This window comes from Streptomyces sp. NRRL S-920, from assembly GCF_000717945.1.
Classification (GTDB): Bacteria; Actinomycetota; Actinomycetes; order Streptomycetales; family Streptomycetaceae; genus Streptomyces; species Streptomyces alboniger.
The window spans coordinates 56,187-113,857 of the sequence record NZ_JODF01000012.1; the positions used below are offsets into that span (position 1 = coordinate 56,187).

The following is a 57,671-nucleotide window of genomic DNA, read 5'->3' on the forward strand; positions in this document are numbered from 1 at the left end:
TTGCCGTCGACCTTCTTGATGACGTCGCCCGCGTGCAGCTTGCCCTCGGCCGGGTCGCCCTTGATGACGGTGGAGACGACGACCTGCGACTTCACGGGAAGCTTCAGCTGGCGCAGCGCCGCGACCTTGGCGCTCTCCTGGGACTGGCTGAACTCCTCGGCGTTCTCCTGAGTGGACTGCTGCTCGGTCTTGCCGTCCGGGTAGAGCGTGTCGTGCGGCACCACGATGTTGTCGTGGGCCAGCCAGCCGTAGACGGCCTCCGCGAGGTTCATCTTGTAGTCGGCGCTCGTGACCCTGACCGTCGTCATGTTGAGATTGCCGGTCGTGGGGTACGTCTTGTGCCCGGAGATCTGGAGCACCGGCTCGCCGTCGTGATCACCGAGGGTGTTCACCGTGGGGCCCGGGGACATCTCCGAGTAGGGCACTTTGATGAGCACTCCGGCGCAGAGCAGCGCGATCAGCATCAGGGTGGAGGCGAGCATCGTCGCAGTGCGGCGTGGCATGGAACGACAGTACGGGACAGGCCTGTCAGCGCACCTGTGGGGCCGGTCCGTACGGGGGGCTCGCGCGGGGGCCCTCACATGCCGGAGCGGGACTTCTCCATGGCCTCGCGGAAGGCGGCGTAGCCGTTGAGTTCCGTGTGGTCGCCGGTCCTGCCCGATTTGCGGTTCCGGGCGGCCCAGCTGCCCCACAGACCCGCACCGACGGCCGCCAGAAGCGGAATCAGCAACCAGGCAAGTGATGCCATGTCGACCTCCCGACCCCATGTGCGACCGCAGCTGACTGATCAGCAGATTAACCATCCGCAATGTCAACGCTCACGGCAGGGGTCCGGTTACGCAACCGGAGCCGCATGGGTCAATCGGCCCCCGGAAGGCCACGCCCGTCTCAACAGGCGCCCACCCATTCCTCCTTGCCGTCGGAGAACCGCTGGTGCTTCCAGATCGGCACCTCGTGCTTGAGGTCGTCGATGAGCTTGCGGCAGGCGTCGAAGGCCTCGCCGCGGTGCGGGCAGGAGACGGCCACGACCACCGCGAGGTCGCCGACGGCGAGGTCGCCGACGCGGTGCACGGCGGCCAGGGCGCGCACGGGAAACTCGGCGACGACCCTCTCGGCCACCCGGCGCATCTCGGCCTCGGCGGTCGGGTGGGTCGAATAGCCCAGCTCGTCGACGTCCGCGCCGCCGTCGTGGTTGCGCACGGTCCCCACGAAGAGTGCCGTGCCGCCCGCCGCGTCGTCGCCGACGGCCCGGAAGACCTCGTCCAGGGAGAGCGGGGTGTCGCGGATCGCGAGGAGGCGGATCGGGTCCTGAGCGGCCTGCTCGCCGGGGTGGTCCATCGTGGTGCGTGCCATGCGGCCATGGTGCCGCACGGCACGGACATCACGGAATAGATCTTTCGCCCGGCACGCGCGCGTGGCGCCTTGGAGATCCCTACAGGGCGCCTGCCGATCCGCTCGCGCGTCCCGCAGGGCTCGCCCGCCAGAGGTGTCCGGCCCGGCCTCAGATCCGCCGCCGCGCCTTCCGCGCCCTGCGCACCACGGCCGCGGCGCCGAGCAGGGCGACCGTCGCCCCCGCGGCCCCCGCCGCCGTCGCGTCCTTGCGGCCGAGGCGCCGTCCGACCACGGTCCGCCGCCCGGAGACCTCCTCGAGCAGCTCCGCGAGGACCTCCTCGTTGGTCCACCGCGGCCGCCACCCGGCGTCGTGCAGCCTGCTGACGCTGACCACCCAGGGGTACATCGTGTACGCGAGGTCACCGGCCGGGGACGGGGTGAGGCCGATGCGGTGCAGCCGGGCCGCCGCGCCGAGCGCGACCGCCGAGGGCAGCTCCATACGGCGGATCCCGCTCAGCTCCTCGACCTCCTCCTGCTCCAGCCAGCCGTCACAGCCGACGGCGAGTTCCCCGTCGACCTTCTCCAGGACGGCGTACTCCAGGGCGCTGCACAGGTCCTCGACATGACAGAACTGCCAGGCGGGCCGGGAGCCCGCCACGACCAGGAGGCGGGGCGACTCGAAGTAGCGCGTGAGGGCCGTGTCCGTGCCGCCCACGAGGGTCGCGGGCCGTACGACGGTGACGTTGAGGCCGGGGTGCGCGCGGGGCGCCCTGCGGGCGAGCCGTTCGACCTCCAGGAGGTCGCCGACGCCGGTGGCCTCTGCGGTCGCCCGCAACTCGGCGTCTTCGGAGAGGGGCAGTTCGTTGTCGGGCAGCGCTCCGTAGACCATCGCGGAGGTGCACAGCACGACCCGGTGGACGCCCGCGGCGGCGGCAGCGGTCAGTACGGTCTGCGTGCCGCGTACGTTGTACGCGGTGCGGGCGGCGCCGTCGGTCTCCAGGTCGAGATCGAGCGCCAGGTGCACCACGACGTCCGCGCCGCGCAGCTTCTCGGCGATCGCCGGGTCCCGCACGTCCAGGACGTGCCACTGCACCTGCGCGCAGTCGCCCCGGCGCTCGTCGATGGCGATGACCTGCTTGATCTCCTCCGAAGCGGCAAGGCGCTCGGTCAGCAGCGCGCCCACTCCGGAGGCGGCGCCGGTGACGGCGACTACGGGCCCGCGGCCTGCCGCCGGGGCTGACGGGTTTCGCGCTGCGCGAACCTGTGGATCTGGGGAACTCACCGGGCGTCTCCAGCGGTTGTCTTCAGTACGTACGCGAATGACGCGTACGTACCAGGTGGCATCCATCCTGCCGCAGGCCGCGAGTCGGCGAAGCACCGAGGCCCGATCGCGCCACGGTGTCTACGCTGGGTGGTGTTGTAGGGCAGCCGCCGCCGGAACGATACCGGCGGCCTGACGAGCCGAGGAATCCCGTGAGTGACACCCCATTCGGATTCGGTCTTCCGCCGGAGGAGCCGGAAGACGGCGACGAGGGCAAGAAGAAGGGATCCCCTGGAGAGGGACAGAGCGGGGGACAGAGCGGGCAGGGCCCGGGTGGCCCCGCGAACCCGTTCGGTTTCGGGGGGTTCCCCGGAGCGGGCGGCCCCGGAGGCGGTGACAACCCGTTCGCCGCGATGTTCGGTTCCATGAACCCGAACGACCTGGGGGCCGCCTTCCAGCAGCTGGGCCAGATGCTCTCGTACGAGGGCGGCCCGGTGAATTGGGACATGGCCAAGGACATCGCCCGCCAGACCGTCTCCCAGGGCACGGCGGACGGCACCAAGGACGCCAGCGTGGGCCCCGCCGAGCGCTCGGCGGTCGAGGAGGCCGTGCGCCTCGCCGACCTGTGGCTGGACGACGCGACGTCGCTGCCGTCCGGGTCCGGTACGGCCGTGGCGTGGAGCCGCGCCGAGTGGGTCGAGGCGACCCTGCCGGTGTGGAAGGAGCTGGTCGACCCGGTCGCCGAGCGCGTGGGCCTCGCCATGGGCGATGTGCTCCCCGAGGAGATGCAGGCCATGGCGGGCCCGCTGATCGGCATGATGCGCTCCATGGGTGGCGCCATGTTCGGCCAGCAGATCGGCCAGGCCGTGGGCGTGCTCGCCGGCGAGGTCGTGGGCTCCACCGACATCGGTCTGCCGCTCGGCCCCTCCGGCAAGGCCGCGCTGCTCCCGGTGAACATCGAGGCCTTCGGCAAGGACCTGGGCATCGACAAGGACGAGGTGCGGCTCTATCTGGCGCTGCGCGAGGCCGCCCACCAGCGGCTCTTCGCCCACGTGCCGTGGCTGCGCTCGCACCTGTTCGGCGCCGTCGAGGGGTACGCCCGCGGGATCAAGGTCGACACGGCCAAGCTGGAGGACGTCGTCGGCCAGCTCGACCCGCAAAACCCCGAGCAGCTCCAGGAAGCGCTCCAGCAGGGCATGTTCCAGCCCGAGGACACCCCGGCCCAGAAGGCCGCCCTGGCCCGCCTGGAGACCGCTCTCGCGCTCGTCGAGGGCTGGGTGGACGCCGTGGTGCACGCCGCCGCCAAGCCCCGGCTGTCGTCCGCCGACGCCCTCCGGGAGACGCTGCGCCGCCGCCGCGCCACGGGCGGCCCCGCGGAGCAGACGTTCGCCACGCTGATCGGCCTGGAGCTGCGCCCGCGCCGGCTGCGGGACGCCTCGCGCCTGTGGGCCTCGCTCACGGACGCGCGCGGTGTCGACGGCCGCGACGGCCTGTGGGAGCACCCGGACATGCTGCCGACGGCGTCCGACCTGGACGACCCGGACGGCTTCGTCCACCACGAGCAGATGGACTTCTCGGAGCTGGACAAGATGCTCGGCGAGGCGGCGGACGGCGGCTCCTCGCCGAAGCCGGACCTCAAGAAGGACGAGGGCGACGAGGGCGACAAGGGCAGCGGTAAGTGAGTCTCTACGACGACACGGTCCTCGTACTGAAGAAGTACGAGGACCAGCCCGAGCTGCGCCAGGCCTACCTGGACCACCTGTCGGCACACGGCGAGGCCGGCATGTGGAAGCCGTGCACCGCGGGCCATGTGACGGCGAGCGCCCTGGTCGTCGACCCGTCACGCGGCCGCGTGCTGCTCACCCTGCACAGGAAGCTGCGGATGTGGCTCCAGATGGGCGGGCACTGCGAGCCGGGCGATACATCGCTGGCGGCGGCCGCGCTGCGGGAGGCCACCGAGGAGTCCGGCGTGCCGGGCCTGACGCTCCTCGCGGGCGGCCCCGTCCGCCTGGACAGGCACCCGATCCCGGGCCCGTGCACCCAGCACCTCGACGTCCAGTACGCCGCCCTGGCACCCTCCGACGCGGTCGAGGCGATCAGCGACGAGTCCCTGGACCTGCGCTGGTTCGCCTACGACGAGGTGGCGGACGTGGCCGACGAGTCGGTCGTACGCCTGGTGGAGGCGACGAGGGCGCGCCTGTAGAGCGCCTTCTGGGGACGCGCCCCGAAGGGGCGCGGGGAACTTCGCGACCAGCCACCGCCGGCCCGCGGTTCCCCGCGCTCCTGAGCCCCGCGGGGCTCAACTCCAGACGTTCCCCTGGTTCTGCCCCCGGGCCCCTTGCTGACCCACCCCGAACTGCGCCTGGGCGCCCCGCCCGACAACCGCGTTCTGCGGCGGCAGCATCTCGCTGGGCTGGACGAGCGCGTAGCCCTGCCCCATGAAGCTCAGCTCCCAGCCCTCACCGGTGTTGCCGCGGCGCCGCCAGACGCCCGAGGAGTGGGTCTGGGCCTGCATCTGCACGCGCAGGCCGTTGGACCAGGCGACGATGGCGTCCGCGTCGGCGTTGACGTACCGGTCGGGCGTGACCTGGAGCATCAGCGGCTGGCCGGACGTCATCAGGGCGACCTTGCCGCGCCCGGAGATGTTGAGCTGGTACTTGCCGGAGCCGGAGATGCCGTACTGGCTGTCCACGGCGATGACCTGGTGGGTCAGCGAGGAGTCCATCGCGAGGACATAGCTGCTGTCCACGGTCAGACCGTCCTGGTCGACGTCCACCACGTGGATGTACTGGGCCAGGTTGGCGAAGTAAACGGTGCCCTGGCCGTGGCAGCGCATCAGGTCCAGGCCCTCACCGGTGTGCGCGCGGGCACGCTGGTTCCCCTGGCTCTGGTACTCCGCGTCGAACTCGATCAGCCCCTGGTAGACGACCATGGCGCCCTTGCGGGCCAGGACGTCGTCGTGCCCCTCCAGGGCGACCCGCAGCAGCTGCGGGTTCTGGACGCAGTAGCGCTCCTGGGTCTGCTGCTCGGCGTGCGCGAAAAGTGGGCTCTGCATGGTGTGTTGCTCCCCCTCAGCCCCGTGCTCGGAGACGGTCGGTGCTGTCCTCACTGGGCTGTACGACGACGATGCCCTCTCCGGAGAAGCCCATCTGGTAGGCCTCGCCGCTGCCGCGCCCGATGAGAGAGCCGGCCTTGAAGCTGCGCTTGCCCTTCACCTTGAGGTTCGGGGACCAGGCGATCAGGGCGTCCGGGTCGACGTACGTCTCGTCCTCGCCGCGACCGCAGTCGACGACGATGGGCGTGCCGCGGGAGGTCAGCGCGACCCAGCCCTGGCCGGAGATCTTGATGTTCCACAGGCCCTGCCCGGCGAACTTGGCGAGGCCCTTGACGCGCTCGACGCCCCACTGGAGGGACGCGTCGAAGGCGAGCAGGTTGGTGCCGTTGACCGAGAGGGAGTCGCCCGCCAGGTTGATGACGACGACGTCCGCTCCGTAGTCGGCGAGGTAGAGCAGGCCGTCTCCGGAGCACTTCATCAAGGGCGCGCCCTCGCCGGTCATCCACTCGCGCGCGACCTGGCGGACGGCGGGCGGATTCGGCTCGTACTGCACGAACCCTTCGTAGGCGACCATCGAGCCCACGCGCGCGAAGAGGTCGTTGCCGGTCTGCATGGCCACCTTGACCATGTGGTGGCCGTGGTTCTCCATGCGGGTGGCGACGGGTGCGGGAGCGAAGCCCGCGAGCTGCTGATTCATGACGGGCTCCCTCAGACCTCGTACGGCTGGACGACGATGAAATTGCCGGGCGCGCCACGGAACTGGAGGTTCACGCTCTCCCCCGTGGAGCCCGCGTACGCGTTGCTGCGCATGCGAACCTGGCTGGAAACGATCGCCTGGGCGGCCGCCGACCAGGCGACGACGGCGTGGCAGTCGGCGAACGTCGTCGGTGTGACGGGCAGCACGACGGGCACACCGTGGGTCTTCACGACGACCGTGCCGGTGCCCTGGAACTGCATGACGAACAGCGCGCCACCGGGGATGCCGTGGCCCTCGATCCTGCGCACCTCGTGCTGGAGGGTCTCGTCGAAGGCGAGGACGTTCTCCGCGGAGACGCAGATCGCGTCGCCCTGGAGTTCGATGGGGTGCAGGTGGTTGCCCTCTTCGGCGAGGAAGACCTGGCCGCGGCCGGAGCAGCGCATCAGCTGCATCTCCTGGCCGGTGGCGTTGCCGACGATACGGCCGGCGAAACCCGCGCCCTTGTAGCCGAACTCGACCTTGCCCTGGTAGAGCACCATGCTGCCCTGGCGGGCGAGGATGGGCTGCTCGGCGACGCCGAGGTCGACGCGGACCAGCTTCTCGTTCTGCTGGGTCCAGCGCTGGCCGGTGGGCGCTTCCCGGTACTTCTGGAGAGCGGCTGCGACACCGGAGCCCTGGGGGGCGGCGCCCTGCGGAACTCCGTGCGGAGCCTGGGGCTGACCGGGGAACTGCCCGCTCTGCGGCTGCTGGCCGTAGCCGGGCGGCATGGGTGCGGCGGGCGGCTGGCCGTATCCGGGCGGCATCGGGGCCTGGGGCTGCTGGCCGTAGCCCGGCGGCGGGGGCGGGCTCTGGCCGGGGAACTGCTGCTGGCCCGGGACCTGGCCGTACTGCGGCTGCTGCGGGGGCTGCTGACCGGGCTGGCCGTACGGCGTGGGGGCCTGCGGGGGCGGCATCGCGGCGCCGGGCGGCTGGTTCACGGGCGCCACGATGGTCTGCGCGGCGTGCACCGCCGGGTCGGCGGGCGCCGGGGGCGAGGTGGCGCCGTGGGGCGGCGCGAAGTGCTGCGCGGGGGCCGGAACAGGGGCCGGGGCGGGAGCGGGGGCCGGGGCGGGAGCGGCGGCCGCGGGGGCACCGAACGCGGGCGGCGGCGAGGCCTGCGCGGGCGGGGCGAAGGAGGGCGCGGCGGCCTGCGGCTGCGCGGGCGCGGGCTCCTCCTCGGCGACCTCCCCGCCGAAGTTCCTCAGGAGGGCGTCGAGCCCGCCGTCGAAGCCCTGGCCGATCGCGGCGAACCGCCAGACGTCCTTCAGGTAGAAGTCGCCCAGCATGACGGCGCGCTCCGTGGAGAACTCCGCGCCGTTGAAGGCGTAGCGGGCCACTTCCTCGCCGCCCGCGACGATGCGGATGTACCCGGAGGCGACCTGCGACATCTGCCCGGCGCCGTCGATCGTCGCCGTGAACGACAGCCGCTGGATCTGCTGCGGGACGCGGTCGAGCGTGACGCGGAACGACTCGGTGTCGCCCGCCTGCGCGCCGAGGAGCTGGATCGACTCCTCGGGGGACTTCGGCTGGTTGAAGAAGATGAAGTAACGGTCGTCCGACAGTCGCTCACTCGCGTCGAGGCCGAAGCAGCTGATGTCGAAGGTCAGCCCGGGAGCCGAGATCTGTACGCCCACGTACAGATCGGTCCCCGCGGTGAGGTCACTGATCTTGGCCTTGTGGCCGCGTTGGAATTCCCTGGCCATACGTAACGACCGTCCCCCATCCCGAATGTGAATGCGTCGCGCCAGGCTAACCGCAAAGTCCGACAGCGAGCGGAGCCGGTACAGACCCGCTACACAACCGTGGAATCCGGCGGACGCTCACTCCTCGCGAGCGGCCGGCAGATGGGGCAGCCGACTGGCCGCGACCACTCCTTCGAGGTACCCCCTGGCCCGCTCGGTGCGCGGATAGGCCTCCAGGAGGCGCCAGAAACGGGGCCCGTGACCGGGGACGAGAAGGTGGGCCAGCTCGTGGACGAGGACGTAGTCCACGACGTACTCGGGCATGCCCTGTAGTCGGTGCGAAAGGCGGATGCTGCCTTCCGAGGGGGTGCAGGAACCCCAGCGGGTGTTCTGGTTCGTGACCCAGCGAACGGAGACGGGCCGCGCGCGGCCGTCGAAGTACTGCTCGGACAGCTGCCCGGCGCGCTCGGAGAGTTCCGCGTCACCCAGAAGCCGCTTGCTCTCCTGCGCCGCGAGCTTGTCCAGCATCACGTTGACCCAGCGCTGCTCCTCCGCCTCGGACATGCGGGCGGGGATGAGGACGACGGTGCGGTCGCCCTCCCGGTACGCCGAGACCGTTCTACGGCGGCGGGCACTGCGTCTGACCTCGACCGCACTGGTCCCCGCACCGGACGGCGGCGGACTGGTCGTGCTGCGCTGTGGAGTTCCGGCGCGAGGCGCTGAGGTCTCCGCAGCGGCGCGAGGGGACGGGTCGGCGGGCACGCCCCGACGTTACCCGCTGGGCGTGGGGGAAGTCCCGCCTCCGGGACGGTTCGGCGCCGATCCTCTCCCCGGGTGTTCGACTAGTACGACGGACGGCGCGGCCCGTGCGGCCGACGGTGCGACCCATTAGTACGACAAGCATCCTCGGCCTGTGGATAACTCGACGCGCCCATCCGGCGGGCGGGGCATCCTGGCATTCGATCGACGCGGCGGACGGGATCGCGCCGGCCGGACGACGGGGGACGACCATGCATCCGACTTTGAAGCCCGCGCTGCGGCGCGGCTGGCGGGACCTGAGCACCGTGCAGTTCGGGGTGGCCCCCGCGCACGCCTTGGTGCTCGGTCCGATGGACACCGCGACGGGCAGCTTCCTGACCCTTCTGGACGGCACCCGCGGTCTGCCGCTCCTGCGTGAGGAGGGCAAGCGGATGGGGCTGCCCGACGGGCACGTGGACAAATTACTGGGAGAGCTGTCGCGGGCCGGGCTGCTCGACGACTCGACGGGCGGCGGCCCCGCTGCCGACGCCCTGCGCAAGCGCGGCGGCCCCATGGACCGGTTGCGGGCAGACCTGGCCTCGCTGTCGCTCGTCTCGCCCGAGCCGGGCGAGGCGATCGAGAAGCTGGCGGCGCGTCGCACCATACGGGTCCGCGTTCAGGGGGCGGGGCGGGTGGGCGCGGTCGTGGCCTCCGTCCTCGCGGGCGCGGGCGTGGGCCACGTGGAGGTGCTGGACGGCGGGCATGTGGAGCCCTGGGATGTCGCGCCGGGCGGACAGTCCGCCGACGCGATCGGGCAGCGCAGGGACACCTCCGCGCGACGGCTCGTGCGGCAGTCGGCGCCCGACCGGCCGCCACGCCCCGCGCCACCCGAGTCCCCCTCAGTCCCGCTCCGACAGTCTCGACAACCCCGACAGCCCCGACAGCTCGGACAGTCCTCGCCACAGGAGGGAGGAGCGGGCCTGTCCCTCGTGATCATCGCCCCCCGGGACGGCCTGGACGCGTACGCCCCCGACCCGACCGCCACGGAGGCCCTCCTCGCTGCGGGCACCCCCCACCTCTACGCCGGAGTGATCGAGGGGACAGGTGTGGTGGGTCCCTTGGTGCTGCCCGGGTCGAGCGCCTGCGCGGGCTGCCTCTTCCGGCACCGCGCGGACCGCGACCCCACCTGGGCCCGGATGCTGGCGCAGTGGCGCTCGGGGCGTGCGCGGCACGTGCCCTCGTGCGACCTGGCCCTGTCGACATCGGTGGCCGGACTGGCCGCAGGCCACGCGCTGGCCTTCCTCGACGGGGTGTCCTCGGCCTGTGCCGGTGCTCGCTGGGAGGCCTCCGTCCCGGGATTCGACTGGCACTCGCGCCCGGTTTGGCCGCATCCCGCATGCCCGTGCGGGGCGAGCGCAGCCGTTAAGGGGGATCGCCTCACCACGGACATGGACCAGCACGCAACAATGGCCGGGTAACCGCCTGCGAAGGCGCGGCTGTCTGGGACTTGGAGGGGCGCATGTCTGATCTTCCCCGGAAGGCGGTCACCCGAACCGCCAAACTGGCCGCGCTGCCGCTCGGCTTCGCGGGACGCGCGACCTGGGGGCTCGGCAAGCGGATCGGGGGCAAGTCGGCGGAGATCGTCGGGCGCGAGCTGCAACAGCGCACGGCGGAGCAGCTGTTCAAGGTCCTTGGCGAACTCAAGGGCGGTGCGATGAAGTTCGGGCAGGCCCTGTCCGTCTTCGAGTCGGCGCTGCCGGAGGAGGTCGCGGGGCCCTACCGCGCGGCGCTCACGAAACTTCAGGAGGCGGCTCCGCCGATGCCGACGAGCACGGTGCACTCCGTGCTCGCGGAGCGGCTCGGCGAGAACTGGCGCGAGCGGTTCCTGGAGTTCGAGGACAAGCCCTCGGCCGCCGCGTCGATCGGCCAGGTGCACCGGGCGGTCTGGGAGGACGGGCGCGAGGTCGCGGTCAAGGTGCAGTACCCGGGAGCGGGCGAGGCACTTCTGTCCGATCTGAACCAACTCAGCCGATTTGCCCGTCTTCTGGGGCCACTGATCCCTGGAATGGACATCAAGCCGCTCATCACAGAGCTGCGAGACCGGGTGTCCGAAGAACTCGACTACGGCCTGGAGGCGCAGGCCCAGCAGGCGCACGCGCAGGAGTTCGCCGACGACCCCGACGTGATGGTGCCCGAGGTGGTGCACCAGGGCGAGCAGGTCCTGGTCACCGAGTGGATCGGCGGGACGCCTCTGTCGGAAGTGATAGCGGACGGCACACAGGAGCAGCGCGACCGGGCGGGCCAGCTGCTGGCCCGCTTCCTCTTCTCGGGCCCGGCGCGCACAGGACTGCTGCACGCCGACCCGCACCCCGGAAACTTCCGGCTGCTGCCGGACGAGAAGGGCGGCTGGCGGCTCGGTGTCCTGGACTTCGGCACGGTGGACCGGCTGCCGGGCGGCCTGCCCGCGACCATAGGCCAATCCCTGCGGATGACGCTGGACGGCGAGGCCGACGCGGTCTACGACATGTTGTGCGAGGAGGGCTTCGTCAAGGAGACCGTCGAACTCGAACCGGACGCGGTGCTCGACTACCTCCTGCCGATCATCGAGCCGATGCTGGTGGACGAGTTCAGCTTCAGCCGGGGCTGGATGCGCAGCCAGGCAGCGCGCGTGGCCGACCCCCGCTCCCCCGCCTACCAACTGGGCAAGCGGCTGAACCTCCCACCCTCGTATCTGCTGATACACCGTGTGACGCTGAGCACGATCGGAGTGCTCTGCCAGTTGGGCGCGACGGTGCGGATGCGGACCGAGCTGGAGGAGTGGCTGCCCGGCTTCGTGGTGGAGGAGGAGGCGGCGGAGGCGGAGAGCGACACGGCGGCGGAGGCCTGAGCGTCAGCGCCGGGTGATCTGAGGCCCCCGGGGGCTACCACCAGTCGGAGTCGAGGCGTCCCTCGATGGCTCTGATGTTCTCCCGCGCGCAGGACTCGCAGAGGTAGTGGCGCACGCCGTTCTCCACAGAGCAGGTCCAGGTCGGTGGCGTGCCTTCGGCGACCGTGCCGCAGCGGGAGCACACGAGGTTCTCCGCGTCCGCGGGCTGAGGATTCTGCTGGTCCACCCGGCGACCCTATCGCCGGTTCGGGACGAACGGTGAGCACAACGCACCGCGGGGGCCGGTCCGTTCGGACCGGCCCCCGCCGGGTTCTGTCATGGGCCGAGCCGTTTGTGCGGCTCCTACTGCATGACCGCGATGGCGAGCGCGCGCCGGGCACGCAGCGACGCGCGCTCCGCGCGACGCTGCATACGGCGGGCCGCCATCAGGCGCGCGGCCGGGCGTTCCGCCTCGGCTTCGCGCATACGTTCGTGCATATGCGCACGAGCCATGGCTTCTGGAATGAGTTGCATCTCTCGGGTCCTGTTCTGGCGCGAGACGTGCGCGCCGGTGGTGGTGAAGTCTCGGGTCGCGGAGCCTGCGGGCTCGCTGGTGGCTGCCTTCATCGGGGCCTGCTTCTTGGGGTCGTGCGTCAGGGGGCGATCGATTGTTCCGGCGATGTTCATGCGACGACCGGGTTCTTGCGCGGGCGGCCACGGGGCCGCTTGCGGGCGACGACGACACCCTGGACGAACAGCTCGCCGCCCCAGACGCCCCACGGCTCACGCCGCTCCTTGGCGCCGGCGAGGCAGGCCTCCATCAGCGGGCATGTGCGGCAGAGCGACTTGGCGTACTCGACGTCGGCCGGGGACTCGGCGAAGAAGACCTCGGGGTCGTAGGCACGGCAGGGAACGGGTACGCCGAGGTTCTCGATGGCGTCGTCGAGCGCGGTGAGCGCGGTCAGGGGAGTCAAGGTCGGGTCCTCCGTGGGAGTGGGCGGGGAGATCACCTGTGAAGGCGGTACGGACGGGGCGTGCGTTTCGAGTTGCACGGTGGTGTTTTCCTCGTCTGGTCGTGCCGGCCTGGGTCGGCCGGTTGGCGGCTGGTACCGGGTCTTGCTGTTGGCCCCTTCGCTCTGTCTCCCTGTTTTGGGGAAAACAGAAGGGCCGCGGATCCCGGGTGGGGTTCCGCGGCCCTGAAGGCGCCGGTCTGATCGAGGATCAGACTGGATCACTCCAGGGTTCGAGCCCACGGAAGGCCCACATCGTGTGGTGCTGCGTCGTCTGCTTCCGGAATCCGGCACCGGCCGCCGCAAAGGCATAGGCCTGGGCCTGCGCCTCCGCTACTGCTGCTTCCGGTGCCTCGGTCGGTCGCTCATTGCCCTCATTGGCCTCACGAATGGCGAGACCGGCGATAGGCAGGGCGGAGGGCAGCGGACGCATGGCGGGGATGCCGCCGGACAGACCGGTGCCCTGGTTCGAGAAGCCGAGCAGGCAGGAAGCGACGACCGAGCGATCGGTCATTTTGACGGTGCTGATGAAGCTCTCGTTGATGCTGATCACTGGAATTCGCCTCCTCTCGGCGTCTAGGGGATCGACCGGAACCGATCCTGCGGACTGACAAGTACAGCACGGAACCAGGGCTTCGGAGAAGCCGCCGTTCCCGTGCTAAGAACCTATGGGTCTTCCTTGCGCATGCGCAAACTATTTTTTCGACGAGTTTGAATCATTCTCCGTCGGCGCCCCTTACACCCTCCTGACCTGCACAAATAGCGAGGACCTCGGCGCCGAAGCGGTGAAACTTGCGGACGCCGACACCGGGGATCCGCGCCAGCTCGCCCTCGTCGTCGGGCACGGCCTCCGCGATGGCGATCAAGGTCTTGTCCGTGAAGACGCAGTAAGCGGGCTGCCCCAGCTGCTTCGCCTGGGCGGAGCGCCACTCCCTCAGCCGTTCGTAGAGTCCTTCGTCCATGTCGGACGGGCAGTCCTCGCACCGCATGAGCTTCATCTCGCCCGCGTCGGTGAGGGTGCGGCCGCAGACCCGGCAGCGGGCCGGGGCCCGGCTCGTGCGTCGGCGGGTGCCGACCGCCGCGACCGCCCCCTCCGGGGCGCTGCCGCGTTCGATGCCGCCGGGGCCGCCGACCGCGGCGCGGCCTGCCGCCCCCGCGCCTGAGCCGGGGCGCAGTCCGTCGAGGAAGCGGCTGGGACGGCGGCTCGGACGGCCGCCCGGTGAGCGGGACAGAGCCCAGGAGAGCGAGAGGTGGACGCGGGCGCGGGTCACCCCCACATAGAGGAGGCGGCGCTCCTCCTCGATCTGCTCGTCGGTCTTGGCGTAGGTGATCGGCATCATGCCTTCGGCGAGGCCGACGAGGAACACGGCGTCCCACTCCAGTCCCTTGGCCGCGTGGAGCGAGGCCAGGGTGACGCCTTCGACGGTGGGGGCGTGCTGGGCGTTGGCCCGCTCGTCCAGTTCGGCCACGAGGTCGGCCAGGGTGGCCTGCGGTGTGGCGCGGGCGAAGTCCTCGGCGAGGCGTACCAGTGCGGCCAGGGACTCCCAGCGGTCCCGGGCCGCGCCGGAGCCCGCGGGGGGCTGGGTCGTCCAGCCCTTGGTCGAGAGCACGGCGCGGACTTGGGAGGGCAGGTCGACGACGTCGTCCAGGAGGGCGTCGTTGTTCCCGAACCGGGCCGCGCCGCGCAGGGCCGCGCCCGCTTCGCGGACTTCGGTGCGCTCGAAGAACCGCTCGGCGCCGCGCAGCTGGTAGGGGATGCCCGCGTCGGCGAGTGCCTGTTCGTAGATCTCCGACTGGGAGTTCGTACGGAAGAGGACCGCGATCTCGCTGGCGGGGGTGCCGTCGGCGAGGAGGGCGCGGATGCGGCGGGCGGCGCCTTCGGCTTCGGCCGGCTCGTCCGCGTACTCGGTGTAGAGGGGGTCCGGGCCGGGCTCGCGCTGGGAGATCAGCTCCAGCCGGTGGTCGGCGGCCCGGCCGCGGGCCTGGGAGAGCAGGCCGTTGGCGAGGTGGACGACCTGGGGGGTGGAGCGGTAGTCACGGACGAGCTTGACGACGGTGGCCCCGGGGTGGCGGGTGCGGAAGTTCAGCAGGTGGTCGGGGGTCGCGCCGGTGAAGGAGTAGATCGTCTGGCTGGCGTCGCCGACAACGCAGAGGCTGTCGCGCTCGCCGAGCCACAGCTCCAGGAGGCGCTGCTGGAGGGGGCTCACGTCCTGGTACTCGTCGACCACGAAGTGCTGGTACTGGGCCCGGACCTGTTCGGCGATGTCGTGCCGGTCCTGGAGGATGCCGACGGCGAGGAGCAGGACGTCTTCGAAGTCGATGACGGCGCGGTCGCGCTTGAGGTCCTCGTACGCCGCGTAGAGCTGGGCGATCTCGGCGGGGTCGCGGGGGACGTCGCGGCCGGACGCTGCCGCGGCCGCGGCGTAGTCCGCGGGGACGGTCTGGGTGACCTTGGACCATTCGATCTCGCTGGTCAGGTCGCGCAGTTCGTTGCGGTCGAGGCGGATGCGGCAGGCGGCGGCCGCGTCCGCGACGAGTTTGATCTTGCGGTCGACGATTCTGGGGAGGGACCCGCCCACTGCTTTCGGCCAGAAGAACTGGAGCTGGCGCAGGGCGGCGGAGTGGAAGGTGCGGGCCTGGACGCCGGAGGCGCCGAGCTGGCGGAGGCGGCCGCGCATCTCGCCCGCGGCGCGGTTGGTGAAGGTGACGGCCAGCACGCTGGCGGGCTGGAGGATGCCGGCCCGCACCCCGTAGGCGATCCGGTGGGTGATCGCTCGGGTCTTGCCGGTGCCGGCGCCCGCGAGGACGCACACCGGCCCGTGCAGGGCGGTGGCCACCTCGCGCTGCTCGGGGTCGAGCCCGGCGAGCACCGCGTCGGCAGAGTCCGGGACCTGCGGGAAGAGGGTGGAGTGCGTTGCTGATGTCACCCTGCCATGCTGCCAGGTCGCCGGGGGCGGGTGAGCCGGTTGTCCACAGGGGTGGGCCTGCGGTCGTACTAATGCGGGAATGGTGGCCGGGTCACGTACGTTCGTGTCATTGCGAGACGCACCCCCAGCGACGAAGGAGCACGACACACATGCCGGGCACTGTGACGATGTACAGCACCACGTGGTGCGGCTACTGCCGCCGCCTCAAGGGTCAGATGGACCGTGAGGGCATCGCGTACGAGGAGATCAACATCGAGCAGGACCCGGACTCGGCGGCCTTCGTCGAGAAGGCGAACGGCGGAAACCAGACGGTTCCGACCGTTCTCTTCCCGGACGGCACGACGCTCACGAACCCTTCGCTGGCGCAGGTCAAGCAGAAGCTGTCCGTCTGAGTTCACGTCGTCGGCGGTACGCCTGATCCCCCCGTCGCGGGGGGGATCAGCCGACGGTCCCCGGCTTCGGCAGGGGCTTGCCGTACCAGAGTTCGATCAGTCGGGCCGCGATCGAGATGCCGTACGGAGGCAGGACCTCCCCGGACTCGAACGCGGCCCGCAGGTCTTCCCGGGAGAACCAGCGGGCCTCGTGGATCTCCTCACCGTCCACGTTGATCTCCGAGGAGGTCGCGTCGGCCATGAAGCCCAGCATCAGGCTGGAGGGGAACGGCCAGGGCTGGCTCGCGACGTACTCGACGTCGCCGACCGTGACACCCGCCTCCTCGAAGACCTCGCGCCGCACCGACTGCTCGATGGACTCCCCCGGCTCGACGAAGCCCGCGAGGGTCGAGAAGCGGCCTTCGGGCCAGTGCACCTGGCGGCCGAGGAGGATGCGGTCCTCGCTGTCCCTGACCGCCATGATCACGGCGGGGTCCGTGCGCGGGTAGTGCTCGGCGCCGCACGCCTGGCAGCGGCGGATGTGACCCGCCGCGGCGATGACGGTGCGCTCGCCGCAGCGTGAGCAGAAGCGGTGCAGGCGCTGCCAGTTCTCCAGGGCGACGGCGTGCACCATCAGGCCCGCGTCCCGGGGTGAGAGCAGAAGCCCCGCCTCGCGCAGTCCGGCGGGGCGCGCCGACTGGTCCATGCGGCCCGGCAAGGTGTCCTTCTGGAGCGCGAAGTAGCTGACGCCGTCGTCGTCGGTGCCCAGGAAGTAGCGGTGTGCCTCGGTGAGCGGCGCCTCGAACGACGGGGTCATGACCAGCTCGGTGCGGCCCTCGGGGGTCTCGTCGATGAGCACCTGGCCGCCGGACACCACGAAGACCCGGGTGGTGGGGTGGCTCCAGGCAGCGGCGAGCCAGGCCTCGTCCATGCGGTGGTGGGCCGCACGGTCGATGTCGCTCGGCGCGGTCAGCGCGACGGGCCGGTCTGCGGTGCTATCGGTCCAGGTGGTCACAGGTGCTTCCAACTCCCCCGATGGAATGGGTGGCTCAGCAGGGTGTGCGGCGTGGCGTGCTCGGCGGGGCGGGGACGGTCAGCGGGCATCGCGCCAGTTCTCCGCGAGGTCGCCCCACAGGTAGGCGGTCGTCTCGACGCCCTTGAGGAGCAGGTCGATCTCGACCTTCTCGTTCGGCGCGTGCCAGCCGTCGGACGGGATGGAGATGCCGAGGAACAGCACGGGCGCCGCGAGGACGTCCTGGAGGTCGGCCGCCGGCCCCGAGCCGCCTTCGCGCGTGAAGCGGATCGGCTGCTCGAAGGCGCGGCCCATCGCGCGGGCCACGGACCGCAGGGCGGGGTGGTCCAGCGGCGTCAGGCACGGGCGCGTGCCGGGGCTGAAGGTGACGGTGTGGCGGATGCCGGCGGGGACGGTGGCGGCGGCCCAGGCTCGTACGGCCTGCTCGACGTGGTCCAAGTCCTGGCCCGCGACCAGCCGGAAGGAGAGCTTCACCAGGGCGGACGACGGGATGATCGTCTTGCTGCCCGCTCCTTGGTAGCCGCCACCGATGCCGTTGACCTCGGCGGTGGGGCGGGCCCAGACGCGCTCCAGGGTGGAGTACCCCGCCTCTCCGTGGGTGGCGTGCGACTTGGCGGTCCGCAGCCAGCTCTCCTCGTCGAAGGGCAGTTCGGCGAGGAGTTCGCGCTCCTGGTCGGTCAGTTCCGTGATGCCTTCGTAGAAGCCCGGGATCGCCACGTGCCCGTTCTCGTCGTGCAGGGCGGCGACCAGGCGGGCAATCTCGGTGGCGGGGTTCGGCACGGCGCCGCCGAACGAACCGGAGTGGATGTCCTGGTCCGGGCCGTGCAGCACGATCTCGCACTCCGCGAGGCCGCGCATGCCGGTGCAGACGGTCGGGGTGTCCTTCGACCACATGCCGGTGTCGGAGACGATCACCGCGTCGGCGGCGATGCGGTCCTTGTGGGTCTCGATCAGCTCACGGAAGTGCGGGGAGCCGGACTCCTCCTCGCCCTCGATGAGCAGTTTCAGATTCACGGCGGGGGCGGTGCGGCCGGTGGCGGCGAGGTGGGCGCGTACGCCGAGGGTGTGGAAGAAGACCTGGCCCTTGTCGTCGGCCGCCCCGCGCGCGTAGAGGCGGTTTTCCTGGAGGACGGGCTCGAAGGGGTCGGTGTGCCAGCCGTCCTCGCGGGCCGCGGGCTGCACGTCGTGGTGGCCGTAGACGAGGACGGTGGGGGCGTGCGGGTCGCCCGACGGCCACTCGGCGAAGACGGCGGGTGCTCCGGGGGTCTGCCAGACCTCCGCGGTCGGGAACCCGGTCTCCTTGAGCCGGCCGGCGAGCCACTCGGCGCTGCGCCGCACGTCCTCGGCGTGGTCGGGCTGGGCCGACACGGACGGGATGCGCAGCCACTCCGCGAGGTCCTGGAGGAAGGCGGCGCGGTGGTTGTCGATGTACGTGCGGACGGCGCTGTCCGGTGTCTCGCTCATGGTCACGAGCCTATCCGCCATCCGGGGTGGGCTCGTCCGGCACTTCTCCGAGCAGGAGGCGCTCGAGATCGGCGCGGCCCGGGAGGTTCGCGGGGCGGGCAATCTCCCCGCTGCGTACGTACAAGAAGGCGGCCTTCACCGACTCCAGGGGGACGCCCTGCTGCTCGGCCCAGGCGAGGCGGTAGACGGCGAGCTGGAGGGGGTCCGCGCTACGGGTGCGGCTGGTCTTCCAGTCGACGATCTCGTACGTCGTGTCGTCGCCGTCGCCTTCCTTGTAGACGGCGTCGATGCGACCGCGGATCACGCGGTGGGCGATGACGAACTGGAAGGGCACCTCGACGCGGTAGGGAGTGCGGCGGGCGTACTCGGTGCGTTCGAAGGCCTCCTTGAGGGCTTCGAGGTCGCGCTCGTCGGCGATCTCGGCCTCGCCGGGGCCGCCGCCCGGAAGGTCCTCCGGGTCGAGCATCGGCAGGGTCAGCTCTTCGAAGCGGGACTCGACCCAGGCGTGGAAGCGGGTGCCCCGGCGGGCGGCGGGCTGGGGCGGTCGGGGCATGGGCCGGGCGAGGTCCTTGGCGAAGCCGTCGGGGTCGGCGGCCAGGCGCATCAGCTCGGACGCGGTGAGCGAGGGCGGTACGGGAACGTCCCTGACGGCCTCGCGGGCGCGCAGGAGTTCTGCGGTGAGGGCGTCCAGGTCGCGGTCCCAGGAGGCGAGGGTGCGGGCCTCTTCCGGGGTGAGGCGGGTGCTCGGGGCGCGGTCGGGGTCCTGGTCGCGGTCCGCGGGGTGCGGGCGGGCCTCAGAGGGTTGCGCGGGGAGCGGCACGCGCGCGTGGGCGGCGTTGTCTGTGGGGCCGCTTGCCCCCGCCGGGGCCTCGGGGGCGTCCGCGGGGTGCGGGATCGCCGGGCGCTCCGTCAGCAGGGAGTCCCAGTCCACCGGGTCGACCTCGGGAAAGTCGGGAGGCTCGGGAAAGTCGGGAGGCTCGGGGAAGTCGGCGTCTCCGTAGAGGACGTCTTCGTCCTCCGGAGGGGGCGGCCACTCCGGGTCGTCGGCCGGGGGCACGTCGTCGTACGCCGAGGGGTGGGCTTCCTCGTGGGAGCGGGCGGGGTCCGGCGCGCCCTGCCCCGTCAGGCGCTCCAGGTGGTCGAGGACGGTCCGGGCGGCGGCGCGGCGGCGGGCCAGGGCGTCGTCGTCCAGCGGGAGCGGCCACGCCTGGTCGGCGGTGTCCTCCCGCAGGGCGGGGTTCTCCTCGTCCTCGGCGGGTTCGTCCGCCCAGGCCTCGATCTCGCCGTGGCCCGCCGCGCAGTGGTCGTGCAGGGCCACCAGGAAGTCCGAGGGGCCGCGCGGCTTCTTCTGGGAGGGTCCCCACCAGTGGCCCGAGCCGAGGAGCAGGGAGCGGGGGCGGGTGAACGTGACGTAGCCGAGGCGCAGCTCCTCGGTGCGCTGGTGGTCCTTCATGGCTTCGTGGAAGGCCTTCATGCCCTTGGCGTCCCACGCGTCGATGTCGGGCAGGGTGGCCGCGTCGCCGCGCAGTTCGTGCGGGACGACCTTGGCCTGGGCGGTCCACTTCTCGCGCCCCTGTGTGCTCGGGAAGACGCCGTTGACCAGGCCGGGGACGGCGACGACGTCCCACTCCAGGCCCTTGGACTTGTGGGCGGTGAGCACCTTGACGGTGTTCTCACCACCCGGCAGGGCGTTGTCGAGGCCCTTCTCGTACTGCGCGGCGGTGCGCAGGAAGCCGAGGAAGGCCAGCAGCGTCGCGCCGTTGTCGTTCGCGGCGAAGGAGGCGGCGACGTCCAGGAAGTTGGACAGGGTCTCGCGGCGGCGGGCCGCGAGGGCGCCCGGTGAGGCGGACAGCTCGACTTCGAGGCCGGTGACGGCGAGGACGCGGTGCAGGACGTCCATCAGCGGATCGGACAGCGACCGGCGCAGCTCCCGCAGCTCGGCGGCGAGCCGCGCGAAGCGCACCCGGGCTTCCGCCGAGAAGGGCAGCCCGTCGTCCCTTCGGGAGGCGTCGTCCGAGTGGAGTGGTGACTCCAGGAACGTGTCGAGGGCGTCCGCGAGCGATATCACCTCCGCGGGGTCGACTCCTTCGACGGCCTCGGCGAGGCGCCGGTCGGGGTCGTCGGGGGCGGTGTGCCCGGGGCGTACGAGGAGGCGGGCGCGGCGGCCGAGGAGGGCGAGGTCACGGGCGCCGATCCGCCAGCGCGGCCCCGTGAGCAGGCGCACCAGGGAGGCGTTGGCCCCCGGGTCCTGGAGGACCTCGCAGACGGCGACGAGGTCGGCGACCTCCGGGAGGTGCAGGAGTCCGGAGAGGCCGACGACCTCCACGGGGATGTCGCGGGCGACGAGCGCGCCCTGGATCTCGGCGAAGTCCGTCGCCGTGCGGCACAGGACGGCGATCTCGCCGGGGGCCTTTCCGGTGCGGACGAGGTGGGCGATCGAGTCGGCGAGCCAGTCGATCTCCTCGGCGTGGGTGCGCAGCAGGGCGCAGCGCACCACGCCGTCGCGCTCGGCGCCGGGCGCGGGCCGCAGGGCCTCCACGCCCGCGTGCATGGCGCGCAGGGGCTCCGCGAGGCCGTTGGCGAGGTCCAGGAGGCGGCCGCCGCTGCGGCGGTTCTCGCTCAGGGCGTGGCGGGTGGCGGGGCGGCCGTCGGCGTACGCGAAGTGCTCGGGGAAGTCGTCGAGGTTCGCCACGGAGGCGCCGCGCCAGCCGTAGATGGCCTGGCAGGGGTCGCCGACGGCGGTCACCGGGTGGCCCGTGCCGCCGCCGAACAGGCCGGAGAGGAGGATGCGCTGGGCGACCGACGTGTCCTGGTACTCGTCGAGGAGGACGACGCGGAACTCGTCCCGCAGGATCTCGCCGACCTCCGCGCGGGTGCGGGCCAGCGTCGCGGACAGGGCGATCTGGTCGCCGAAGTCGAGGAGGTCGCGGGAGCGCTTGGCCGCGCGGTACCCGCCGACGAGTTCGGCCAGCTCCCGGCGGGCCGCCGCCGTGTCGGGGACCTTGCGCAGATCGGCGTTGGAGAGCTTCGCGCTGTCCAGGATGCGCAGCAGCTCGGTGTCGTACGCGCGAAGCCGCTCGGGGCTTACGAGATGCTCCGCCAGCTCGCTGTCGAGGGCGAGGAGGTCGCTGACGAGGTCGGGGAAGGACCGGGTCAGCGCGGGGTAGGGCCCGGGGGCCTCACGCAGCACGCGCGCGGCGAGCTGGAAACGGGTGGCGTCGGCGAGGAGGCGGGAGGAGGGCTCCAGGCCGATGCGCAGGCCGTGATCGGTCAGGAGGCGGCCCGCGAAGGCGTGGTACGTGGAGATGACCGGCTCGCCCGGGGGGTTGTCCGGGTCGACGGCCTCGGGGTCGGTGACGCCGGCCTTGATCAGGGCCTGGCGCACGCGCTCGGCCAGCTCGCCCGCCGCCTTGTTCGTGAACGTCAGGCCGAGGACCTGCTCGGGGGCGACCTGGCCGGTGCCGACCAGCCAGACCACGCGCGCCGCCATCACCGTCGTCTTGCCGGAGCCGGCTCCGGCCACGATCACCTGCGGGGCGGGCGGCGCGGTGATGCAGGCCGTCTGCTCCGGGGTGAAGGGGATCCCGAGCAGCTCCTTGAGCTGGTCGGGGTCAGTGATACGAGGTGGCACGTCAGAGAGGCTAGCGGTGGCCACTGACAACCGGGACCTGCCCGGGTGCCGGCGGCCACCGCTCACTCATGGGGTGCGTGGGGTCAGGAACCGGAGGAGAGCTTCTCCGGGTCCACGACGTCCTTGGCCGGCGGGGCCTTGACGACGACGGGCTTGCCGTAGTCGCTGAAGGTGACGGTGCCGGGGCCGTCGGCGCCCTTGTTGACCACCTTCAGGAAGTACGGCTTGCCTTCCATCGCGACGTAGAAGGTGGTGGTCTCGGCGCCCTTCTTGCGGGTGAGGACGGCCGCCTTCGTGCCGTCGACCTCGGTGTCGTCCTTCCGCTTCAGCTTCTTGAGGTTCTTGTTGCTGAACATGTCGTCCGGGTTGCAGACGGCCTTGTCGCCCTGGGCGGGCGTCTTCACCCAGCGGCCCTTCAGGAGTTCGGCCGTGGAGCCACCGCCCTTGGACTCCCAGAACTTGTCGTCGCCCTTGGAGTAGGTGAACTTGCCGACGGAGAGGAACTCGGCCTTCCCCGTCTTGCTCGAGCCCATCTTGCCCGTGCAGTCGCCGGACTCGGCGACCGCGAACTCGATGTCGCTCGCCTCGCCCTTCTGCTTCATCTGGCCCTTCATCCGGTAGGACCCGGCGTCCTTGGACGCCTTGGAGGCCTTCTCGGCGATCTTGTCGGCGCTCATGCCCTCGAAGGGGTCCTTGTCGCCGCTGTCGCTGGTGCAGCCCGTGACGCCGATGACGGCGGCGGCACAGACGACGGCCACTGCCAGGAGCTTCCGGTTGGCTGCCATATACGCGTACTCCTCAAAAAGGTGCGCCTCGGTCGGCACACAGCAAGTTCTTACGGTGACTTTAATTCGGCCATGGGGTTGCCCTGTCCCCCGGGGCTACTCGACGACGTGCCGCCCCTCCGGACGCGCGCTGCACGACGCACGGAACGCGCAGTGTGTGCAGTGTTGTCCCGTGGTGGGGGTGAAGCGTTCGTCCAGGACCTTGCCGGCGGCCGTCGCGAGGAGGTCGCCGATCCACTCTCCGGAGAGGGGCTCCTGGGCCTGCACCTTGGGGAGGGCGTCGCCGCCGTTCTTCTTGGCGGCGCCCTGGCGCAGCTGCACCAGTTCGGCGCCGCCCGGTTCGGGGCGTACCCCTCCGAAGGCGTCGTCGGCGGCGCCCTCGCGGACGGCCAGCTGGTAGACGGCGAGCTGCGGGTGGCGGGCGACCTCGGCGGTGCTCGGGGCCTGTTTGCCTGTCTTGAAGTCCACTACGTAGGCACGGCCTTCCGCGTCCTGTTCGACACGGTCCATCGAACCTCGTACGCGTACTTCGTAGGGGCCCGCTTCGAGGGTCACGTCGAAGCCGTGCTCGCTGGCGACGGGGGTGCGGCCGCCGCGGGTCCCGTTGGAGTCGACGTGCCACTGGAGGAAGCGTTCGAGCGCCACGCGCGCGTGCTCCTTCTCCTGTGCCGACTTCCACGGGGCGTCGAACGCGAGGGCGTCCCACACCGAGTCGAGGCGCTCCATGAGCACGGCGAGGTCGGCGGGGGTGCGTCCGGAGGCGACCTCGTCGGCCAGGACGTGCACCACGTTGCCGAAGCCCTGGGCGGCGGTCGCTGGCGCGTCCGCCTTCACCTCGCGGCCCAGGAACCATTGCAGGGAGCAGGTGTTCGCGAGCTGGTCGAGGGCGCTTCCGGAGAGCACCACGGGCTTGTCGCGGTCCCGCAGGGGGATCTCGCTCGCCGTCGGCTCGTACATGCCCCACCAGCGGTACGGGTGCGCGGACGGCACCAGCGGACGGCCGTCGCCGTCGCTGAGCGCGGCGAGTCGGGCCAGGCGCTGGGCGGCCGCCTCGCGCAGGGTGTCCGAGACGCGCGGGTCGACGGTGGTGGCGCGCAGCTCGGCGACGAGCGCCGCGACGGACAGGGGGCGGCGGGGGCGGCCTGTCACGTCCTTGGGTTCGACGCCGAGTTCGGTGAGGAAGCGGGAGGGCTGGTCGCCGTCGTCGGCGGGCGCCTTCACCGCGGTCACGACGAGGCGTTCACGCGCGCGGGTGGCGGCTACGTAGAAGAGGCGTCGCTCTTCGGAGAGGAGCGCCCCGGGGGTGAGCGGTTCGGCGAGGCCGTCGCGGCCGATGCGGTCGGCCTCCAGGAGGGAGCCGCGGCGGCGCAGGTCGGGCCAGAGCCCTTCCTGGACGCCGGCGACCACGACCAGGCGCCATTCGAGGCCCTTGGAGCGGTGGGCCGTCATCAGGCGTACGGCGTCGGGGCGTGCCGCGCGGCGTGTGAGCGTGTCCGCGGCGATGTCCTGCGCCTCGGTCTCCTCCAGGAAGTTGAGCGCGCCGCGGCCGCCCGTGCGCTCCTCCGCGCGGGCCGCAGCGGCGAACAGGGCGCAGACCGCGTCGAGGTCGCGGTCGGCGTTGCGTCCCGCCGCGCCGCCGCGCCGGGCGGTGCGTTCGAGGCGCCCCGGCCAGGGTGTGCCGTCCCACAGCTCCCACAGCGCCTCTTCGGCCGTGCCGCCGCCCGCGAGGCGCTCACGGGCCTTGCGGAGCAGCGCGCCGAGGCGCTGGGCGCCGCGGGCGTACGTCGGGTCGTGCGCCACGAGCCGCTCCGGCTCGGCGAGGGCGCGGGCCAGCAGCTCGTCGGAGGGCGGCGGCAGGTGGTTGCCCGCCGCGCGCTCCTCCTCGCGCAGGGCGCGGCCGAGGCGGCGCAGGTCGGCGGCGTCCATCCCGGCCAGGGGCGAGGTCAGGAGGGTCAGGGCGGTCTCGGTATCGAGCCAGGAGGGGGCGGTGGTTGGCGTGTCGGGGCCGACGGCCGCTTCCGCGCTCTCCGGAGGGGCCGTCCCCGCTGCATCCGTCTCCGGAGGGGCCGTCTCTGCATCAGCCGACTCCGGAGGGGCCGTCTCCGCATCAGCCGACTCCGAGACGACCGCCGTCGCCACCACCCGCAGCGCCGTCAGCAACGGCGTCACCGCGGGCTCATGGCGCAGGGCGATGTCGTCGCCGTCGATCTCCAGGGGGACGCCCGCCGCGCCGAGGCTGCGGCGGACCGCGGGGATGGAGCGGGCGCCGGCCCGGACGAGGACCGCCATGTCGCCCCAGGGGACGCCGTCCTCCAGGTGGGCGCGGCGCAGGATGTCCGCGATGTTGTCCAGTTCCGTACCGGCGGTCGGATACGTGTACACCTCGACCCCGCCGCCGTCCCTGACCGGCGTCAGCTCCCGGTGGGCCCGCACCTTCTCGGCGGGAAGCCTGGTCAGCGGCATGCGGCGGGTGAGCAGCCGGGTGGCCGCGAGCAGCCGCGCGCCCGACCGGCGGGACGTCGTCAGGACCTCGACCGGCGCGGGAGTGCCGTCCGCGCGCGGGAAGTCGTAGGGGAACTCCAGGATGCCGTTCACGTCGGCGCCCCGGAAGGTGTAGATCGACTGGTCGGGGTCTCCGAAGGCGACGAGTGTGCGGCCGCCTCCGGAGAGCGCGTGCAACAGCCGTACCTGCGCGGGGTCGGTGTCCTGGTACTCGTCGACGAAGACGGCGTCGTAGTGCGTGCCCAGCGCCCGGGCGACCTCGGGGCGGCGCGCGAGCAGCACCGCGCGGTGCACCAGTTCCGCGTAGTCGAGCACTCCTTGGAGGTCGAGTACGTCCAGGTACTCGGCGAGGAACGCCGCAGCGGCTCCCCAGTCGGGGCGTCCGCTGCGGCGGGCGAAGGCGTCGAGGGCGGCGGGGCCGAGGCCCAGCTCTCGGCTGCGGGCGAGGACCGCGCGCACCTCGTCGGCGAAGCCCCGGGTGGTGAGGCAGGCCCGCAGGTCGTCCGGCCAGCGGACGTGCCCGCGGCCCTCCTTCGCGAGGTCGATCTGGCCCGCCAGCAGCTCACGTACCGCCACGTCCTGTTCGGGGCCCGACAGGAGCCGCAGCGGCTCGACGAACAGGTCGGCGTCCTGGTGGGCCCGCACGAGGGCGTAGCAGAAGGAGTGGAACGTGGTGGCCTGCGGGGCGCGCGCCGCCCCTATGCGCAGCGCCATGCGGTCGCGCAGCTCGACCGCGGCCTTGCGGCTGAAGGTGAGGACCAGCAGCCGGGCGGGGTCCGCGCCCCGGGCCACGCGCGCGGCGACGGCCTCCACGAGGGTGGTGGTCTTGCCGGTGCCGGGCCCGGCCAGGACGAGGAGCGGTCCGCCCTCATGGTCAACCACAGCGCGCTGACCTGCGTCCAAGCGAGTGGGCTCCCACAGGGCCGGTGGCGTACGCACCAGTCGGTAGGCGTCCGGGGTCCCCTGTCGTACCTGGTGGTGCGACGGGTGCCGGATATGCCGAGCGGAAGAGGGGGAACTCACGTGGGTCGCCGGTCCTGGTGGGTGTGCTGGTCGAGGAGTGGCCGCGCGGGGGCCGCGAGGTGACGGGGATGCGCGCTGTCGACGCTACGCCAGTGGACGTGGGGGACGCCTGGGTTCCCCCGTACGGGCCACCGGTCCGCCGTCGGGCCGCCGGATGGCGGAAGCTGTCAGGTGTGAGCCTCCGGAGCCTGCGGGCGAGCGTCACCCACGGCGTCGCCCTGCGCGGCGTCGCCCCGCGCGCCGCCCCTCACCGGCCGGGCCGACAGCACCTCCCCCGCCTCCGCGATGTCGCGCATCTCACTCGGGTCACGTCCGTCGCTCACCTCGCGGCCGTCCCACCGGGCCCGGCGCATGTCGAGCTTCGGCACATGCCCCTGGGCTGCGCGCGAGGCCTGCCGCAAGGGGGTGCCCTCCTCGCGGTAGCGCTCAAGGGCGCGCAGTTCGTGGCCCGGCAGCAGGACACCGTCCGAGCGGACCACCCGCCACCACGGAACGGCTCCTCCGTAGAGGGCCATCACCCGTCCCACCTGGCGCGGGCCGCCCTCCTCAAGCCATTCGGCGACGTCCCCGTACGTCATCACGCGCCCCGGGGGGATCAGTTCCGCGACGTTCAGGACCCGTTCCGCGTACTCCGGAAGCGCCTGCTCCGTATCGTTGGGCGGCACCTGTCGCTCTCGGCTCTGCTCGCTCATCCGGACCATCCTGCCGTACCCCGCCGACACCGCGGCCGGCCCGCCGCGGAGCGTTCCGCGGCGCCGCCGGGAAGGCGCCAAGTGTCGTTTCGTGACCACTTCGCGTCCTTGCGTTGCCCCCTGATGCCTCCCTGTAGCGACCCGGCATGCCACCATCGTGCGGGCGGTGACTGGTGATACGAGATCAAGAAGAGACGACGGAGCAGCAGGGCGTGCATCCCGATAAGAAGGCGGGCACCTCTGCGTCCGAGTCACGCCTGCACACCGGTGAGCCCGCCCTGAACGACGACATCGACAGCTTCGACCCCGGCGACTGTGCCGACGGCGGGGCGCACGCTGACCGTGTGGAGGGCGACGAACCGCTCCTCTCCGCGCGCGTGCACCGCCCTTCCGACCTCATGCGGCTGCTCGTCGGCGTCCTCGCCATCGTCGTGCTCCTCGCGATCGCCGCGTTCGCGCACGGCACGACGTCCGGGCTCGAACAGGACATCGACAAGGGCACGGAGCAAGCGCCCGACCTGCTGATCAAGGTGGCGGGTCTCGTCGCCAGCATCGGGGTGCTGCTCGTTCCCGTCGCGTTCGCCATCGAACGGCTGATCAAACGGGACGGCCTGCGCATCGCCGACGGCGTCCTCGCGGCCGTCCTCGCGCACGGCGTGACCCTGGCCACCGACCTCTGGGTCGCCAAGGCCGCCCCCGACTCCATCCAGGACGCGCTCACCAAACCGTCCCCCGCCGATCTCCACGCCTTCACCGACCCGGTGCACGGCTACCTCGCGCCCGTCATCGCGTACATGACGGCCGTCGGCATGTCGCGCAGACCGCGCTGGCGCCTGGTGCTCTTCGTAGTACTGCTGCTCGACGCGTTCACGATGCTGGTCACCGGCTATACGACGCCGTTCTCGATCCTGCTGACGGTGCTCATCGGCTGGACCGTGGCGTACGGCACGCTGTACGCGGTCGGCTCGCCGAACGTACGGCCCACCGGCCAGACACTGCTCGCGGGTCTGCGGCACGTCGGTTTCCGCCCGGTGAGCGCCGCCCGCGAGGAGTCCCCGGACAGCGAGCACGGCGACCGGGGCCGCCGCTACTTCGTCACCCTGGAGGACGGACCGCCCCTGGACGTCACGGTCATCGACCGGGAGCAGCAGGCGCAGGGGTTCTTCTACCGCGTGTGGCGACGGCTCACGCTGCGCGGCATCACCCAGCGGCGCAGCCTCCAGTCCCTGCGCCAGGCCCTGGAGCAGGAGGCCCTGCTCGCGTACGCGGCGATCGCCGCCGGCGCCCACGCGCCGAAGCTGATCGCCACCTCCGAGCTGGGCCCCGACGCGGTGATGCTCGTCTACGAGCACACGGGGGGCCGCTCCCTGGACTCCCTCCCGGACGAGGCGATCACCGACGAACTGCTGTGCGAGACCTGGCGGCAGGTGCGGGCCCTGCAATCGCGCCGGATCGCGCACCGCAGGCTGGCGGGCGACGCCGTCCTGGTGGATCGTTCCGGCACGGTGATCCTCACCGATCTGCGCGGCGGCGAGATCGCCGCGGGCGACCTGGTCCTGCGGATGGACATCGCCCAGCTGCTGACCGCCCTCGGCCTGCGCGTGGGCGCCGAGCGCGCGGTCGCGTCCGCCGTGGAGATCCTCGGCCCGGACGCGGTGGCCGACTGTCTGCCGCTGCTCCAGCCGATCGCCCTCACCCGCTCCACCCGCGGCACGCTGCGCAAGCTGGCCCGTGAACGGTCCCAGCGCGAGCGTGAGGCGGTCCTGGAGGCCTCCCGCAGGTCCAAGCAGGCCGCGCGCGCGGACGTGCCCGATGAGGCGCCCGAGGACGGGCGTACGGACAAGCAGGTCCAGAAGACGGACAAGCAGGTCCAGAGGCAGGAGAAGCAGGCCGCCAAGCAGGAGCGGCAGGCCGAGAAGCAGGCCATAGACGAGGCTCTGGAGCAGGCGCGCGAGGAGGATCTGCTCACCCAGATCCGCCACCAGGTGCTGCTCATCCGCCCGACGGCGCCGGTCGAGCCCGCGCAGTTGCAGCGGATCAGGCCCCGCACCCTGATCAGTTTCATCGCCGGTGCCATCGGTGCGTACTTCCTGCTGTCACAGCTCACCCATGTCGAGTTCGGCACGCTCTTCCAGGAGGCCGAGTGGGGGTGGGTGGCCGCCGCCGTCGGGTTCTCCGCGCTGAGCTACTTCGCCGCCGCGATGAGCCTGCTGGGCTTCGTGCCGGAACGGGTGCCGTTCCTGCGGGCGGTGGCGGCGCAGGTCGCCGGGTCGTTCGTGAAGATCGTCGCGCCCGCCGCGGTCGGCGGTGTCGCGCTCAATACGCGGTTCCTGCAACGCTCCGGAGTGCGCTCGGGCCTCGCGGTGGCGAGCGTCGGGGCCTCGCAGCTCTTCGGTCTCGGCTCGCACATCCTGCTGCTGCTCGTCTTCGGCTATCTGACGGGTACGGAGAAGACGCCGTCGTTCACGCCGTCCCGCACGGTCATCGCCGGTCTTCTGTCGGTCGCGGTACTGGTCCTCGTGGTGACGGCGATCCCGTTCCTGCGGAAATTCGTCGTCACGCGCGTGCGGTCGCTTTTCGCGGGTGTCGTGCCGCGCATGCTGGACGTGCTCCAGCGACCGCAGAAGCTGCTCACCGGCATCGGCGGGATGCTCCTGCTGACACTGATGTTCGTGCTCTGCCTGGACGCCTCGGTACGGGCCTTCGGCAATGAGCAGATGACCTCGCTGAGCCTCGCGAGCGTCGCGGTGGTCTTCCTCGCGGGCAACGCGCTGGGGTCGGCGGCGCCGACGCCCGGTGGCGTGGGCGCGGTGGAGGCGACGCTGACGATCGGTCTGATCGCGGTCGGCGTCCCCAAGGACGTGGCGGCGCCCGCGGTGCTGCTCTACCGGCTGCTGACGTTGTGGCTTCCGGTGCTCCCGGGGTGGCTGTTCTTCAACCACCTCACAAGGAAGGGCCTGCTTTAGCGCTCCCTCACCCACACGGCCCGCGCCCCGAGCGCCCCGTCAGGACCCCCCGCAGGATGGGCACATGCCCTCACAGCCCCAGCCACGCGCCCGCGCCCTGGCCGCCGCCACCCTGCTCCTGTCCGCCACGCTCGCGGCGTGCGGCGGCAGCGACTCCGAGGACGAGGACCTGTCGGCTCAGAAGCTGAAATGGAAGGACTGCCCCGCTCCGGCCGCGTCCGAGGGCGGGGGCGAGGCGCCCTCCCCGCTGCCCGGCGGTGCCGAGTGGCAGTGCGCCACCATGAAGGCCCCTCTCGACTGGACGAAGCCGAAGGGCGACACGATCGGCATCGCGCTGATCAAGGCCGCCGCGAGCGGCGACAAGGGCGACCGCGTCGGCTCGCTCATCTTCAACTTCGGCGGCCCCGGCGGCTCGGGCATCACCACCCTGCCCGCCTTCGGCTCGGACTACGCCAAGCTGCGCACCCGCTACGACCTGGTGAGCTTCGACCCGCGCGGCGTCGGCCGCAGCGCGGGAATCGAATGCGAGGACGACGATCAGCTCGACAGATACTTCCAGCAGGACTCGACGCCCGACGACGACGCCGAGACGAAGAAGCTGGTCGACAGCGTCAAGGCGTTCAACAGTGCCTGCGACAAGAACTCCGGCACGACGCTCCCCCACGTCCGCACCACCGACACGGCCCGCGACCTGGACCTGATGCGCCAGGTCCTGGGCGACGACAAGCTGCACTACTTCGGCATCTCGTACGGCACCGAACTCGGCGGCGTCTACGCACACTTGTTCCCCAAGAAGGTCGGCCGGGCCGTCTTCGACGCGGTCGTCGACCCCACCCAGACCTCCGAGGAGGGCTCCCTCGGTCAGGCCAGGGGGTTCCAGCTCGCTCTCGACAACTTCGCGAAGGACTGCACCTCCAAGGCCGCGGACTGCCCGGTCGGCGACACGGAGAAGGATGTGAAGGACAGGATCGCCCAGTTCCTCGAGGACCTGGACAGCAAGCCGGTCGCCGGCCTCCCGCCCCGCGAGCTGACCCAGACCTCGGCCACCAACGGCATCGTGCAAGCCCTGTACTCCAAGGACTTCTGGCCCTACCTCACCCAAGGTCTCGAAGAGGCGTACGACGGTGACGGCAGGATCCTGATGTCGCTCTCGGACGCGATGAACGGCCGCGACGAGGACGGCAAGTACAACAACCTCCAGGCCGCCAACATCTCCATCAACTGCGCCGACGACAAGGCGCGTTACTCCCCGGAGTACGTCGAGGAGAAGCTGCCCGCCTTCCGGAAGGCATCACCGCTGTTCGGCGACTATCTGGCCTGGGGCATGCTCGGCTGCACCGACTGGGCGGTCGAGGGACAGGCCGACCACCCGGACGTCGGCGCGGCGGGCGCGCCGCCCATCGTCGTCATCGGCAACACCGGCGACCCGGCCACCCCGTACGAGGGCGCCCGCGAGATGGCCCAGGCCCTCGGCAAGGGCGTCGGCGTCGAGCTGACGTACAAGGGCGAGGGGCACGGGGCCTACGACAGCAAGAACAAGTGCGTGCGCGAGGCGGTGGACGGCTATCTCCTCGACGGCGAGGTCCCGAAGGCGGGAACCGTCTGCTCCTGACCTCTCGAACGGCCCACCCCGGTCACTGTCAGTGGTCCCGCCTACTATGGCTTGACTGTCTTCCAAGGGGGGAAGCGCCTTCATGCAGCGTTATGTACGGTCCGCGGCACTGGCCGCCGCAGGAATTCTGGTGGCGGGGCTCGCCGTCGGCTGCGACGGTTCTTCCGATGACCCCAAGGGCCAGGGGAAGCAGGACGAGAAGGGCGCCGGCAAGGGGCTCGCCGCCCAGAAGCTGGACTGGGGCCGCTGCAAGGCTCCCGAGGGCGGCACCGCGCCGGGCTCCGGCTGGCAGTGCGCCACCCTCAAGGTCCCGTTGGACTACGCCAAGCCGGACGGCGAGACCATCGGCATCGCCCTGATCCGCGGCAAGTCCACCGGCGAGGGCGACCGCATCGGCTCGCTCGTCTTCAACTTCGGCGGCCCCGGCGGCTCGGGCGTCTCCGGGCTGCCGTCCTTCGCCGACATGTACGGCTCTCTGCGCGAGCGGTACGACCTGGTGAGCTTCGACCCGCGCGGGGTCGGCGCCAGCGAGGGCCTGCGCTGCCGCGACGACAAGGCCACCCAGGCCGCCGAGGAGAAGGTCGACCTCACGCCGGACACCCCGGCCGAGGAGAAGGCGTACTTCAAGGACGCGGCGGACTTCGGAGCGGGCTGCGCGCGCGGCGCGAAGAAGCTCATCGGTCATGTGTCGACCGTCGAGGCCGCCCGCGACATGGACCTCATGCGCCAGGTCCTCGGCGACGACAAGCTGCACTACATGGGCGTCTCGTACGGCACCGAACTCGGTGGTACGTACGCACACCTGTTCCCCAAGCGCGTCGGCCGCCTCGCCATGGACGCGGTCGTCGACCCCAGCGCGGACTCGGTCGGCCACGCGGAGAACCAGGCGCGGGGCTTCCAGCGCGCCCTCGACAACTACTTCAAGTCCCGCGGCCAGGACCCGAAGGCGGGCACCGCGAAGATAGCGAAGCTTTTCGACCGCCTGGACGCCGAGCCGATGCGCACCTCGGGCGACCGCAAGCTGACCGAGTCCCTGGCGAGCACGGGCATCCTGGTCACGCTGTACAGCAAGCAGACCTGGCCCGCGCTGACCCGCGGCCTCCAGGACGCCGAGAAGGGCGACGGCACCACGCTGCTGCGCCTCGCCGACGCCTACAACGAACGTGACGCCTCCGGCCGCTACAGCACGCAGAACCACGCGCAGCGGGCGATCTCCTGTCTGGACGCCAAGGCGCGGTCCACTCCGGAGGAGGCCGGTAAGCGGCTGGCCCGGTTCCGTGAGATCTCACCGGTCTTCGGCACGTTCATGGCGTGGGACACGGCGGGCTGGTGCCACCGGTGGCCGGTGTCCGGTCAGCACGACTCCCCCGAGGTGAGCGCCCCGGGGGCGGCCCCGATTCTGGTCATCGGTAACACCGGCGACCCGGCCACCCCGTACGAGGGCGCCCGCAAGATGGCGGACGAGCTGGGCAAGGGCGTCGGCGTCCACATGACCTGGAAGGGCGAGGGCCATGGCGCGTACGGCAACGGCAGCGACTGTGTGGACGACGCGGTCGACGACTACCTGCTGAAGGGCAGGACTCCGAAGGACGGCAAGGTCTGCGAGTCCTGACGGCACATGACGAAGCGCCCCGCACCATCCGGCGCGGGGCGCTTCGCCCAGGAGACCTAGCGGCCCCGGAGACCTAGTAGACCGGCTTCTCGGGCTCGATCTGGTGGACCCAGCCGATCACGCCGCCGCCCACGTGCACCGCGTCCGAGAAGCCCGCCGACTTCAGGACGGCGAGGACTTCCGCACTGCGGACACCCGTCTTGCAGTGCAGGACGATCTTCTTGTCCTGCGGCATGCTCTCCAGGGCGGTGCCCATGAGGAACTCGTTCTTGGGGATCAGCTTGGCGCCGGGGATCGAGACGATCTCGTACTCGTTGATCTCGCGGACATCGATGATCTCGATGTTCTCGCCCTCGTCGATCCACTCCTTGAGCTGCTTGGGAGTGATCGTCGAGCCGGCCGCCGCCTCCTGGGCCTCCTCGGAGACGACGCCGCAGAAGGCCTCGTAGTCGATCAGCTCGGTGACGGTGGGGTTCTCGCCGCAGACCGCGCAGTCGGGGTCCTTGCGGACCTTGACCTGGCGGTACTGCATCTCCAGGGCGTCGTAGATCATCAGGCGGCCGACCAGCGGCTCGCCCGTGCCCGTGAGGAGCTTGATCGCCTCGGTGACCTGGATGGAGCCGATCGACGCGCAGAGCACGCCGAGCACGCCGCCCTCGGCGCAGGAGGGGACCATGCCGGGCGGCGGCGGCTCGGGGTAGAGGCAGCGGTAGCAGGGGCCGTGCTCGGACCAGAAGACCGACGCCTGGCCGTCGAAGCGGTAGATCGAACCCCAGACGTACGGCTTGTTGAGGAGCACGCACGCGTCGTTGACCAGGTAGCGCGTCGCGAAGTTGTCCGTGCCGTCGACGATCAGGTCGTACTGGCTGAAGATGTCCATCACGTTGTCGGCCTCTAGCCGCTCTTCGTGGAGGATCACGTTCACGTACGGGTTGATGCCGAGGACCGAGTCCTTCGCGGACTCCGCCTTCGAGCGGCCGATGTCCGCCTGGCTGTGGATGATCTGCCGCTGGAGGTTGGACTCGTCGACCTCGTCGAACTCGACGATGCCGAGCGTGCCGACACCGGCCGCGGCCAGGTACATCAGCGCCGGGGACCCGAGGCCACCGGCGCCGACACACAGCACCTTGGCGTTCTTCAGCCGCTTCTGCCCGTCCATCCCGACATCCGGGATGATCAGGTGGCGGGAGTACCTGCGGACCTCGTCGACGGTGAGCTCAGACGCGGGCTCGACCAGGGGTGGCAGCGACACGGGGACTCCGTTGGTCGGTATTTCGGAACGGTTGTTCTCTCCGTAACACTGCCACGCCCTTCTTCATTCCGAGACACCCGTTCCGATACGCGAGACGATTTCGTCCCAGTAACCGGGCATGGTCTCCCAGAGGTCCCCCGTACCCGCCCCGTCGACCCGGTCGGTGAAGTAGATCGTCGAGGCGCCCTGCCAGCGGGCGATGCGCAGCGCCTCCTCCAGGTGGCCGCGCGGCATGCCGTGCACGAAGTGGCAGAAGCGCTCGGGCGGGTAGTCGGCGGTCCACTCGGCCACCTGCGACCAGCGGTAATCGCTCCATGAGCCGGCGAAGGTCACCAACTGGTCGCCCGTTTCGGCGTATCCGGGGTACGGATGGGTGCCGTGGCCGAGCACGATGTGGGCGTGGTCGACCAGCGCGCGCAGGGTGGTGACGGTCCTGCGCACCTCCGGGAGCGCCGTCCGCTCCGTGGGACAGCGGTCCAGCGAGAAACCGTCGACCTGGTACCAGTCGAGGTAGCGGTGCGCGTCGGAGAGCAGCTCCCCGAAGGGGCGGGTGCCGTACCGGGCGTCGAGGTGGCCGAGTACGCGGACGCCCCCGTTCCGCAGCCGTCCCGCCGCCTCCAGGCAGTGCGGGTCGGGCCGCTCACCCGGGCCGTTGGCGACATTCAGGACAACCCACTTCAAAGGGATGCCGGGTCGGGTGAGTTCGCCCCATTCGAGGGGGGCGACGAGGGGGTGGGCGAACCCCGGGATGCCGAAGCCGACGCGTATGCCGGTGTCGGTGGCGCCCCTCGCGGCCCTGGTCAGATGCGGCATGCGGCCTCCATCCAGATGTCGGCGAGTGACTCTTCGAGGTTGATGCGGGGCCGCCAGCCGAGGCGGTCGCGCGCGGTGCGCACATCGGCCTGCTGCCAGCTGCCGCAGCCGTCCGGGTAGGGGTACGCGGCAGGGGCGCCGTGCTCCCCTTCGGCGCGGGGGTGGCCGATGGTCGCCCGCACGGGCACCTGGTCCAGTTCGTGCAGGGCGCCGCCGTACCCGGCGACGCGGGCGAGGACGGCGGCCGCGTCACGCAGCCGTACGGCACGGCCCGCGCCGATGTTCACGATGCCCTGGGCGGCGGAGAGCGAGGCCGCGTGCACGGCCCGCGCGACATCGCGCACGTCGACGAAGTCCCGCTGCACACCGAGGCCGCCGAGCTTCAGCTCGCCGTCCCCCGCCTGCATCGCGCGCCGCATGGCCTCGGCGAGCCGCCCGAGCGGTGAACCGGCGGGCGTGCCGGGGCCGGCGGGCGAGAAGACCCGGAGGACGACGGCGTCGAGTCCGGAACCGAGTACGAGTTCGGTCGCGGCGAGTTTGCTGACGCCGTAGGGCCCGCCGGGGCGCGGCACGGCGTCCTCCGCGGTGGAGGAGCCCGGCTGGCTCGGCCCGTACTCGGCGCCGCAGCCGAGCTGCACGAGCCGTGCCCCGCAGCCGCTGCGGCGCAGGGCCTCGCAGATGGTGGCGACGGCGACGGTGTTGTGCCGGGTCAGCTCGCGGGCTCCGCCGCGGGTGGCGCCCGCGCAGTTGATGACGACGCCCGGGTGCACGGCGTCCAGGAAGCGGGTGAGCGCGCCGGGGCTCCCGCTGGCGAGGTCGAACCGTACGTCCGAGTCGTCGCCGCGGCCGAGGGCGGTGAGCTGCACCGCCGGGTCGGCGAGCAGCCGGTCTGCGACGAACCGGCCGAGGTATCCGTTGGCTCCGATCAGCAGCACCCTCATCGGGCGCCTCCGGGGGTGGCCGCTCGGAGGCGGAGACGGCTGCGGGTGGTCATCTGGTGTTCTCCTTCGAGGTGTTGCCATGGGTCACGGGGTCACGCCCGCGGTGTCGGCCCCGCGGGAGAGTGGTCTGGTCGGTCTGTGGGCGGCGGCTCAGGTCATGGCGCCGGGGCCCGCGTGGGCGGAGGCCAGGGTCAGGGTCCTGGTCGCGTGGATCAGGAGGGCGAGGGCCGCGGCCCCGCACGCGGCGGCGGGGACGGCGCCGGGGCCCCAGTCGGCGACGGCCGCCGTGACGGGTGCGGCCAGCGCGTCGCATCCCGGCAGGCGTCCCGCGAACACCAGGGCCGGTGCCGCCGCTTCGCAGGCCCCGGCGGCGCCGAGCAGCAAGGCGGGGGCCCGGACGAAGCCGTGCGCGGCGAGCAGCCGCGCGAGCAGCAGCAGGGCGCCGAGGGCACCGGCCCCGGCGAGGGCCGAGGGGCTCCCGGGGGTGCCGAGCACCGCGTCCGCCGCCACGTCCGCCGCCACGAGCGATACCCCGAGGGCGGCGAGGAACAGCACGACGACGCCGAGCAGCAACGGCCTGACGGAGGCGGCGAATTCATTGAGTCCCCGGCTGGCCGCGAGCCGCCCCCCGGCCCGTGCGGCGAAGAGCCGGGCGCACCAGATCGCGGGCGCGACGGCCAGGGTGAGGCCGAGGGCGGTGGCGGTGGCGGGCGCCCAGAGGTCGCCCGGTCCGTCGGGGCCGCCCGCGACGGCGCTCATCAGCAACCCGTCGCCCAGTAAGGCGTACACGATGAGCCAGCACACCCACGCGCGCGTGGCGGGTGTCAGCGGGGTGGCGGCGCGCAGCGGTCCGTTGCGCAGGGCCACCCGCAGCGCCAGGGCCACGGCGAGCGTGCCGCCGACCGTCACCGCGGCCCGGGCGGCCCCGGCGGTCAGCTCGGCCCCCGCGACGGCCGCCGCGCACGCCGCGCCGGGCAGCAGCGCGAACAGCGCCCATCCGGGGCGCACTTGGGGGGCATGGCGTACGTCGGTACCGGCACCGGCACCAGGGCGGGCACGGCCGCTGTCGTCGTCGCGGGGCACGCGCGCGTACATCTCCTCGGCGAGGGCGAACACGTCGCGGTGCCGGTAGCGCGCGGCGGACCGGTCGGTCACGCCGTGCGCCTCCAAGCCCGCCGCGATCTCCAGCGGGTCCACGGCTCGCGCGCACAGGTCGCGGTGGCGGTGCATCAGGGCTTTCACGGGGTCGGCGGCGCCGTGCGAGGCCCTGTCCCGGTCCGGCCGATCCCACTCCCGCGCCCCACCTACCCCCTGAGCCTCACCACTGCTACCCGGGCCTGCGACCTCACCACCGCCAACACAACCCCCGGCCCCACCGCCCCCAAAACCGCCGCCCCGAGGCTCCCCCTCGGGGCCGCTCGCATCCTTGAGGCTCCCCCCGCCGTCCCCCTCGTCCCGTACGGGCCGCCCATTCCACCCGCTCTCCCCCTCTTCGTCGTCGCCGACGCCACCGCCCCGGAGGTCCCCCTCCCCGAAGCCGGGGATGGACACCTCCACGCCCCCGGCGCTCAACCGCCGCGTCATACGACCGCCCCCTTCAACTGCTGGCGTCCATCGGCCCGTTGGCCGCAGGAGTTCGCCCAGCTCGGCACTCCGTCGCCCTCCGCTCCCGACGCGGACGCGGACGTGCACGCGGCCGCGGGGCCCACCGCGACCGCCCACCGCCCGGGCATGTACGCCTCTGCCGGGTGGGCGAACGGGACCGGCTCGCCCGCCTCGTCCAGGGCGTCCCTCCGCACCGGGCAGTGCGAGACGATCTCCAGATAAATGCCGCGAAATGCCGCGACGTTCTGCTCGACGGTGAAGAGTTCGAGGGCCCGCGCCCGCGCCGCCGCCCCTAGGCGCGCGCACCGGGCGGGGTCTCGCAGGAGCGCCACGCACGCCTCCGCGAGCGCCCGCGGATTGCGCGGCGGTACGACGAGGCCCGTACCGCCGATCACCTCCACCACCGCGCCGACGTCCGTCGAGACGCTCGCGCGCCCGCAGAACATGGCCTCGACCAGGCTGATCGGGAAGCCTTCGGCCACGCTGGAGAGCACGATCACCCCGCCCGCGGCATACGCCTCGGCCAGGTCCGGCGCCTCCGGTCCGCCGATCTCCTCGAAGGAGACGGGGTGGTCGCCGACGGCGTGCGCCCCCTCCGCCTCGTCCGGGAAGAGCTGCGCGGCGAGCGCCCGGCACTGGGCGAGATAGTCGACGGCCTCGGGCCCCTCGGCGGGCGCCGCGACGATCCGCAGACGTGCCCTCGGCTCCTCCTCGCGGACCTGGGCGAAGGCGTGGAGCAGGGAGATCAGGTCCTTGGCGGGCTCGGCGCGGCCGACCCACAGGAGCGTGCGAGGGACCGCGGCGAGGTCGTCGTAGCCCCGCTCGCCGATCTCGGCGAAGCGGCCGGACTCCATGCCGGGGTAGACCGTGCGCAGCTTGGCGCGGTCGGCGCCGCACCGCTCCTGCCAGCTGCGGGCGTGGGTGTTGCCGGGGGTGATGAGCACGGCCTGGTCGTACACCTCGGCGGTGAGGAGGCCGTGGAAGGAGGCGAGGAGCGCCCGCGCCGGTGCGCTCAGGTCCATGCTGGCCGCGGCGAGGTGGTGCGCGCGCAGTTGTACGCCGTACTCGGTGACGAGGAGCGGCACTCCGGCGAAGTGTTTGGCGAGCAGTCCGGGCAGCGCCGCGGGACCACCGGACGTGGCGTGGCAGAGGTCGGCGGCGCCGAGCGCGTCTTCGCCGTACCAGTCGAGGGAGAGCGGGCGCAGCGCCCGCTCGATCAGGGCCGCTGCGGTGAGCAGGTCGGATACCCGGGCGGTGCGGGCGGCGCGCAGCGCGCCGGGCGCGCGGCAGGCGCTCTCCAGGGCGCGCACGACGGCCTCCGAGCGCAGCGCGCCGACTAATCCGCCCTCTTCGCGGGCGAGTTCGGCGAGTCCGTACAGCGCGTTGGCGAAACGGTCCGCCACAAGGTCGCAGCCCGCCCCGGAGGCGGTTCCGCGGCTGCCGCTCCCCCCCGCGCCCAAGCGGTCGGCCCCGCCCCGGCACACCACGTCCGCCAGCTCCCCGAAGCACTCCGCGAACCTGCGCCGCGCCCGCCGTCCGCGCCCGCCGCGGGGGCCCGCGGCGCGGATCGCCTCGTCGTCGAGGGTCCACAGCGGAGCCGTGCGCACCCGGGCGACCTGGGGCGGGAGTTCGACCCGGCCCCGCGCCTCCTGCCGCTCGTCGCGGCTGAGGGCGTAGACGTCGAACTCGTGCTGCCCGAGTCCGCGTACGAGCCGGTCGCACCAGAGCCGGCCCTCACCATTCACGTACGGGTAGCCACCCTCCGTAAGCAGTGCGACGCGCACGAGTGCACCCCCGATCTCCCGTCTGGGGAGCCGCCGTTGGGTCGGCGGCTCACAGCGGGACGAACGTATGCGGTCATGCCGGTGGCGCGACGGACGGTTGTCCATCGCGCCACCAGAAGGGGTGAACGGCCGTGACTTTCCCGCGCCGGTAGCGTTCTGTCGCGCTATAGCGCCCCTGAGGCCCTCCGTCATCACGGAGGGTCAGGCCACGGCCAACTCCTTGCGGGCCTCGCGTCGCCGCGCGGCCGCCTCGGGGTCGAGCGAGGGGACGGCCGCGAGCAGCGCTCTCGTGTACGGGTCGCGCGGTGAGCCGTAGACCTGTTCGACGGTTCCGTACTCGACGATCCGGCCCCGCCGCATCACCGCGACCCGGTCGCTGACCTGGCGTACGACCGCGAGATCGTGCGCGATGAAGACGAGCGCGAGCCCCAGTTCCCGCTGCAACCGAGCGAGCAGATCGGTCACTTGGGCCTGCGTGGTCACGTCGAGCGCGGACACCGGCTCGTCGCACACGATGACGCGCGGCTCGGCGGCGAGCGCACGCGCGATGCCGACGCGCTGCCGCTGTCCGCCGCTGAACTCGTGCGGATAGCGGTCGTAGTACGCCGGTTCGAGCCCGACGCGCTCCAGCAGCTCGCGTACCCGCCTCCGTACGAAGGTGTCGCTCTCCCCCCGGGCGCGCAGCGGGTCGGCGACGGACTCGCCGATCGAGCGGCGGGGGTTGAGGGAGGAGACGGGGTCCTGGAACACCATCTGCACCCGCGGGTCCACCCGGCCTCGGGGCTTCGCCGCGCCCTCGTGGAGGACCAGCCCCGCGTTCGGTTCGAGAAGGCCCACGAGCATGCGCCCCAGCGTCGTCTTGCCGCTGCCGCTCTCACCCACGACGCCGAGGGTCTCTCCCCGGCGGACGGTGAGCGAGACGTCGTCGACGGCGGTGACGGCACGCTTCCCGCGCCCGAACTCCCGTCGCAGTCCGACCGCTTCCAGCACGACCTCGCCCGCCTCACCGGCGGGCGCGGCCAGCGGCGAGTCCACCCGGGGCACGGCCCCCAGCAGCTCCCGGGTGTACGGCTCCCGGGGCGTGGCGAGGACGTCCCGCACCGCACCCCGTTCCACCGCGCGGCCGCCCCGCATGACCAGGACCTCGTCCGCGCTCTCCGCCGCGACGCCCACGTCGTGGGTGACCAGGAGCAGGCCCATGCCGGTGTCGTCCCGCAGCGTGTGCAGCAGGTCGAGGATCTGGGCCTGGACGGTGACGTCGAGGGCGGTGGTCGGCTCGTCGGCGATCAAAAGGGCCGGGTCGCACGCCAGCGCCATGGCGATGAGCGCGCGTTGACGCATGCCGCCGCTGAACTCGTGCGGCCGCGAGCGCGAGCGGCGTACGGCGTCGGGAATGCCGACGCGGTCGAGCGCGTCCACGGCACGCGCGCGTGCCGCACGCCGGGACGCCCCGGTGTGCACGCGGTGCACCTCGGCGATCTGGTCGCCCACCGCGTAGTACGGGTCGAGGGAGGAGAGCGGGTCCTGGAAGACCATCGCCGCCCTTCCGCCGCGCAGCCGCCGCAGTTCGGCTTCGGTCGCCTCCTGTACGTCGATGCCGTCGACCCGCACGGATCCGCTGACGCGGGCGCCGGTGCCCCGGTGGAGCCCGAGCAGCGCGGACGCCACGGTGGACTTCCCGGACCCCGACTCGCCGACGAGAGCGAGCGCGCCGCCCGCCTCCAGCGTGAAGGAGAGACCGTCGACGGCGCGCACTCCGGTCCCGAACTCCACGGAGAGGTCGTCAACTCGTACGAGACTCATGACAGCACCACCCGTCGGTCGGCCACCGCGTACAGCACGTCCGCGACGGCATTGGCGAGCACCACGAAGAAGCCGGTGACCATGACCAGGCCGACCACCACCGGCAGGTCGACGACCTTCACGGCGTGGACGAGTTCGCGTCCGAGGCCGGGGAGGCCGAACAGCGTCTCGCTGAGCACGGCGCCGCCGAACATCGACCCGAAGTCGTTGGCGGTCAGGGCGATGACGGGTGCCGCGGCGCCCCGCAGCGCGTGCTTGCCGATGATCGACCGCTCCCTCACGCCGTACGCGCGAAAGGTCCGCACGTGGTCGTCGGCGAGCGTCTCCAGCATCGAGGAGCGGGTCAGCCGCGCGTACTTGGCGGCCTCGATCAGGGCGAGTGACAGCCAGGGCAGCAGCAGGTTCCACGCCCACTGCGTCGGGTCGTCGCCGAAGTCGACGTACTGCGGGAAGGGCAGCCACTGGAGCTGACCGCAGACCACGATCATCAGCAGCAGGCCGATCACGAAGACCGGGGTGGCGGTGCCCGCGAGCGTGAGGGCGGTCAGGACGCGCTCGCTGAGCCGGCCGCGCCGCCAGGCGGAGAGCACGCCGGTGCCCACGCCCAGGATCAGCCATATCACCATCGCGCCCAGTGCCAGCGACGCGGTGACCGGCAGCTTCGCCACGATCATCGCGCTGACCTGCTGGTCGCTCTGGTAGGAGACGCCGAGGCAGGGTGCCTCGCAGTGCTCCACGCCGGTGCCGGTCGAGTAGTCGTGGCCGGTGAACAGGCCCTGGAGGAAGTCCCAGTAGCGGACGTACAGCGGGTCGTCGAGGCGCAGTTGCTCGGTGACCTGCTGGACCTGTGCGGGCGAGCAGCGTGGGCCGCAGGTGATCTGGGCGACGTCTCCGGGAGCGACGTAGAACACCACGTAGATGATCACGGAGAGGACGAGGAGGGTGATCAGGGCGCCGACGAGGCGCCGCAGCAGGAAGGCGGAGAGCCGCGTGAAGTCCGTCATGCCCGGGCCTCCCGCTTGCGGCCCGTGCCGATCCGCAGCCGCGAGGCGGCCCGCGGGTCGAGCGCCGCGCGCACCCCGTCGCCGAGGACGGTGAGGGCGAGCACGGTCACGAACAGCGCGCCCGCGGGCAGCAGGAGGTACTGCGGCGCCGCCTGGTACCAGACGTCGGCGGCCGTGAGCATCTGGCCCCACGAGGGCGTCGGCGGCTTCACGCCGACGCCGAGGAAGGAGAGCGCGGCCTCGATCGCGATGTTCACGGGCACGAGCAGCGCCGCGTATGTGATGACGGGTGCGGCGAGCGCGGGCAGCAGTTCGCGCCGGGCGATGCGCACGGACCCCCAGCCGCTGAGCCGTGCCGCGGCCACGTGGTCGAGTTCCTTGAGCGTGACGGTCTGCGCGCGCACGACCTTGGCCATGTTGCCCCAGGCGACGAGGCCGATGACCAGGGCGACGAGCACGGGCCGCGGGAAGCCCGCCGGCACGATCGCCATCAGGGCGAGCGCCAGGACCATCAGCGGCAGGGCAAGGATGACGTCGGTGGCGCGGCTGAGCAGCTGGTCCACCCAGCGGTTGCCGAACCCGGCCGCCACGCCGACCACGACGCCGATGAACACCTGCACGACGGTCGCGGCGAGCGCGACGCCGAGGGAGACCCGTGCCCCGTACAGGAGGCGGGCGAAGAGGTCGCGGCCGGTCTGCGGTTCGACGCCGAGCCAGTGCTCGCCGCTGATCCCGCCGAACGGGCCGACCGGCACGCCGCCGCGCGCCGAGTCGATGAGGTCCGGGTGGTACGTGGTGGGGTCCTGCCCCTCCAGGGCCGTGAGCAGCGGTGCGGCGAGCGCCACGAGGACGAGCAGCGCGACGAGGGCCGCCGCGACGAGGGCGGCGCGCCGCTCGCGCAGCCGCCGCCAGAAGGTCGTCACGACTACTTCACCGCGACCTGGGAGACGTCGAGCACACCGGTCCAGTCGCTGATGACGACGTTCTTGACGTCCTTGCCGTACAGGCGCTTGTAGACGGGGTGGAAGAGCGGCACGGTGAGCGCCTTCTTGCCGATCTTCTTGTCGAGGGCGCCCCAGCGCGCGGCGGCGGCGTCGAGGTCGGTGAGCTTGTTGATCTCGTCGATCTCGTCGTTGACGGACTGGTCGTCGAGGAATCCGGTGTTGAAGTTGGCGCCGTCCTTCACGATCTGCCGGCCGTCGAAGATGGGGGCGAGGAAGGGGCCACCGGAGGGCCAGTCGGCGCCCCAGTGGGCGAGGAAGAGGCCGGGCTCGTCCTCGGCGCTGTGGGCCTTGTCCTTGTAGTCGTTGTCTTCGAGGCCCTGGAGCTTGACGGTGATGCCGGCCTTCTTGAGCGCGTCCTGGATGGCGGTGGCGATCTCGGGGCTGGTCTCGAAGTCCTTGGCGTTGGAGTGGGTGAGCGTGATGGTGAGCCCGTCCTTGTGACCGGCCTCCTTCAGCAGCTGCCTGGCCTTCTTCGGATTGCCGTTCGGGCCCGCGGGGAAGTGGTCGTACTTCGTGTATCCGAAGGACTTCTGGTTCGGCAGGTAGGTGGTGGCGGGCTCGGCGAGCGAGGAGCCGCCGGCGGCGTTGACGACCGAGGAGCGGTCGACGGCGTACGAGATGGCCTGGCGCACCTTGGGGTCGTCGAAGGGCTTCACCTTCGGGTTGAAGGCGAGGTAGTTGGTGTATCCGAAGTGTCCGGTGCCGACGTGCGAGGCGAGTTCCTTGTCGGCGGTGACCTTGGCGAGTTCGGCGGGGCCGAGGTTGGTGTCGGTGGTGACGGCGGCGGCGTCCGCGCCCCGGCTCGCGGAGAGCCGCTGGTTGATGACGGACGAGTCGAGTCCGGAGCGTACGTCGATGACGTCCGGGTAGGCCTTGCGCTCGGCGTCGGTCTTCGCCGACCAGTGCGGATTGCGCTCCAGGCGCAGCCGTTCGCCGTCGTTCTCGTTCTTGACGACCTTGTAGGGCCCGGAGGAGACCGGGTGCTCCTCGTACTTCGTGCCCTTGTCCTTGCTCTTGGGGACGGGCGTGAACTGCGTCTGCGTGGCGAGGTAGGGGAACTCGCCCTCGGGCTTGTTCAGATGGAAGACGATGGTCCGCTCGTCCGGCGTCTCGATGGAGGCGAGCCCCTTGGCGCTCTTGTCCTTGTAGGGGCCCTGGTACTTGTCGCCCCCGACGAGCCAGTCCCGCAAGTAGGGTGCGCCGCCGCTGAGTTCGGGGGCGAACGAACGCTCGATGCCGTACTTCACGTCGGCGGACGTGATCGGCGTGCCGTCCTCGTACTTGAGCCCCTTCTTCAGGGTGTACGTCCATACCGTGGCGTTCTTGCTCGGCTTGCCCAGATCCGTGGCGAGGTCGGGGACGACCTCCGCGCCCTTGGCGCCGTCCTCGCGGTTGCGGGTGGTCAGGGTGCGGAAGACGAGGCTCGGCACGTTGCCGCCGCCGGAGGTGTAGAGCCGCGCGGGGTCGAAGTCGGTGTGCGGGTCACGGTTGAGGACCGTGAGCGTGCCGCCCTTGGCCGGTTTTCCGCCGCCGCTCCCGGCCTCGTTGTCCTTCGGGCCCGCGCAGGCGGCGGCGCCCGTGGCCAGGGCCAGGCTGACGGATGCCGCTGCCACGCGGCGGGCTATGGCGGATGTTCGGCGCATCGGAGGAGACCTCTCGGGGAAAAACGCTGCGCGAGGGGCAGCGGATCAGCGGAAATGACGCAGAGCTGACCCCGGTGATGGCGCGGGGGAACAGAGCAGCGCAGAGCTGCGGAGAAGCGACGCACTCGCCGGGGCGGGCGTCAGCGACAGTGGATGTCGGCCACGCAGAGCGCGGTCACGCCGAGGAGCGCCAGCTCGATGGCTGCGCTCGAAGGGGCGTGACGGTTCGACATGCGCAGAAATATGAACGAATTTGCGATGGATGTCAAAGCGGCCGACGAGGGAGGGCTCAGGTGCGGGCGGTCTCGGGGAGCCAGCCGGTGAGCCTGCGGTCGACCCAGTGGGTGAGGGCGATGGCGACGAGGGCGACGGCGACGACGACCAGGAGGACGGCGAGCACAGTGGCGCTGTCGAAGCTGCCCCCGGCTTCGGTGAGGAGCCGGCCGAGGCCGACCACGGCGATGAACATCTCACCGTTGATCATCCCGGCGACGGCCCGGCCGACCCCGAGCCGGATGCCCGCCATGGCCATCGGCAGCGCGGCGGGCAGCACGACCCTGAAGAGGAGTTGCCGCTCCCCGGCCCCGTACACCCGCCCCATTTCGAGGAGTTGGGCGGGGACGCCGCGCACGGCGGAGGCGGTGGTGATGACGATGACGAAGAGGGAGTACATCACCACCACGGCCACGATGGAGGTGCGGCCGGGGCCGAAGAGGGAGAAGAACACCGGGGCGAAGACGAGGGAGGGCGCCGTCAGCAGCGCGTACATGTAGATGCCGAGCGCGGCTTCCGCCGCTCGGTAACGGCCCATGAGGGTGCCCAGGGTGAGGCCCGCGGCCAGGGAGACGGCGAGGCCCAGGACGAGGTTGAGCACGCTGGAGAGCAGGCTGGGCAGGATCTTCCCGTCGGCGGTCAGTTCGGTGAGCCGGGCGAGCACCTGGGTGAGCGGCGGGAGGAAGGCGGCGTCGGCCGTACGGGACACGGTCTCCCACAGGACCGCGCCCGCGAGGAGTCCGCCCAGCGGGGGCAGGAGGGCCGACGGGCCGCGGCGGGGGCTCACGGGCGGGCTCCGGCGCGGTCGGGGCGTGAGGCACCCCCGGGATGCGGGGCGCGGTCGGGATAGGAGGCGCGGTCGGGGCGCATGGCGCGCAGGCGCTCCCACAGATGTGTGGTGAGGCGGGTGAACTCCTCGGTACGGCCCAGGCCGTGGAGGTCGACGGAGCGCGGCCGGGGGATGTCCACGGGGACGACGTCGGCGATGCGGCCGGGCCGCGGGCTCATCAGGACGACGCGGTCACCGAGCAGGACAGCTTCCTCGATGCTGTGGGTGATGAAGACGACGGTGAGGCGCCGGCGCTCCCAGATGGTGAGGAGTTCCTCCTGGAGGATGCGGCGGGTCTGCTCGTCCATGGCTCCGAAGGGCTCGTCCATGAGCAGCACGCGGGGCTGGACGGCCAGGGCGCGGGCGAGGCCGACGCGCTGCCGCATGCCGCCGGACAGTTCGCCCGGCAGCCGGTCCTCGAAGCCGTCGAGGCCGACGAGTTCGACCAGTTCGCGGGCGGTGGCGCGGCGCCGGCTCCGCGGCTCCCCGCGCAGTTGGAGACCGAAGGCCACGTTGTCCAGGACGTCGGCCCACGGCAGCAGGGCGAAGTCCTGGAAGACCATGGCGCGCTCGGGGCCGGGTGTGCGTACGGGTTCCCCGTCCACCAGGATGTCGCCCTCGTCCCAGCCGGTCAGCCCGGCGAGGGCGCGCAGCAGGGTCGTCTTGCCGCAGCCGCTCGGCCCGAGCACGGTGACGAACTCGTTGTCGGCGATGGTGAGTTCGACCTCGCTCAGCGCGTGGACTGTGTCGCCGCGGCGGCCGGGGAAGCGCTTGGTGAGGTTCTTGATCTCGATCATGCGGTGCTCCTCGGTGAGGTGGGAGGCGGCGCGCTGAAGGCTGTCGTGCGCTCGATCAAGGGGTCGCCCTGCGTTCGATCCAGGGGGTCGCCCTGCGTTCGATCCAGCGGGCCGCGGAGAGCAGCAGGACGGCTTCGGACAGGACGATGACGACCACCGCGTAGAGCGCGGGCGCGTCGAAGCGGCTGCGGTAGGTGAGGATCAGGCCGCCGTAGCCGACGGAGACCATGAGGAGTTCCACGACGACCATTCCGGTGACGGCGCGTCCGAGGGCGAGCCGGATGCCGGTCATGATGGCGGGCAGGGCGCCGGGGATGAGGACGCGGCGCCAGATCTGGGCCTCGCTCGCGCCGAGTGTGCGGCTCATCTCGATCAGCGAGGGATCGATCTGGCGGATTCCGGCGCGGGCGCCGGTGACGGCCATGACCACGGAGAAGAGCGCCACCAGGATGACGCGGGAGGCCAGGCCGAACCCCACGGACATCACGAGGAGCGGGATGATCCCGGCCATCGGGGTCACGAGGAGGATGCTGAGGTAGACGTCCGTACAGCGCTCGATCGCGCGGAACCGCCCCAGCAGGAGCCCGGCGGGAACGCCCAGCGCGACCGCCGCGAGGAAGCCGAGGACGAGGGCCTGATTGCTGATCCAGGCGGCCCGCCACAGCTCGCCCTCGCCGAGCAACTTCACTGTGGCCGCGGCCGTTTCGGTGAAGGTGGGCAGCAGGATGCTGTCGTGCGTACGGGCGTACGCCTCCCACAGAGCGGCGGCGACCACCAGCGTGAGCAGCTGGTAGGGCAGGTCGGCACCGGGGCCGAGGAGCCGCCGCGCTCGTCCGGGCGGCCGGGGGCGGGTCGCGAGTGCGGCGGGGTCAGCCGCGCGGGTGGGATCGGCCGCGTTCGTCATGAGGTGCCGCCCCTCTTGGCCCGGTCCCGCTTGGCCCGGTCCCTCTTGGCCCGGTTGCGGTCCACGAAGCTGAGATCGGCCACGTCGGCGGCGTCCATCGGCTCGATGGCCCCGGTGTCCACGAAGAAGTCGATGGTGTCCTGCACACCGGCCGGTGTGAGCGCGGCGGCGTCGAACAGTTTCTGTTCGACGTAGGGGGCGGCGATGTCTTCGAGGTCGTCCTCGGCGTACGTGTCGGGCAGGTGTTCGCGGACGAGCCCGGCGAGATGACCCGGCTCCTCGTTGATCTTCCGCTGTACGTCGATGAGGGCGTCGATCAGAGCCTGGGCGGGCTTCGGGTGCTCCGCCAAGTAGCCCTCGTCGGCGTACACGGTCTGCGGGTGCAGCCCCGGGAAGACCTGGCGGAAGTCGGCCAGGCGCTTCAGCGATCGGCCCTTGGCGCTCTTGGCCAGGTGGGCGGCGTCGCTCTGCTCCAGGGCGGTGGCGGTGATCTCCCCGCCCAGGAGCGCCTGCGTCCTGGTCTCCGAGTCGCCGATGGTCAGGAACTGCGGGCGGGCGCCCTCGGGGCACGCCTCCTCGACCCACTGGCGCACCATGGCGGTGGCCATGGCGCCCTCGCTGAAGATGCCGAAGGCCCGGCCGTCGAGGTCACCGCAGTCGCCGGTGGCGGCAGCTCCGTAGACCGCCCACTGGTTGCCCACCATGTCGGCGACGATGCGCAGCGGGGCACCCCGCGCGATGGCCATCAGGGCCGGCCCCGTGGCCTCGGCCGAGAACTGGTAGTCGCCGCGGATGAGCCCCTCGACGGCGAGTTCCGGCTCCGCGGTCTCCTCGATCGTCACGTCGTAACCCGCGGCACGGACCTGGTCCACGGCTTCCATCAGCGGTACGGAGGTGATGTCCGGTTCGGTCAGCGCGACGGTGAAGGAGCGCCCGGAGCCATCGCCCCCGCTCCCGCAGGAGGTGAGGAGCCCGGCCAGCATCACCGAGGCCAGGGCCGCCGAGGTCAGGGCCGGTCCCCTGGAACGCGGCGGCCGGGATGGATCTGTCAAGGATAAAGAGGGCAACGCTGAACACCTCCACACACAAGGGCGGGCAGAACCGGTGCGCCCCCGATCCGGCGGGCGTCGCTCTCAACTCACCACCGGCTCAAGGAAGTTATGCATTCGTTTGCGCGTTCGTATGTATGCTGGAGTCGCCGCCGCCGATCCGTCAACCCCGCACACGTTCCAACTCCCTGCTCCAACAAGGGAGTTGACGGCACAGACGGCCCACGCAGAGAGGAGTCCGATGACCGGAACGACCGCCACCCCGCCCCCGCCCCGCCGGGGCACCGGCCGCCGCCCGACCATGGCCGACGTGGCACGCGCGGCGGGAGTGAACCCGTCCACCGTCTCCCGGGCCCTGGACGACCGGCACCCCTTCTCCCGCGGCGACACCGCGGCCCGGATCAGACAGATCGCCGAGCAGCTCGGCTACACCCCCAACCCGGCCGCGGCCAGCCTGCGCCGGCAGAGCACCCGCACGATCGGCGTCGTCATGTCCAGCATCACCGGCACGGTGATGGCCATGCTGTACGAGGAGATCGCCGAGGCCTGCCGCGACCACGGCCTGGACGCGCTCCTCGCCACCACTCATGACGACCTCGAAGCCGAGACGGCCATCGGCAGACTGCTGCTCGGCCGCCGGGTGGACGGGCTGATCATGGCCACCGCGCGGCTCGAAGGACCCGGCGGCTTCCTGCCCGAACTGACCGCCGACGGCACGCCCTTCGTCCTGGCACTGCGCACCGACGGACACAGCCCCGCGGTCCTCGGCGACGACCGGCTCGGCGGCTATCTGGCGGCCCGCCACCTCCTGGACCTGGGACACCGGAGGATCGGCATGATCGCGGGACCGACCTACGCCTCCAACGCCTTGGGGCGCGTCGCCGGTCTGCGCGAGGCACTCGCCGAGGCGGGCGTCGAGGTGGACGACCGCCTGGTGCGGCCCTCGGACTTCTCGATGGAGAGCGGCGAGAGCACGGCGGCGGAGCTGCTGGCGCTGCCGGACGGGCAACGCCCCACCGCCCTGGTGACGGTGAGCGACAACACCGCGGTCGGCGCGCTCGCCGCCGCCCGTCGCCGCGGCCTCACCGTCCCCGACGACCTGTCCGTCGTCGGCTACAACGACACGCCCCTGGCCGCCCGGCTCCCGATCCCGCTCACCAGCGTGCGCGTCCCCCTGAGGGAGATCGGACGGGGCGCGGTCGACATGCTGCTGCGGATCAGGCAGGGGCGCCCCGTCCGCTCAACCGTGCACGCCCCGACCCTCATACCGCGCGAATCCACGGCCGCCGCACCCACGCCCACTCCCACCTCCGCCCCGTAACCGGCACTCCCCGCGCACCGCCCCAGCCACTGCGAGAGGAACCCTGTGACCGACCTGGAGACCCGCCCCGAGACCGCCCCAGAGACGAGCCCCGCGCACGAGAAGCCCGCGCACGAGAACCCCACGGACACGAAGATCACGGACGAGACGCCCGCGGACGAGAAGATCGACGCCTTCTGCCACATCCTCCCCAGGGCCTGCGCCGACCGGCTGTTCGCCCTCGACGACGTCCCCGCGCTGGCCAACCTCCGCCGCCGCGTGATGGACATCCCCGCCCTCGTCGACCTGGACGTGCGCTTCCGGCAGATGGACGAGTTCCCCGGCTACCGCCAGCTGATCAACCTGGCCGCGCCGCCCGCCGAGGACTTCGGCACGCCCCGCTCAGCCGTCCACTATGTCCGTATGGCCAACGACGCCCTGGCGGACCTGACCGCCGAACACCCGGACCGGTTCGCGGGCTTCTGCGCCGCGGTCGCCCTCACCGACGTGGACGCCGCCGTCACGGAACTCGACCGGGCCGTAGGCGAGTTGGGCGCCGTGGGCGTCCAGATCTACACCCACGTACAGGGCCACGCCCTGGACGAGCAGCGCTTCGCGCCGTTCTGGGCGCGCGCCGCCGAGCTGGACGTCCTCGTGCAGGTCCACCCCTGCCGCAACGCCACCTGGCCCGACTATCCCAGCGAGCGACGCTCCCGCTACGAGATCTGGTGGACCCTCGGCTGGGAGTACGACCTGTCCGCCTTCATGGCCCGCATCGTCTTCGGCGGCATCCTGGAGCGCCACCCGTCACTGAAGCTGCTCATCCACCACGGCGGCAGCATGATCCCCCACTTCTCCGGACGCGTCGGCCCCGGCTGGGACCAGCTCGGCTCCCGCACCCCGCCCGAGCAGCGGGCCGACATCGAAGGACCACCGCTGTCCAAGCGGCCCCTCGACTACTTCCGGATGTTCTACGCCGACACCGCCCTCTTCGGCGCCCCGCACGCCCTGCGCTGCGCCCTCGACTTCTTCGGCCCCGAGCGGGTCCTCTTCGCCTCCGACAGCCCCTACGACCCGGAGAAGGGACCGGGATACATCCGGTCCTCCCTCGCGGACGTGGACCGCATGGACCTCGCTCCGGGGGAACGCGCCGCGATCCTCGCGGGCAACCTGCGGCGCCTCACCAAGGGCCGACTGACCGGCTGACTGTCGGCCACCGGGCGCCGACCATCGGGCGCCGGCTCAATCCTTGGGGAACGCCCAGGGGTTGGCCTTGCACTTGATCCCGTCGTGCTCCAGGAACTTGGTCTGCTGCTGCATGACGGGCGCGAGGTCCCCGTCCTTCGTGCAGTCCGTGTGGTTGAAACCGAGCCGGTGCCCGACCTCGTGGTTGATCAGCATCTGGCGGTAGGGGTGGATGGCGTCGCCGTAGGTCTTGGCGCCCTGCGCCCACCGATAGGCGTTGATCATCACGCGGTCCGTCGCCGCGGAATCGCACGACACATTGTCCTGGGTCGTGTCGAGACCGGATTTCGCGCACCAGGCGGCGGTGGTTCCCGGGCTCGCCAGCGTGATGACGAAATCGGGCTTGCCCGACGAGATGCGGTCGAAGGCGCGGGCCCCGTCGTGCGCCCAACTCCGTTTGTCGTTCAGGGTTTTCTGCACGGCCTGCGCGAAGAGCGGGCCGTCGAGACCGAGCCCCTTCTCGACGTCGACGCGATAGCGGAAGACCTGCCCCTTGCCGGGCGCCTTGTCGAACCCCGGCATCGCCTCGAAGTCGCCGGACGCCTTGAGCTTGGCGTCCAGCGGGTATTTCTCACCCATTTTCTGGCTGTACGTCACCGGGACGGCGTCCGGCCTGATGGCGGGTCCCCCGGGCGGGGGCGGACGCTCGTCGGAGCGCGAGGCCGGGTCGTCGGTGTCGCGCGCGCCGCCGCCGGGGGCGGCCTGGGGCCGGTCGTCGGAGTCGTCCGCGCCACCGGTGACCTGCCCCGCGACGACGACCCCGAGCACGGCGATCACGGCGACGGCCGCGACACCGGTCAGGAGCCGGGCCCGCCCACCCCTCTTGCCACCGCCGTCATCGCCGCCATCGCCGTCCTCTGCGTCCGAGCCGAGCCGGGGCTCGGGGACGTCGTTCCAGTCGGTGACCGAGGCGTACGGGTCCCCGGCCTCGTCGGTAAAGGCTTCCACGTAGTCCTGGCGAGGGGCGGAACGATCCTGCCGCGGGCCCGGTATGCCGTGCCCGGCACCCGAGTGCGGGCCCGCCCCCGCATCGGAGACGTCACCCCAGCCGCCACCGGGCTCCCGCTGCTCGGGGTGCCCACCGCGGACCCCCGGAACTCCGTGGGACGGCGTCGACTGAGGGATGCCGTGCGCGGGCGTGCCGTGCGCAGGCGTGCCATGCGCCGGTGTCCCCTCGTCGGCGGGCCCGCGCCTGCGGCGGCCCGTGCCGGGACCCGGGACCTGGCCCGGAGGCGGGCCACCGCCCTGCGCCGTCGGGCCACCCGAGCCGCTCGTACGGGCAGCCGTTCCCGTCGCCCCGGTCGCCTCAGCCTCGCCAGGCGTGTCTGCCGTGCCGTTCGCACCCGCCGAGGCGGCAGTCGTCTCAGCCCTGTCCGCCGGTGTGCCTGCCGGACCGCGGCGGCTGTGTCGTCCCACGCGCCGCCTCAGCTCCCCGAATCCGCACGGGAGTCACGGAGTTCACGGGAGTCATGGGACTCCCGGCCGCCCCGAGCACCCCGGGCGCGGGGCCCGCTCAACTCCCCCAGATCGACGAGCAGTTCACGGAAGGCCGTGGCCACGCTCTCCGGTTCCTCCATCATCGCCACATGCCCGGCCTCGGGCAGCGTGAGCAGCCGCGAGTCGCGGAACGCGGCGGTCGCCCTGCGTGCCATGCGGTACGAGACGAGGAGATCGCGCCCGCCGTAGACGAGCAGGGTCGGCGCGAGCACCCGCTCGGCCTGCCGCCAGAGGCCGTGCTGGCCGCCCAGGGTGTACGCGTTCACGATCCCGCGGGCCGTGCGTGTCGTCGCGTCCCAGAAATAGGGGAGCTGGAGCCTGCGCTCCATCTCCCGGACCGCCGCGCCGAACCCTTCCGGTGTCACCTTGCCCGGGTCGCCGTAACACAGCTCCATCACGCCCCGCACCCGCTGCTCGGCCGTCCACCCCTTGGTGAGCCGGGCGAAGAGCCCCGCGACGCCCGGAACCGCGATCAACCCGGTCGGTACCGCCGTGCGCTGCACCCGCAGCTCGGGCAGTGCGGGCGAGATCAGGGTCAACGTACGTACGAGATCGGGGCGCACCGCGGCGACGCGCGTCGTGACGGCGCCACCCAGTGAATTCCCGAACAGGTGGACGGGTCCGCGGGCGCGGGCGTCGAGGTGGCGGATGACCGCGCGGGCCTGCCCGGTGATGGAGTAGTCGTTGTCGTCCGGTGGGGGCGAGTGCCCGAACCCGGGCAGGTCGATGGCCTCGCAGTCGACGACGTCCTCAAGGAGCGGCATCAGGGCCGACCAGTTCTGCGAGGAGCCGCCGAAGCCGTGGACGTACAGCGCGGGCGGCAGTCCGGCGCGGACCGACGGCCGCGACCGCACGGTCAGCGTGAGCCCGGGCAGGGCGACCGAGTCGAGCCGCTCACCCTCCGCGACCGCTACGGCACCGGGTTTGGGCGCGGCGGTGGCGGCCAGCAGGTTCGGCAGCTCGGTCGAAGACATGCGGCAATGTTACGAGACGATCACGCGGCGGTTCACGTGTTCGCCGTCACAGATCGCACACGGACCACGCCCGGATCACATAGCGCCTGATCCAGGTGTCTCCTACGCTCATAGAAAGCGGGCGAACAGGGCACTCGCACCACGAAGGGCCGCCAGTACCGCAAGGGAAGAGAGCCATACATGAGTGTCGACCCGACCGATCCCGAGACCTTCGAGACGGAAGAGCACGCGAACGGAGCCGAGGCGGGCGTCGAGGCCCCGGAGGCGGACACCGCGGAGCAGCACGCCGATCTCGCCCCCAGCGGGGACGACTCCCTCCAGGACGCGGATCCGAACGCCGCCAGTGAGGCCGACCTCGCCGAGCAGGCCCGCGTGGTCAGCCTCGACGAGGACGACTACCGCTGAGGGCACCGGCCTGCCCGTGTTTGCCCCGCTACGCACCACCGCGGACGCCGGCCGCGGTGGTCCAGTCCGTGAAATTCTGCGCCCGCACCGCGCACATCACTGTTACCGAAAAGTACGATGGCGGGGCGGCGCACACCGCACATCGGACGATTGGGAGGCGGCGTGACAGCCATCGAGCAGACAGAGGCGGCACGCCCGCGGGGCACACGCCTGCCGCGTCGTGCCCGACGCAATCAACTCCTCGGCGCGGCCCAGGAAGTTTTCGTCGCACAGGGTTACCACGCGGCCGCGATGGACGACATCGCCGAGCGCGCCGGGGTCAGCAAGCCGGTGCTCTACCAGCACTTCCCCGGCAAGCTCGACCTCTATCTGGCCCTGCTCGACCAGCACTGCGAGTCACTGCTCCAGTCGGTCCGCACAGCGCTCGCGTCCACCTCGGACAACAAGCTGCGCGTCGCCGCGACGATGGACGCCTACTTCGCGTACGTAGAGGACGAGGGCGGCGCCTTCCGCCTGGTCTTCGAGTCGGACCTGACGAACGAGGCGGCGGTCCGCGAGCGCGTGGACCGCGTGACGCTCCAGTGCGCGGAGGCGATCTGCGAGGTGATCGCCGAGGACACCGGCCTGCCCAGCGACGAGGCGATGCTCCTCGCCGTCGGCCTCGGCGGCTACTCCCAGGTGGTCGCGCGGTACTGGCTGGCCAGTGGCAGCACGGTCCCGCGGGACAAGGCGGTGCAGCTGCTCACGTCGCTGGCGTGGCGCGGTATCGCGGGCTTCCCGCTGCACGGCACCGAGGGCCACTGACCACTCGCCTTTTTGTTCCCGTCCGGTGTTCGCTACCGGCGTTCACGGCCGCGTCCTTCCGCGTCCCCTCACCGGGCTAATGTGTGCTGGGTACGGCGCGGACGGCCGCGCACAGACTGACCGTCGGAGGGACAAAGCCGTGGAGGTCAAGATCGGCGTGCAGTACGCGCCCCGCGAGATCGTGCTGGAGAGCGGCCAGAGCGCCGAGGAAATCGAGCACGCGGTGTCCGAGGCGCTGACCGGCAAGTCGCCGCTGCTGAGCCTCGTGGACGAGCACGGCCGCAAGGTCCTGGTTCCGGCCGACCGCCTTGCATACGTGGAACTCGGTGAGCCCACCGCACGCAAGGTGGGCTTCAGCGCCCTGTAGGACGCGCCCGTAGGCGCGCGCACGAGTACGGCCCGGTGGTTCTCAACCACCGGGCCGTACGTGCGTGTTGTGCGTGTGTGTCGTACGAGGAGCCGGCGGGCCCGCCGGCTCGGCTCGGCTCGTGGAGGGTTGCGTTCCGGCCACCTTGGGTACACCGGCTACGACCGATTTGCACCGGCCGCAAGGGAGGGCACCACCGTGATTCTGGAAGCGCTCGGCTCCGCTCTGCTGGGCTTCGCCCTGTCCTGGGCCATCGCGCACCGCCTGGCGCGCCGGCTGCCCTCGCGCAGCCTCGTCCTGTCGACGGGCCCCGCGGGCGCCCTGGTCGGCGCCTTCATCACGCACATGGCGCTCGGCCCCGGCCACGCCCCCGCGACCCTCCTGGGAGCGGCGGCCGTCTCGGCGGCCCTGCTGTCCCTGCTGATCCGCCCCACCCGGACCGGGCTGCGCCGCTCAGCGACGGCGTAGCCCGGACCCCCGGCGGGGGGCGGGGACGCGACGGGGCGGGGACCCGCGCGCCCAGCCGCCCTCGGGGCCGCCCTCAGGCCGCCAGGCCGAGCGCGGCCATCCGCTTGGTGTGCGCCTCGGTGATCCGCGAGAACATCCGCCCGACCTCGGCGAGGTCGAACCCGTCGGCGATGCCCCCGACCAGCATGGTCGACAGCGCGTCCCGGTCGGCGACCACCCGCTGGGACTGCGAGAGGGCCTCGCCCATCAGCCGCCGCGCCCACAGCGCGAGCCGTCCGCCCACGCGCGGATCGGCCTCGATCGCGGCCCGCACCTTCTCCACGGCGAAGCTCGCGTGCCCGGTGTCGTCGAGGACGCCCAGCACGAGCCCGCGCGTATCGGCGTCGAGGCGGGCCGCGACCTCGCGGTAGAAGTCACTGGCGATCGAGTCACCCACGTACGCCTTGACCAGGCCTTCGAGCCAGTCGGACGGCGCGGTCTGACGGTGGAAGCCGTCGAGGGCGGCGACGAACGGCTCCATCGCCTCGGTCGGCTCCGCGCCGATCGCGGAGAGCCGGTCGCGCAACTGCTCGAAGTGGTGGAACTCCGCCGACGCCATCTTCGCCAGCTCCGCCTTGTCGCCGAGCGTCGGCGCCAGCTTGGCGTCCTCCGCGAGCCGCTCGAACGCCGCGAGTTCCCCGTAGGCGAGCGCCCCGAGGAGGTCCACGACCGCGGCGCGGTAGTGGGGCTCGGCGGAAGCTTTCGCCCAGTCCTGGGCGGCGACCCCGGTGGGTTCGGCGGGGGTTTCGGCGGCGGATTCAGCGGCGGTGTCAGGCGTCTCCATGAAGCGCACAATAGCCCGCCTGCCGTACGCCGGAAGGCCCTGGTCAGTCACTGTGACGACGACCATGTGACCAATTCGCCGGACACGCATGCGAGATTCCGGGGTACAGTGGTATTGCGCCTGCCGAATATTCGACGGGCCGTACGAATGAGGATGCCCGGTCGGTGGCCCGATCGGCTCCGACCCGACAGCCCTCCGGGCGGTACGCGCAGCTGCGTACGGCACGAGGAGGGAACCTCAGCGGTAAGAGCGCTCGAGCGCAGGCAGTGGTCCCGCGCCCCCGGCCAGCCCCCCAAGCAGCCGGCGGTAGTGGCACGGTCACGACCCCCAGCGTTCGCCTCACGCCGCGTCTCACAGAAGAGGCATAGCCCTGACTACGACTTTCCGAGAGCTCGGGATTCTTCCCGAGACAGCCGAAGCCCTTGAAGCGGTCGGCATCATCACCCCCTTCCCCATCCAGGAGATGACGCTCCCTGTCGCCCTTTCGGGCAAGGACGTCATCGGCCAGGCCAAGACCGGCACCGGCAAGACGCTCGGCTTCGGACTCCCGCTCCTGGAGCGCGTGATCGTCCCCGCCGACGTCGAGGCGGGCCGCGCCGAGCCCGAGCAGCTGACCGAGGCGCCGCAGGCCCTCATCGTCGTCCCCACCCGCGAGCTGTGCCAGCAGGTGACGAACGACCTGCTGACCGCCGGCAAGGCGCGTAACGTCCGCGTCCTCGCCATATACGGCGGCCGTGCCTACGAGCCGCAGGTCGAGGCCCTCAAGAAGGGCATCGACATCGTCGTCGG

The 57,671-nt window shown here is 71.8% G+C and carries 51 protein-coding genes (2 of these 51 cut by a window edge); 15 read left to right on the forward strand and 36 right to left on the reverse strand.

Annotated elements, in window-relative coordinates; translation table 11 throughout:
- The 4 genes from IG54_RS0111460 to IG54_RS0111475 form a co-directional block, all read right to left on the reverse strand.
- Positions 1-503, reverse strand: the 5' portion of a protein-coding gene (locus tag IG54_RS0111460; RefSeq protein ID WP_030780964.1) for a PDZ domain-containing protein. Its footprint begins 586 nt before the window's first position; 503 of the gene's 1,089 nt are visible here — the first part of the coding sequence; the start codon lies at positions 501-503; its stop codon lies beyond the left edge, outside the window.
- Positions 504-577: 74 nt separating this feature from the next.
- A complete protein-coding gene (locus IG54_RS42495; protein WP_167532723.1) occupies positions 578-748 on the reverse strand; it encodes a hypothetical protein in 171 nt (56 codons plus the stop codon).
- 140 nt (positions 749-888) lie between these two features.
- Positions 889-1,353, reverse strand: a complete 465-nt coding sequence (locus tag IG54_RS0111470; RefSeq protein WP_030780966.1) for a molybdenum cofactor biosynthesis protein MoaE — start codon at positions 1,351-1,353, stop codon at positions 889-891.
- Positions 1,354-1,501: 148 nt separating this feature from the next.
- Positions 1,502-2,614, reverse strand: a complete 1,113-nt coding sequence (locus IG54_RS0111475) for an SDR family oxidoreductase (protein ID WP_030780969.1) — start codon at positions 2,612-2,614, stop codon at positions 1,502-1,504.
- Positions 2,615-2,805: 191 nt separating this feature from the next.
- Between IG54_RS0111475 and IG54_RS0111480 the strand changes: the two genes are divergently transcribed.
- Positions 2,806-4,275 carry a zinc-dependent metalloprotease gene (locus IG54_RS0111480; RefSeq protein WP_030780971.1) on the forward strand — a complete coding sequence of 490 codons (1,470 nt, stop codon included), beginning with the start codon at positions 2,806-2,808 and terminating at the stop codon, positions 4,273-4,275.
- The gene (locus tag IG54_RS0111485) at positions 4,272-4,796 is read left to right on the forward strand and encodes an NUDIX hydrolase (protein WP_030780974.1); all 525 of its coding nucleotides are present in this window, start codon (positions 4,272-4,274) and stop codon (positions 4,794-4,796) included. The genes IG54_RS0111480 and IG54_RS0111485 overlap by 4 nt, the downstream gene beginning before the upstream one ends.
- 96 nt (positions 4,797-4,892) lie before the next feature.
- Here IG54_RS0111485 and IG54_RS0111490 read toward each other — a convergent pair whose 3' ends face one another.
- The 4 genes from IG54_RS0111490 to IG54_RS0111505 all read right to left on the reverse strand — a co-directional run bounded on the left by IG54_RS0111490 (position 4,893) and on the right by IG54_RS0111505 (position 8,828).
- Positions 4,893-5,648, reverse strand: a complete 756-nt coding sequence (locus IG54_RS0111490; RefSeq protein WP_030780977.1) for an AIM24 family protein — start codon at positions 5,646-5,648, stop codon at positions 4,893-4,895.
- Positions 5,649-5,664: 16 nt separating this feature from the next.
- A complete protein-coding gene (locus tag IG54_RS0111495; protein ID WP_030780979.1) occupies positions 5,665-6,345 on the reverse strand; it encodes an AIM24 family protein in 681 nt (226 codons plus the stop codon).
- Positions 6,346-6,356: 11 nt separating this feature from the next.
- Positions 6,357-8,087, reverse strand: coding sequence for a TerD family protein (locus IG54_RS0111500; RefSeq protein WP_030780982.1), 1,731 nt, complete (start codon positions 8,085-8,087; stop codon positions 6,357-6,359).
- Between the two features lie 117 nt (positions 8,088-8,204).
- Positions 8,205-8,828 (reverse strand): M48 family metallopeptidase, encoded by a 624-nt coding sequence (locus tag IG54_RS0111505; protein ID WP_078593989.1) that lies wholly within the window; start codon positions 8,826-8,828, stop codon positions 8,205-8,207.
- Positions 8,829-9,076: 248 nt separating this feature from the next.
- Here IG54_RS0111505 and IG54_RS0111510 point away from each other — a divergent pair, with 248 nt between their 5' ends.
- Together IG54_RS0111510 and IG54_RS0111515 are read left to right on the forward strand one after the other, a co-directional pair.
- Entirely contained in the window at positions 9,077-10,282 is a 1,206-nt protein-coding gene (locus tag IG54_RS0111510; protein WP_030780989.1) for a TOMM precursor leader peptide-binding protein, read from the forward strand.
- Between the two features lie 41 nt (positions 10,283-10,323).
- Positions 10,324-11,691 carry an ABC1 kinase family protein gene (locus IG54_RS0111515; RefSeq protein WP_030780992.1) on the forward strand — a complete coding sequence of 456 codons (1,368 nt, stop codon included), beginning with the start codon at positions 10,324-10,326 and terminating at the stop codon, positions 11,689-11,691.
- 34 nt (positions 11,692-11,725) lie between these two features.
- Here the strand turns inward: IG54_RS0111515 and IG54_RS0111520 are convergent, their stop codons facing one another.
- From IG54_RS0111520 to IG54_RS0111540, 5 genes are all read right to left on the reverse strand, one after another.
- On the reverse strand, positions 11,726-11,917 hold the full coding sequence (locus tag IG54_RS0111520; protein ID WP_030780994.1) for a hypothetical protein: 192 nt from the start codon (positions 11,915-11,917) through the stop codon (positions 11,726-11,728).
- A gap of 116 nt (positions 11,918-12,033) precedes the next feature.
- Positions 12,034-12,357, reverse strand: coding sequence for a hypothetical protein (locus tag IG54_RS0111525; RefSeq protein ID WP_030780996.1), 324 nt, complete (start codon positions 12,355-12,357; stop codon positions 12,034-12,036).
- Positions 12,354-12,722, reverse strand: a complete 369-nt coding sequence (locus IG54_RS0111530; protein ID WP_030780998.1) for a WhiB family transcriptional regulator — start codon at positions 12,720-12,722, stop codon at positions 12,354-12,356. Before IG54_RS0111530 ends, IG54_RS0111525 begins: the two co-directional genes overlap by 4 nt.
- Positions 12,723-12,891: 169 nt before the next feature.
- The gene (locus IG54_RS0111535) at positions 12,892-13,233 is read right to left on the reverse strand and encodes a hypothetical protein (protein ID WP_030781000.1); all 342 of its coding nucleotides are present in this window, start codon (positions 13,231-13,233) and stop codon (positions 12,892-12,894) included.
- A 163-nt stretch (positions 13,234-13,396) separates the two neighbouring features.
- Positions 13,397-15,688, reverse strand: coding sequence for an ATP-dependent DNA helicase UvrD2 (locus IG54_RS0111540; protein WP_078594004.1), 2,292 nt, complete (start codon positions 15,686-15,688; stop codon positions 13,397-13,399).
- A gap of 68 nt (positions 15,689-15,756) precedes the next feature.
- Between IG54_RS0111540 and IG54_RS0111545 the strand changes: the two genes are divergently transcribed.
- The gene (locus tag IG54_RS0111545) at positions 15,757-15,999 is read left to right on the forward strand and encodes a mycoredoxin (RefSeq protein ID WP_030781006.1); all 243 of its coding nucleotides are present in this window, start codon (positions 15,757-15,759) and stop codon (positions 15,997-15,999) included.
- 46 nt (positions 16,000-16,045) lie between these two features.
- Here IG54_RS0111545 and nudC read toward each other — a convergent pair whose 3' ends face one another.
- The 6 genes from nudC to IG54_RS0111575 all read right to left on the reverse strand — a co-directional run bounded on the left by nudC (position 16,046) and on the right by IG54_RS0111575 (position 27,108).
- A complete protein-coding gene (gene nudC / locus IG54_RS0111550) occupies positions 16,046-16,993 on the reverse strand; it encodes an NAD(+) diphosphatase (RefSeq protein WP_030781009.1) in 948 nt (315 codons plus the stop codon).
- A gap of 78 nt (positions 16,994-17,071) precedes the next feature.
- Positions 17,072-18,475 (reverse strand): dipeptidase, encoded by a 1,404-nt coding sequence (locus IG54_RS0111555; RefSeq protein WP_030781012.1) that lies wholly within the window; start codon positions 18,473-18,475, stop codon positions 17,072-17,074.
- 10 nt (positions 18,476-18,485) lie between these two features.
- On the reverse strand, positions 18,486-22,106 hold the full coding sequence (locus IG54_RS0111560) for a UvrD-helicase domain-containing protein (RefSeq protein WP_037896890.1): 3,621 nt from the start codon (positions 22,104-22,106) through the stop codon (positions 18,486-18,488).
- A gap of 83 nt (positions 22,107-22,189) precedes the next feature.
- On the reverse strand, positions 22,190-22,891 hold the full coding sequence (locus IG54_RS0111565) for a hypothetical protein (RefSeq protein WP_030781018.1): 702 nt from the start codon (positions 22,889-22,891) through the stop codon (positions 22,190-22,192).
- A 96-nt stretch (positions 22,892-22,987) separates the two neighbouring features.
- Positions 22,988-26,389, reverse strand: coding sequence for an ATP-dependent helicase (locus tag IG54_RS0111570; RefSeq protein WP_420712243.1), 3,402 nt, complete (start codon positions 26,387-26,389; stop codon positions 22,988-22,990).
- A gap of 194 nt (positions 26,390-26,583) precedes the next feature.
- Entirely contained in the window at positions 26,584-27,108 is a 525-nt protein-coding gene (locus IG54_RS0111575) for an MGMT family protein (RefSeq protein ID WP_078593994.1), read from the reverse strand.
- Positions 27,109-27,320: 212 nt separating this feature from the next.
- Here IG54_RS0111575 and IG54_RS0111580 point away from each other — a divergent pair, with 212 nt between their 5' ends.
- The 3 genes from IG54_RS0111580 (at position 27,321) to IG54_RS0111590 (ending at position 33,298) form a co-directional block, all read left to right on the forward strand.
- Entirely contained in the window at positions 27,321-30,074 is a 2,754-nt protein-coding gene (locus IG54_RS0111580; RefSeq protein WP_420712242.1) for a lysylphosphatidylglycerol synthase domain-containing protein, read from the forward strand.
- 64 nt (positions 30,075-30,138) lie between these two features.
- Complete coding sequence (locus IG54_RS0111585; protein ID WP_030781031.1) at positions 30,139-31,686, forward strand: alpha/beta hydrolase; 1,548 nt, start codon at positions 30,139-30,141, stop codon at positions 31,684-31,686.
- Positions 31,687-31,768: 82 nt separating this feature from the next.
- Positions 31,769-33,298: an alpha/beta hydrolase gene (locus IG54_RS0111590; RefSeq protein WP_030781034.1), complete on the forward strand. Its 1,530-nt coding sequence runs from the start codon at positions 31,769-31,771 to the stop codon at positions 33,296-33,298.
- A gap of 73 nt (positions 33,299-33,371) precedes the next feature.
- Here IG54_RS0111590 and moeZ read toward each other — a convergent pair whose 3' ends face one another.
- The 14 genes from moeZ to IG54_RS0111655 all read right to left on the reverse strand — a co-directional run bounded on the left by moeZ (position 33,372) and on the right by IG54_RS0111655 (position 49,002).
- Positions 33,372-34,550: an adenylyltransferase/sulfurtransferase MoeZ gene (moeZ, locus tag IG54_RS0111595; protein ID WP_030781037.1), complete on the reverse strand. Its 1,179-nt coding sequence runs from the start codon at positions 34,548-34,550 to the stop codon at positions 33,372-33,374.
- Positions 34,551-34,613: 63 nt separating this feature from the next.
- Positions 34,614-35,363, reverse strand: coding sequence for a spherulation-specific family 4 protein (locus IG54_RS0111600; protein WP_030781041.1), 750 nt, complete (start codon positions 35,361-35,363; stop codon positions 34,614-34,616).
- Entirely contained in the window at positions 35,351-36,304 is a 954-nt protein-coding gene (locus tag IG54_RS0111605; RefSeq protein ID WP_030781043.1) for an NAD-dependent epimerase/dehydratase family protein, read from the reverse strand. The genes IG54_RS0111600 and IG54_RS0111605 overlap by 13 nt, the downstream gene beginning before the upstream one ends.
- A 150-nt stretch (positions 36,305-36,454) precedes the next feature.
- The gene (locus IG54_RS37865) at positions 36,455-37,534 is read right to left on the reverse strand and encodes a hypothetical protein (RefSeq protein ID WP_037896894.1); all 1,080 of its coding nucleotides are present in this window, start codon (positions 37,532-37,534) and stop codon (positions 36,455-36,457) included.
- 350 nt (positions 37,535-37,884) lie between these two features.
- Positions 37,885-39,693, reverse strand: coding sequence for a DUF3492 domain-containing protein (locus IG54_RS0111615; protein WP_030781051.1), 1,809 nt, complete (start codon positions 39,691-39,693; stop codon positions 37,885-37,887).
- 201 nt (positions 39,694-39,894) lie between these two features.
- Positions 39,895-41,496 (reverse strand): dipeptide ABC transporter ATP-binding protein, encoded by a 1,602-nt coding sequence (locus IG54_RS0111620; RefSeq protein ID WP_030781055.1) that lies wholly within the window; start codon positions 41,494-41,496, stop codon positions 39,895-39,897.
- Positions 41,493-42,500, reverse strand: coding sequence for an ABC transporter permease (locus IG54_RS0111625; protein WP_030781058.1), 1,008 nt, complete (start codon positions 42,498-42,500; stop codon positions 41,493-41,495). Before IG54_RS0111625 ends, IG54_RS0111620 begins: the two co-directional genes overlap by 4 nt.
- A complete protein-coding gene (locus tag IG54_RS0111630; protein ID WP_234336111.1) occupies positions 42,497-43,423 on the reverse strand; it encodes an ABC transporter permease in 927 nt (308 codons plus the stop codon). Before IG54_RS0111630 ends, IG54_RS0111625 begins: the two co-directional genes overlap by 4 nt.
- A 2-nt stretch (positions 43,424-43,425) precedes the next feature.
- Positions 43,426-45,147 carry an ABC transporter substrate-binding protein gene (locus tag IG54_RS0111635; protein ID WP_030781064.1) on the reverse strand — a complete coding sequence of 574 codons (1,722 nt, stop codon included), beginning with the start codon at positions 45,145-45,147 and terminating at the stop codon, positions 43,426-43,428.
- Between the two features lie 140 nt (positions 45,148-45,287).
- On the reverse strand, positions 45,288-45,380 hold the full coding sequence (locus IG54_RS43565; RefSeq protein ID WP_324615413.1) for an Ms4533A family Cys-rich leader peptide: 93 nt from the start codon (positions 45,378-45,380) through the stop codon (positions 45,288-45,290).
- Between the two features lie 56 nt (positions 45,381-45,436).
- Positions 45,437-46,207 carry an ABC transporter permease gene (locus IG54_RS0111640; RefSeq protein ID WP_051819435.1) on the reverse strand — a complete coding sequence of 257 codons (771 nt, stop codon included), beginning with the start codon at positions 46,205-46,207 and terminating at the stop codon, positions 45,437-45,439.
- Complete coding sequence (locus IG54_RS0111645; RefSeq protein ID WP_063756212.1) at positions 46,204-47,046, reverse strand: ABC transporter ATP-binding protein; 843 nt, start codon at positions 47,044-47,046, stop codon at positions 46,204-46,206. The genes IG54_RS0111640 and IG54_RS0111645 overlap by 4 nt, the downstream gene beginning before the upstream one ends.
- A gap of 55 nt (positions 47,047-47,101) precedes the next feature.
- Positions 47,102-47,950, reverse strand: coding sequence for an ABC transporter permease (locus IG54_RS0111650; protein ID WP_078593996.1), 849 nt, complete (start codon positions 47,948-47,950; stop codon positions 47,102-47,104).
- A complete protein-coding gene (locus IG54_RS0111655) occupies positions 47,947-49,002 on the reverse strand; it encodes an ABC transporter substrate-binding protein (protein ID WP_199809527.1) in 1,056 nt (351 codons plus the stop codon). The genes IG54_RS0111650 and IG54_RS0111655 overlap by 4 nt, the downstream gene beginning before the upstream one ends.
- A gap of 238 nt (positions 49,003-49,240) precedes the next feature.
- On the opposite strand from IG54_RS0111655, the gene IG54_RS0111660 reads away from it, so the two are divergent.
- Positions 49,241-50,320 (forward strand): LacI family DNA-binding transcriptional regulator, encoded by a 1,080-nt coding sequence (locus IG54_RS0111660; protein ID WP_051819437.1) that lies wholly within the window; start codon positions 49,241-49,243, stop codon positions 50,318-50,320.
- Positions 50,321-50,365: 45 nt separating this feature from the next.
- A complete protein-coding gene (locus IG54_RS0111665; RefSeq protein ID WP_234336113.1) occupies positions 50,366-51,505 on the forward strand; it encodes an amidohydrolase family protein in 1,140 nt (379 codons plus the stop codon).
- Positions 51,506-51,541: 36 nt separating this feature from the next.
- Here the strand turns inward: IG54_RS0111665 and IG54_RS0111670 are convergent, their stop codons facing one another.
- Both IG54_RS0111670 and IG54_RS0111675 read right to left on the reverse strand, forming a co-directional pair.
- Complete coding sequence (locus IG54_RS0111670) at positions 51,542-52,960, reverse strand: DUF3152 domain-containing protein (RefSeq protein ID WP_030781086.1); 1,419 nt, start codon at positions 52,958-52,960, stop codon at positions 51,542-51,544.
- Between the two features lie 8 nt (positions 52,961-52,968).
- Positions 52,969-54,015 (reverse strand): alpha/beta fold hydrolase, encoded by a 1,047-nt coding sequence (locus IG54_RS0111675; RefSeq protein ID WP_030781089.1) that lies wholly within the window; start codon positions 54,013-54,015, stop codon positions 52,969-52,971.
- Between the two features lie 180 nt (positions 54,016-54,195).
- Between IG54_RS0111675 and IG54_RS0111680 the strand changes: the two genes are divergently transcribed.
- The 4 genes from IG54_RS0111680 (at position 54,196) to IG54_RS0111695 (ending at position 56,059) form a co-directional block, all read left to right on the forward strand.
- Positions 54,196-54,420: a hypothetical protein gene (locus IG54_RS0111680; protein ID WP_030781092.1), complete on the forward strand. Its 225-nt coding sequence runs from the start codon at positions 54,196-54,198 to the stop codon at positions 54,418-54,420.
- A 162-nt stretch (positions 54,421-54,582) separates the two neighbouring features.
- Positions 54,583-55,224 (forward strand): TetR/AcrR family transcriptional regulator, encoded by a 642-nt coding sequence (locus IG54_RS0111685; protein ID WP_030781095.1) that lies wholly within the window; start codon positions 54,583-54,585, stop codon positions 55,222-55,224.
- Positions 55,225-55,363: 139 nt separating this feature from the next.
- The gene (locus tag IG54_RS0111690) at positions 55,364-55,591 is read left to right on the forward strand and encodes a DUF3107 domain-containing protein (protein WP_030781098.1); all 228 of its coding nucleotides are present in this window, start codon (positions 55,364-55,366) and stop codon (positions 55,589-55,591) included.
- Between the two features lie 198 nt (positions 55,592-55,789).
- Positions 55,790-56,059 (forward strand): hypothetical protein, encoded by a 270-nt coding sequence (locus IG54_RS0111695; protein WP_030781101.1) that lies wholly within the window; start codon positions 55,790-55,792, stop codon positions 56,057-56,059.
- A 73-nt stretch (positions 56,060-56,132) separates the two neighbouring features.
- Here IG54_RS0111695 and IG54_RS0111700 read toward each other — a convergent pair whose 3' ends face one another.
- A complete protein-coding gene (locus tag IG54_RS0111700; protein WP_030781104.1) occupies positions 56,133-56,891 on the reverse strand; it encodes a ferritin-like fold-containing protein in 759 nt (252 codons plus the stop codon).
- 454 nt (positions 56,892-57,345) lie between these two features.
- Between IG54_RS0111700 and IG54_RS0111705 the strand changes: the two genes are divergently transcribed.
- Positions 57,346-57,671 carry the start of a DEAD/DEAH box helicase gene (locus IG54_RS0111705; RefSeq protein WP_037896897.1) on the forward strand. The gene runs 2,116 nt beyond the window's last position, so only the first 326 of its 2,442 coding nucleotides appear in the window; it begins with the start codon at positions 57,346-57,348; the stop codon falls past the right edge of the window.

Bases quoted from the DNA above. Each gene is read 5' to 3' on its own strand.
- IG54_RS42495 (WP_167532723.1), bottom strand. From the start codon at position 748: ATGGCATCACTTGCCTGGTTGCTGATTCCGCTTCTGGCGGCCGTCGGT.
- IG54_RS0111470 (WP_030780966.1), bottom strand. From the start codon at position 1,353: ATGGCACGCACCACGATGGACCACCCCGGCGAGCAGGCCGCTCAGGAC.
- IG54_RS0111490 (WP_030780977.1), bottom strand. From the start codon at position 5,648: ATGCAGAGCCCACTTTTCGCGCACGCCGAGCAGCAGACCCAGGAGCGC.
- IG54_RS0111495 (WP_030780979.1), bottom strand. From the start codon at position 6,345: ATGAATCAGCAGCTCGCGGGCTTCGCTCCCGCACCCGTCGCCACCCGC.
- IG54_RS0111500 (WP_030780982.1), bottom strand. From the start codon at position 8,087: ATGGCCAGGGAATTCCAACGCGGCCACAAGGCCAAGATCAGTGACCTC.
- IG54_RS0111510 (WP_030780989.1), top strand. From the start codon at position 9,077: ATGCATCCGACTTTGAAGCCCGCGCTGCGGCGCGGCTGGCGGGACCTG.
- IG54_RS0111515 (WP_030780992.1), top strand. From the start codon at position 10,324: ATGTCTGATCTTCCCCGGAAGGCGGTCACCCGAACCGCCAAACTGGCC.
- IG54_RS0111525 (WP_030780996.1), bottom strand. From the start codon at position 12,357: ATGAACATCGCCGGAACAATCGATCGCCCCCTGACGCACGACCCCAAG.
- IG54_RS0111545 (WP_030781006.1), top strand. From the start codon at position 15,757: ATGCCGGGCACTGTGACGATGTACAGCACCACGTGGTGCGGCTACTGC.
- IG54_RS0111555 (WP_030781012.1), bottom strand. From the start codon at position 18,475: ATGAGCGAGACACCGGACAGCGCCGTCCGCACGTACATCGACAACCAC.
- IG54_RS0111565 (WP_030781018.1), bottom strand. From the start codon at position 22,891: ATGGCAGCCAACCGGAAGCTCCTGGCAGTGGCCGTCGTCTGTGCCGCC.
- IG54_RS0111575 (WP_078593994.1), bottom strand. From the start codon at position 27,108: ATGAGCGAGCAGAGCCGAGAGCGACAGGTGCCGCCCAACGATACGGAG.
- IG54_RS0111585 (WP_030781031.1), top strand. From the start codon at position 30,139: ATGCCCTCACAGCCCCAGCCACGCGCCCGCGCCCTGGCCGCCGCCACC.
- IG54_RS0111590 (WP_030781034.1), top strand. From the start codon at position 31,769: ATGCAGCGTTATGTACGGTCCGCGGCACTGGCCGCCGCAGGAATTCTG.
- IG54_RS0111600 (WP_030781041.1), bottom strand. From the start codon at position 35,363: ATGCCGCATCTGACCAGGGCCGCGAGGGGCGCCACCGACACCGGCATA.
- IG54_RS0111605 (WP_030781043.1), bottom strand. From the start codon at position 36,304: ATGAGGGTGCTGCTGATCGGAGCCAACGGATACCTCGGCCGGTTCGTC.
- IG54_RS37865 (WP_037896894.1), bottom strand. From the start codon at position 37,534: ATGCACCGCCACCGCGACCTGTGCGCGCGAGCCGTGGACCCGCTGGAG.
- IG54_RS0111620 (WP_030781055.1), bottom strand. From the start codon at position 41,496: ATGAGTCTCGTACGAGTTGACGACCTCTCCGTGGAGTTCGGGACCGGA.
- IG54_RS0111625 (WP_030781058.1), bottom strand. From the start codon at position 42,500: ATGACGGACTTCACGCGGCTCTCCGCCTTCCTGCTGCGGCGCCTCGTC.
- IG54_RS0111635 (WP_030781064.1), bottom strand. From the start codon at position 45,147: ATGCGCCGAACATCCGCCATAGCCCGCCGCGTGGCAGCGGCATCCGTC.
- IG54_RS43565 (WP_324615413.1), bottom strand. From the start codon at position 45,380: ATGTCGAACCGTCACGCCCCTTCGAGCGCAGCCATCGAGCTGGCGCTC.
- IG54_RS0111645 (WP_063756212.1), bottom strand. From the start codon at position 47,046: ATGATCGAGATCAAGAACCTCACCAAGCGCTTCCCCGGCCGCCGCGGC.
- IG54_RS0111650 (WP_078593996.1), bottom strand. From the start codon at position 47,950: ATGACGAACGCGGCCGATCCCACCCGCGCGGCTGACCCCGCCGCACTC.
- IG54_RS0111660 (WP_051819437.1), top strand. From the start codon at position 49,241: ATGACCGGAACGACCGCCACCCCGCCCCCGCCCCGCCGGGGCACCGGC.
- IG54_RS0111675 (WP_030781089.1), bottom strand. From the start codon at position 54,015: ATGTCTTCGACCGAGCTGCCGAACCTGCTGGCCGCCACCGCCGCGCCC.
- IG54_RS0111680 (WP_030781092.1), top strand. From the start codon at position 54,196: ATGAGTGTCGACCCGACCGATCCCGAGACCTTCGAGACGGAAGAGCAC.